Source organism: Aeromonas sp. 602200 (assembly GCF_049173895.1).
Lineage (GTDB): Bacteria > Pseudomonadota > Gammaproteobacteria > Enterobacterales > Aeromonadaceae > Aeromonas > Aeromonas veronii_A.
Genome location: NZ_JAAKSL010000001.1, coordinates 690378 through 738535 on the forward strand (window position 1 = coordinate 690378; position 48158 = coordinate 738535).

At 59.4% G+C, this 48158-nt stretch carries 40 protein-coding genes (1 of these 40 only partly in view); 13 read left to right on the plus strand and 27 right to left on the minus strand.

The genetic code is table 11. The annotated features are described in order from the left end of the window. The 6 genes in view from G5221_RS02950 to G5221_RS02975 are tightly spaced (each overlapping or abutting the next) and all read right to left on the minus strand, a layout consistent with a single transcriptional unit that may run on beyond the window. Nucleotides 1–1057, minus strand: the 5' portion of a protein-coding gene (locus G5221_RS02950) for an acyl-CoA reductase (RefSeq protein ID WP_421262790.1). The gene continues 149 nt to the left of window position 1, outside the view; only the first 1057 of its 1206 coding nucleotides appear in the window; the start codon lies at nucleotides 1055–1057; its stop codon lies beyond the left edge, outside the window. After that, nucleotides 1036–2091, minus strand: a complete 1056-nt coding sequence (locus G5221_RS02955) for an acyl-protein synthetase (RefSeq protein WP_421262791.1) — start codon at nucleotides 2089–2091, stop codon at nucleotides 1036–1038. The genes G5221_RS02950 and G5221_RS02955 overlap by 22 nt, the downstream gene beginning before the upstream one ends. Further along, complete coding sequence (locus G5221_RS02960; protein ID WP_421262792.1) at nucleotides 2088–3446, minus strand: AMP-binding protein; 1359 nt, start codon at nucleotides 3444–3446, stop codon at nucleotides 2088–2090. The genes G5221_RS02955 and G5221_RS02960 overlap by 4 nt, the downstream gene beginning before the upstream one ends. Next, a complete protein-coding gene (locus G5221_RS02965) occupies nucleotides 3443–4192 on the minus strand; it encodes an SDR family NAD(P)-dependent oxidoreductase (protein ID WP_337073751.1) in 750 nt (249 codons plus the stop codon). The genes G5221_RS02960 and G5221_RS02965 overlap by 4 nt, the downstream gene beginning before the upstream one ends. Continuing rightward, nucleotides 4192–4425 (minus strand): acyl carrier protein, encoded by a 234-nt coding sequence (locus G5221_RS02970; RefSeq protein ID WP_005346661.1) that lies wholly within the window; start codon nucleotides 4423–4425, stop codon nucleotides 4192–4194. Before G5221_RS02970 ends, G5221_RS02965 begins: the two co-directional genes overlap by 1 nt. Further along, nucleotides 4422–4958 carry a GNAT family N-acetyltransferase gene (locus G5221_RS02975; protein WP_336885333.1) on the minus strand — a complete coding sequence of 179 codons (537 nt, stop codon included), beginning with the start codon at nucleotides 4956–4958 and terminating at the stop codon, nucleotides 4422–4424. Before G5221_RS02975 ends, G5221_RS02970 begins: the two co-directional genes overlap by 4 nt. 163 nt (nucleotides 4959–5121) lie before the next feature. Here G5221_RS02975 and pseF point away from each other — a divergent pair, with 163 nt between their 5' ends. From pseF to G5221_RS03005, 6 genes are read left to right on the plus strand one after another with little or no spacing between them, the layout of a single operon-like run. Further along, nucleotides 5122–5817 carry a pseudaminic acid cytidylyltransferase gene (gene pseF, locus G5221_RS02980; protein ID WP_236768428.1) on the plus strand — a complete coding sequence of 232 codons (696 nt, stop codon included), beginning with the start codon at nucleotides 5122–5124 and terminating at the stop codon, nucleotides 5815–5817. Beyond that, nucleotides 5807–7063 carry a UDP-2,4-diacetamido-2,4,6-trideoxy-beta-L-altropyranose hydrolase gene (pseG, locus tag G5221_RS02985; protein ID WP_421262793.1) on the plus strand — a complete coding sequence of 419 codons (1257 nt, stop codon included), beginning with the start codon at nucleotides 5807–5809 and terminating at the stop codon, nucleotides 7061–7063. The genes pseF and pseG overlap by 11 nt, the downstream gene beginning before the upstream one ends. Nucleotides 7064–7069: 6 nt before the next feature. Further along, nucleotides 7070–8116, plus strand: a complete 1047-nt coding sequence (gene pseI, locus G5221_RS02990; protein ID WP_421262794.1) for a pseudaminic acid synthase — start codon at nucleotides 7070–7072, stop codon at nucleotides 8114–8116. Continuing rightward, complete coding sequence (locus tag G5221_RS02995; RefSeq protein ID WP_421262795.1) at nucleotides 8109–9404, plus strand: motility associated factor glycosyltransferase family protein; 1296 nt, start codon at nucleotides 8109–8111, stop codon at nucleotides 9402–9404. Before pseI ends, G5221_RS02995 begins: the two co-directional genes overlap by 8 nt. Further along, a complete protein-coding gene (locus tag G5221_RS03000; protein ID WP_042005608.1) occupies nucleotides 9401–9661 on the plus strand; it encodes a hypothetical protein in 261 nt (86 codons plus the stop codon). The genes G5221_RS02995 and G5221_RS03000 overlap by 4 nt, the downstream gene beginning before the upstream one ends. Beyond that, complete coding sequence (locus tag G5221_RS03005) at nucleotides 9661–10407, plus strand: class I SAM-dependent methyltransferase (RefSeq protein WP_252603058.1); 747 nt, start codon at nucleotides 9661–9663, stop codon at nucleotides 10405–10407. Before G5221_RS03000 ends, G5221_RS03005 begins: the two co-directional genes overlap by 1 nt. On the opposite strand, the gene G5221_RS03010 is transcribed toward G5221_RS03005, so the two are convergent. The 12 genes from G5221_RS03010 to flaA all read right to left on the minus strand — a co-directional run bounded on the left by G5221_RS03010 (nucleotide 10389) and on the right by flaA (nucleotide 21990). After that, complete coding sequence (locus tag G5221_RS03010) at nucleotides 10389–11750, minus strand: DUF4910 domain-containing protein (RefSeq protein WP_421262796.1); 1362 nt, start codon at nucleotides 11748–11750, stop codon at nucleotides 10389–10391. The two genes, G5221_RS03005 and G5221_RS03010, sit on opposite strands and share 19 nt — an antisense overlap. Further along, nucleotides 11747–12151 (minus strand): VOC family protein, encoded by a 405-nt coding sequence (locus G5221_RS03015; protein ID WP_005346679.1) that lies wholly within the window; start codon nucleotides 12149–12151, stop codon nucleotides 11747–11749. The genes G5221_RS03010 and G5221_RS03015 overlap by 4 nt, the downstream gene beginning before the upstream one ends. Then, on the minus strand, nucleotides 12148–12903 hold the full coding sequence (locus G5221_RS03020; RefSeq protein WP_408082949.1) for an AAC(3) family N-acetyltransferase: 756 nt from the start codon (nucleotides 12901–12903) through the stop codon (nucleotides 12148–12150). Before G5221_RS03020 ends, G5221_RS03015 begins: the two co-directional genes overlap by 4 nt. Continuing rightward, nucleotides 12900–13133, minus strand: a complete 234-nt coding sequence (locus G5221_RS03025) for an acyl carrier protein (protein WP_227340795.1) — start codon at nucleotides 13131–13133, stop codon at nucleotides 12900–12902. Before G5221_RS03025 ends, G5221_RS03020 begins: the two co-directional genes overlap by 4 nt. Next, a complete protein-coding gene (locus G5221_RS03030) occupies nucleotides 13126–14745 on the minus strand; it encodes an HAD-IIIC family phosphatase (RefSeq protein WP_421262797.1) in 1620 nt (539 codons plus the stop codon). The genes G5221_RS03025 and G5221_RS03030 overlap by 8 nt, the downstream gene beginning before the upstream one ends. Nucleotides 14746–14830: 85 nt before the next feature. Next, the gene (locus tag G5221_RS03035; RefSeq protein WP_421262798.1) at nucleotides 14831–16915 is read right to left on the minus strand and encodes a 6-hydroxymethylpterin diphosphokinase MptE-like protein; all 2085 of its coding nucleotides are present in this window, start codon (nucleotides 16913–16915) and stop codon (nucleotides 14831–14833) included. A 6-nt stretch (nucleotides 16916–16921) separates the two neighbouring features. Further along, nucleotides 16922–17230 (minus strand): hypothetical protein, encoded by a 309-nt coding sequence (locus tag G5221_RS03040; RefSeq protein WP_129503714.1) that lies wholly within the window; start codon nucleotides 17228–17230, stop codon nucleotides 16922–16924. After that, nucleotides 17227–17649 (minus strand): flagellar export chaperone FliS, encoded by a 423-nt coding sequence (gene fliS / locus G5221_RS03045; RefSeq protein ID WP_005346697.1) that lies wholly within the window; start codon nucleotides 17647–17649, stop codon nucleotides 17227–17229. Before fliS ends, G5221_RS03040 begins: the two co-directional genes overlap by 4 nt. Before the next feature lie 25 nt (nucleotides 17650–17674). Continuing rightward, nucleotides 17675–19093 (minus strand): flagellar filament capping protein FliD, encoded by a 1419-nt coding sequence (gene fliD, locus G5221_RS03050; RefSeq protein ID WP_216954022.1) that lies wholly within the window; start codon nucleotides 19091–19093, stop codon nucleotides 17675–17677. A gap of 26 nt (nucleotides 19094–19119) precedes the next feature. Then, nucleotides 19120–19560, minus strand: coding sequence for a flagellar protein FlaG (locus G5221_RS03055; protein ID WP_129503712.1), 441 nt, complete (start codon nucleotides 19558–19560; stop codon nucleotides 19120–19122). Between the two features lie 33 nt (nucleotides 19561–19593). Beyond that, nucleotides 19594–20499, minus strand: coding sequence for a flagellin B (gene flaB / locus G5221_RS03060; RefSeq protein WP_129503711.1), 906 nt, complete (start codon nucleotides 20497–20499; stop codon nucleotides 19594–19596). Between the two features lie 579 nt (nucleotides 20500–21078). Next, on the minus strand, nucleotides 21079–21990 hold the full coding sequence (flaA, locus tag G5221_RS03065; protein ID WP_129503710.1) for a flagellin A: 912 nt from the start codon (nucleotides 21988–21990) through the stop codon (nucleotides 21079–21081). A 382-nt stretch (nucleotides 21991–22372) separates the two neighbouring features. Here flaA and G5221_RS03070 point away from each other — a divergent pair, with 382 nt between their 5' ends. Both G5221_RS03070 and G5221_RS03075 read left to right on the plus strand, forming a co-directional pair. Further along, a complete protein-coding gene (locus tag G5221_RS03070; protein WP_129503709.1) occupies nucleotides 22373–23005 on the plus strand; it encodes a trimeric intracellular cation channel family protein in 633 nt (210 codons plus the stop codon). 99 nt (nucleotides 23006–23104) lie between these two features. Beyond that, a complete protein-coding gene (locus tag G5221_RS03075) occupies nucleotides 23105–23497 on the plus strand; it encodes a hypothetical protein (RefSeq protein ID WP_042053183.1) in 393 nt (130 codons plus the stop codon). A gap of 72 nt (nucleotides 23498–23569) precedes the next feature. Here the strand turns inward: G5221_RS03075 and thiI are convergent, their stop codons facing one another. Further along, complete coding sequence (gene thiI / locus G5221_RS03080; protein ID WP_019446044.1) at nucleotides 23570–25018, minus strand: tRNA uracil 4-sulfurtransferase ThiI; 1449 nt, start codon at nucleotides 25016–25018, stop codon at nucleotides 23570–23572. Between the two features lie 177 nt (nucleotides 25019–25195). Between thiI and G5221_RS03085 the strand changes: the two genes are divergently transcribed. Then, the gene (locus tag G5221_RS03085; protein WP_421262799.1) at nucleotides 25196–26161 is read left to right on the plus strand and encodes a hypothetical protein; all 966 of its coding nucleotides are present in this window, start codon (nucleotides 25196–25198) and stop codon (nucleotides 26159–26161) included. Between the two features lie 426 nt (nucleotides 26162–26587). Here the strand turns inward: G5221_RS03085 and pbpC are convergent, their stop codons facing one another. The 4 genes from pbpC to G5221_RS03105 all read right to left on the minus strand — a co-directional run bounded on the left by pbpC (nucleotide 26588) and on the right by G5221_RS03105 (nucleotide 36601). Beyond that, nucleotides 26588–29020 (minus strand): penicillin-binding protein 1C, encoded by a 2433-nt coding sequence (gene pbpC, locus G5221_RS03090; RefSeq protein WP_421262800.1) that lies wholly within the window; start codon nucleotides 29018–29020, stop codon nucleotides 26588–26590. After that, the gene (locus tag G5221_RS03095; protein WP_421262801.1) at nucleotides 28986–33872 is read right to left on the minus strand and encodes an alpha-2-macroglobulin family protein; all 4887 of its coding nucleotides are present in this window, start codon (nucleotides 33870–33872) and stop codon (nucleotides 28986–28988) included. Before G5221_RS03095 ends, pbpC begins: the two co-directional genes overlap by 35 nt. Before the next feature lie 165 nt (nucleotides 33873–34037). Next, nucleotides 34038–34697 (minus strand): DedA family protein, encoded by a 660-nt coding sequence (locus G5221_RS03100; protein ID WP_005353037.1) that lies wholly within the window; start codon nucleotides 34695–34697, stop codon nucleotides 34038–34040. A 215-nt stretch (nucleotides 34698–34912) separates the two neighbouring features. Further along, a complete protein-coding gene (locus G5221_RS03105; protein ID WP_005344666.1) occupies nucleotides 34913–36601 on the minus strand; it encodes an FAD-dependent oxidoreductase in 1689 nt (562 codons plus the stop codon). Nucleotides 36602–36736: 135 nt separating this feature from the next. Here G5221_RS03105 and G5221_RS03110 point away from each other — a divergent pair, with 135 nt between their 5' ends. The 3 genes from G5221_RS03110 (at nucleotide 36737) to G5221_RS03120 (ending at nucleotide 41266) form a co-directional block, all read left to right on the plus strand. Further along, nucleotides 36737–39673 (plus strand): EAL domain-containing protein, encoded by a 2937-nt coding sequence (locus G5221_RS03110; RefSeq protein WP_421213334.1) that lies wholly within the window; start codon nucleotides 36737–36739, stop codon nucleotides 39671–39673. A gap of 65 nt (nucleotides 39674–39738) precedes the next feature. Beyond that, entirely contained in the window at nucleotides 39739–40536 is a 798-nt protein-coding gene (gene pflA, locus G5221_RS03115; protein WP_005333994.1) for a pyruvate formate lyase 1-activating protein, read from the plus strand. A gap of 88 nt (nucleotides 40537–40624) precedes the next feature. Further along, nucleotides 40625–41266 (plus strand): energy-coupling factor ABC transporter permease, encoded by a 642-nt coding sequence (locus G5221_RS03120; protein ID WP_216954030.1) that lies wholly within the window; start codon nucleotides 40625–40627, stop codon nucleotides 41264–41266. An 84-nt stretch (nucleotides 41267–41350) separates the two neighbouring features. Here the strand turns inward: G5221_RS03120 and G5221_RS03125 are convergent, their stop codons facing one another. Beyond that, nucleotides 41351–42643 (minus strand): NAD(P)/FAD-dependent oxidoreductase, encoded by a 1293-nt coding sequence (locus G5221_RS03125; RefSeq protein ID WP_005333998.1) that lies wholly within the window; start codon nucleotides 42641–42643, stop codon nucleotides 41351–41353. Between the two features lie 74 nt (nucleotides 42644–42717). Next, entirely contained in the window at nucleotides 42718–43257 is a 540-nt protein-coding gene (gene ycfP, locus G5221_RS03130) for an alpha/beta hydrolase YcfP (protein WP_005361552.1), read from the minus strand. 505 nt (nucleotides 43258–43762) lie between these two features. Here ycfP and G5221_RS03135 point away from each other — a divergent pair. Further along, nucleotides 43763–45169 (plus strand): nucleobase:cation symporter-2 family protein, encoded by a 1407-nt coding sequence (locus G5221_RS03135; protein ID WP_421262802.1) that lies wholly within the window; start codon nucleotides 43763–43765, stop codon nucleotides 45167–45169. A 76-nt stretch (nucleotides 45170–45245) separates the two neighbouring features. Here G5221_RS03135 and G5221_RS03140 read toward each other — a convergent pair whose 3' ends face one another. Both G5221_RS03140 and G5221_RS03145 read right to left on the minus strand, forming a co-directional pair. Further along, the gene (locus tag G5221_RS03140; RefSeq protein ID WP_421262803.1) at nucleotides 45246–47042 is read right to left on the minus strand and encodes a M3 family oligoendopeptidase; all 1797 of its coding nucleotides are present in this window, start codon (nucleotides 47040–47042) and stop codon (nucleotides 45246–45248) included. Between the two features lie 123 nt (nucleotides 47043–47165). Beyond that, nucleotides 47166–48086 (minus strand): DUF808 domain-containing protein, encoded by a 921-nt coding sequence (locus G5221_RS03145; RefSeq protein WP_421262804.1) that lies wholly within the window; start codon nucleotides 48084–48086, stop codon nucleotides 47166–47168. Nucleotides 48087–48158: the final 72 nt, after the last annotated feature.

The following is a 48158-nucleotide window of genomic DNA, read 5'->3' on the forward strand; positions in this document are numbered from 1 at the left end:
TATCCGGGCCAGCCCAGACACAGGTCTGCATATCCCAAGGCTGTAGCAGCAACTCATCAAGGTTATCGGCAACAAATTCGGCGACTGTACCTCCTCCGATATGTGCAAGCCGCAAAGAGGCGGTGGGAGTCAATAAGGTGACGCCAGAAAAGGTGTCCAGCTGCATCTGGCCATCATGGGCGGCATTTTGTTGACTATTGAGAAGGCGTTCCATCATCAGGGAGGGATTATCTGCAAATGGGGCGAAGATCCCTTCGAGCAGACGACGGCGCAACGTACTGGCGGGAGTGCCCAACCAGCAAATCGTAGTGGGTGAGGCGCAGGCTTGTTGATTGAAACGGGTAAAGTCTTGTTGCAAAGCCGCGACCACTTGCCGCCACGCAGCAGCATCCAGGTTGGCGAGCCACTGGCTATCCAACACCGCCATGGAGCGGCGATCCGGAAACACGATTTCCTGAGCGCGGGGTGAGAGCGGAATAGCCCGTACCCGGCTGATGGTTTCATCACCTCCCCAGATAATACGAAGCCGACACCGGGCCGACAGCCAGGCGGTGATGCCCTCGTCGTGGTCATAGCGGATAAAACGGGTACGGGAGACAATCTCTTGCCACTCGGGCAGAGAGAAGAGCTTGTTCAGGATGGCCAGCATGGCCTCTTGCACCGGGTCGATGCGCGATGAGAGACGTACCACGGCCCCATTGCCCATCAGTAGCGCCATGATCCAGGAGTAGAACGCGACGGTCGGCACGTTGGAGGGGACCAGATGAAAAACCATCCCCAAGGGTGCACGCCCTGCCATGCGTTTGCGCTGTACCTGAATCTGGCGCGGCCGCAACCAAAAGCCAAAGGCGGCCAGATCCGGATTCTCTCGCCCCTCCTTCAGCAGACGTGCAGAGAGCGCAGCCACAAAATCGCAGATGACGGGCGCAAAGCTTGGCAGTGGGTGAGTGACAAAACCTTGCCAGCCGCTGACGGGAGCCGCGAAAGCAACCTCTGGCCCCGCTTGCCACACGGCATCTTCTACATCTGACCGGCTCACTGGAAAGTGTCGCTGCATCCCCTCACCTCTGCGCCTTGCTGACGTCCTGATACCTGAAAATAACGGCCACGACGGCCGCAGGGGCAATCATCCTCCCCCAGCAGCACACCAAGATCCTCGCTGAGCAAACTGTGGCCGGGATAACTTTGGGGAATGGCGGAGATCACCTGCAACAAGCCTGGCTGGCCGACCCCGAGCGGTCGATGAGTCAGCGGATCCCGCACCAGCAGATCGGCAAAGAGGGGAGCATGAAGATGGCCATGCTCACACTCGACAAATACCGACCCCACCTGCTCCACCATGCCATAGAAGTTGTGCACCCGACTCAGCCCCAGCTGTTCATGGCAACGTTGCTTGAAAGCCGGATTATCCACCGCGAGGTGTTGCAGTTTTTTCCAGCCACCGCTGTGAAAAAGCGTGCCGTGCGTCAACGGCAGTTGCAGACCTCGCTCACGCAGCGGCTCCAGCAAACATTGCCAGACCATGAAGGTGAAGCCGAACAGCAGGACCGGCTGGCCCGCATATTTGTCACAAAACGCCTCGATGACCGGCCAGTTGGGCCGCATCTGCTCATCGAGGGCATAGGTATGGTCACGGCCAAGGAAGGAGAGCCCCAGCGCACCGGCTCCCCGAGCGGAAAAACCGCTGCGGTTTTGAATCAGGGCGGGTTGCTCCACCAGCAGCATAGGCAGCCGTTGCTTGCCGACGAACTCTTGCAGGATCTTCACCAGCACCTTGCTCTGCAACGCGGCTGTATCCCGATCCAGCACAATGCGTGACGGCGTCCCCGTGGTGCCCGACGAGGTGAGCACCTTGAATACTTCTTCTTGCGGCACGCTCTGCCATTGGGCCAATTTGAACAGACGGGCGGCCAGATAGGGAAGCTCTTGGTAGGTCGAGGCCTGACCCCAGCCAAACGCCGACAGAATATTGGCAAAAGCTGGACACCCCTGCCCATGCCGCTGCGTCAATTCATTCAGGCGAGCAAGGAGCAGCCCACTTTTTTCCTGTTGGGGCAGCCCAAAAACCGGCGCATCAAACAGCTTGTTCATAGTTGCTCCAGCTCTGTTAACAGGGCCGGATAATCAATCTTCATATTGCTGCGTCGTGGCAAATGGTGTTGGTAGATACGCACGCTTGATGGTGGCACCATCAGCCAGCGGGCCACCTCCAGCTGTAGTGCGTCACAGGGGCACGCGTCTGCCTCGATGGCTACCAACAGGCGATCATCGCGGCCGGTCGCGGCGCAGGAATAGCCCCTCCCCTGCAACCAGGCTTCCAATTCAGCCAAGCTCACCCGTTTGCCAAACAGCTTCAGGAAACGGTTGATCCGTCCGGTCAGATAGAATCGGCCCGCCTCATCACAACGAGCCAGATCGCCAGTAAAGAGCGCATCCATATCACGCCCCCGAGCCAGATCTTCAGGGCGCTCCGCATAGCCCAGCATCACGTTTGGCCCTTGGTAAACCAGCTCTCCCTCCCCGTCAGGAAAGCCGGGCTCATGACGCAGAGAGAGACGCCCGCCCGGTACGGCACGGCCGATGGCATCCGGGGCAATCATCACTTCATCGTGTGCCAACCAAGCGATGCGCGGTGCCGCTTCGGTCTGGCCATACATCACGAAAAAACGGCGTCCCAGTAAGGAGGCCTGTTCGGCAAATTGCTTTGCCAGTGCCGGCTCAAGCCGCCCTCCGGCCTGGGTCAGGGTCATCAGACTGGGATAGCGGGCCCAGTCAAAACGCAAGCGGTTTAGCATCTGAAAGGTAAAGGGTACCCCCGCCACACTGGTGACCTGGTGGCGATTGACCTCATCCCAGAAGTGGCGCTCAAGGGGACTGGCAGTGCATGAAACCAGCGAGGCGCCAGCCAAAAGATGGCTGTTGAGCACCGACATACCGAAGGAGTAAAAAAGTGGCAACGAGGTGATGGCGCGCTCACGCCCGTTCAGCGCCAAGTATTCGGCGATGGCCGCGGCATTGGCATCAAGATTGGTTCGCGACAATCTCACCCATTTGCAGGACCCCGTGCTGCCCGACGTGGGCAGCAGCATGGCCAGCTCAGGGTGAAGTGAAGGCGCATCGCCAAGATGCGCAACTGCCCCATCCTCTAATACCCGCAGACTAACACCAAAGCGCTGGCACTGCTCATGGTGCAACCGGGCATCCTGTGCAGGATCGGCCAGCATGATGGCGTGGCCATCACGCAGGGCCAGCAAGTAGTGCAGCAGATGCATGGTAGACGTCACAAATGGCAGGTAGACCAAATGGCGGCCAGCAGGATAGATGGTGGCCAACTGCGCCACACGCCGAGCCAGCTCACCATAACTGAGCCACCCCTCTTGCGGGTCTCGCCAGGCGGGCTCGCTGTTACCCTCAACCAGATGGGCCAGCAAATCAGGCCGGTTCAAATCACCATCCCCCCATCGACCCCAATCACCTGCCCGGTCACATAGCTCGACAAGTCGGACGCGAGAAACAGGGCCACTTTGGCCACTTCATCTGGCGTGCCAATCCGTCCCATGGCGATGCTGGCCACCCGCTCGGCAAACTTCTCTTGCGGGATAGCATGCGCCATATCGGTATCGATAAACCCGGGGGCAATGGCATTGACCCGGATCTGGCTGGCGGCCAGCTCCTTGGCCAGTGACTGGGTAATACCGATCACCGCCGCCTTGCTGCCGGCATAGCAGCTTAGCCCGGCGGCCCCCACCTGCCCCATCAGGGAGGCGAGATTGATGATGCTGCCACCACCACTGCGCCGCATCAGGCGGGCGGCATACTGGCTGCAGTAGATCACGCTAAAGGTATTGTTGCTGAATGTCTTTTGCAGATGGGTCTGGTTAGCCATCCCCAATAACGCCTCTTCCAGCATGCCGGCATTGTTGACCAGCACATCCAGCGATCGGCTCTGGGTAAAAAGTTGTTGAAAGGCCTGCTTGACCGCCGACGGGTCAGCCACATCAAAACAGAGAGGCTGGCAGGGCACGCCAAACTCGGTACCAATCGTGGTCGCCAGCTGGCTCATCGTCACCTCATCACGGCCTCCCAGCCACAGTTCAGCCCCCTGAGAGGCAAACTGACGGGCGATGGCAAGACCGATGCCACGCCCGGCACCGGTGATCAACACCCGCTTGCCCTGCAACAGCCCCTGCATCAGAAAGCGACCCCGTACTTGACTAGGATCTCGCGTGCCTTGGCGACTGAACTCATGTCGATAATGTCATCGGTGTCGAGCAACACGCCGTAGTTATCCTCCAACTGGGCAATCAGCCCCATGTGGGCGACAGAATCCCACTGCGGGATGCTGTTGTAGGCCAACCCATCGCTGACGCTGCCGATATCAATACCCAGCGCCTCGGCAAAAACCTGTTCCAATGCGATTGTCATCTGAAAAATCTCCGTAGCCGCTCACGGGCGGCATAGTAATTCGCCGGCAGCAGTTCCAATGCAAAAAATCCGTTCTCTTGTCCTATCTGGCTATAACCCAGTTGTTCATTCAAGCGTAGGGCAGAGCGATTGTTCTCCCGAACCAGAGTGCGAATACAACCGATATGCAACTCATCAAAACCCTGATCAAGCTGGGATAGGGCAGCAGCAATGGCCAACATGGGATGCCGCACGGTTGAGTTGCCCAGATAGAGCCCCGCATCGGCGATCGCCTGACCCTGCAGCTCGCCCTGAGACTCACCTTTCAGATTGACGTAACCCGCTCGCACGCCCTTGCACCAGAGCACCCAGTGCTGCTGATCCCGCCGCTCACGGGTGGCGGCAAACCATTGGCGCTGTTGCCGCGGTGAAATACGCGTCTGGGATACCATCTGCATTCGCACCTCATCCTGATTGCGCCAACGCCGCAAAGCAGGAAGATCCCACAGCGCTATCGGGCGTAGCTCAACGCCATAACTCATCTTCAACGCCATCCAGTTCCATGACCCGTCTCTCTTATCGACCACACTGCTGCCATTCCGTAGCAAAAATCGATAATACAAGCAGAAAAACCAGTATAATATCAAAAATAATCAAAGAGTTGTCATCGATTATCCTGGCTTTGGCCAGTCATTAATCCAGCAGAGAGAGCCCATCATGGCCATCGCCATTATCCCGGCCCGGGGTGGCAGCAAACGCATTCCACGCAAGAATATCCGCCCCTTTTGTGGCCAGCCCATGCTCGCCTATTCCATCCTGGCGGCGCAACAATCAGGCTGTTTCAACAAGGTGGTGGTCTCCACCGATGATGAGGAGATTGCCGAAGTTGCTCGTCAACTGGGCGCGGAAGTGCCATTTCTTCGGCCTGCAAGCCTCGCCGATGATCACACAGGTACCACCCCTGTGGTGATCGACACCATCCAGCGGCTCGACCAGCTCGGCAGCCAGGCAAAGCACTACTGCTGCATCTATGCCACGGTCCCGCTTATTCAAGCCGATGACTTGAAGGCCGCCCATCAGCGACTGAGCGCAAGTAATGCTCCCTTTGTCTATACCGTGGCCGAGTTTGGCTTCCCTATCCAGCGCGCCGTGCGCATGGATGAGCAGGGCCGGGTCACCCCCTTCTGGCCGGAGCAGATGGCGAAACGCTCTCAGGATCTGGAGCCCGCCTATCAGGATGCCGGCCAGTTCTATTGGGGGACGCGGGACGCCTGGTTGGGTGGTATAAGCCCGGTGGGGGGAGAAGGGATTGGCCATATTCTGCCAAGACACAGGGTAGTCGACATCGACACGCCGGAAGATTGGCACCTGGCCGAACTGCTCTATCAAGTGCTGGCCCAAGATGACGTTTAGGGTTGCCTTCCGGCTCGACGCCGGCGCCGAGATCGGGCTGGGCCACCTGATGCGTTGCCTGGCCATCGCCGATCGGCTGCACGCCGCCGGGGCCGAGTGCCACTTCCTCTGCCACTATCTGCCGGCGCACCTGCTGTCGTTGCTGCGGCCCCATCACCATCATCCCCTGAGCGCGCTGGACGCCGCCGGCCCGTTGCCTGGCTTGCAGCCCGATTGGCTGGTGTTTGATCACTACCAGATTGACCAGCGGCTCGAAACCCAGCTGGCCGCCCACTGCCGCCGCGTGCTGGTGATCGATGATCTGGCCGACCGACCGCACCACTGCCAGCTACTGCTGGATCAGGGCCCCTTGCGCCGCACCGCCGATTACCAGCCGCTCACCCCAGCCGATTGCCGGCTGCTGCTGGGCACCGACTATGCCCTGCTGCGCCCCGCCTATCGCCGGCTGGCGCGGCCACACGCCAGTCAGTGGCAACGGGGCCTTGTCTGCTTTGGCGGCGCCGATCCCGCCGGCGCCTGCCTCGTCACCCTCAACAGCCTGGCCAAGCTGCCCTGGGCCCGCACCATTAGCTGGACCCTGGTGGCGGGTGGCGCCAACCCCTTCTGGCCCGAGCTGGAACAGATAGTGACCGAGCTGGCCGACCTCGATTTGGTGCTGCTGCGCCAGAGCGACCAGATGGCCGACCTGATGAGCCGGCACGACTTCGCCATCGGCGCCGCCGGCGGCATGACCTGGGAGCGGGCCTGTCTCGGCCTGCCGACCCTGGCGGTGCCCATCGTCGACAACCAACAGTTTAACGATGAGGTGATCGCCCGCTTTCAGCTGGCAGAGCGGCTGACCCTGAGCGAACTGGCCGAGCCTGAGCGGCTGATGCAGGCCCTGCAACGACTTGAATTGCAAGCAGATAACTATCGCTGCCGCGGCCAGCAACAGGTGGATGGGCTGGGGCTGGATCGGCTCACCGCCTGGCTGCTACCACAATCCGATTATCAACTGTTGCCAGATGGCCAACAGTGGCAACTACGCCATGATGATCAACTGCTGCTCACCCTGACTCTGGACGGTCAGCATCTGACATGGCAGGCCGCCCGGCCACTTCAACCAGCGGAGTGGCAAGAGCTGGCACATCGCTTGCAAACAATTTTCTCCCAATTTCCCCTCTATCTTGCCGAGCCACCGCAGATAGCGCCCCCTGCCCCCTGGCAGCCGGCGCCGCAAGGCTGGCAACTTGGCACAGGAATCTGAACACAGATGCAGATCGATCATCGCCCCATCAACCAGGAACAGGCCCCCTATGTGATTGCCGAACTGTCGGCCAACCACAATGGCAATCTGGACCGCGCCCTGGCCATCATGACCGCCGCCAAAGCAGCGGGTGCCAGCGCCGTCAAGCTGCAGACCTACCGGCCCGACACCATCACCCTCAACAGTGATCGGCCCGAGTTCCAGATCCACGGCGGCCTCTGGGATGGTCGCAACCTGTACGACCTTTACGAGTGGGCGCACACCCCCTGGGAGTGGCACCAAGCACTGTTTGCCAAAGGGCGCGAGCTGGGGCTGACGGTCTTCAGCAGTCCGTTCGACTTCAGTGCGGTGGATCTGCTGGAATCCCTCGACTGCCCGGCCTACAAGATCGCCTCCTTCGAGCTGGTGGATCTGCCCCTCATCCGCTACGCCGCCCAGACCGGCAAGCCGCTTATCATGTCCACCGGCATGGCGAACGAGGCCGAGATCGCCGCCGCAGTCGAGATGGCACTCAAGCACGGCAACGGCCAGCTGGCCCTGCTGCACTGCGTCAGCGGCTATCCGGCGCCGGCAGCCGAATACAACCTACGTACCATCCCCATGTTGCGCCAGCGCTTCGGGGTCGAGGTGGGGCTCTCCGATCACACCCTGGGGTCGGCCACGGCCATCGCCGCCACTGCGCTCGGGGCGACCCTCATCGAGAAGCACTTCACCCTGGCCCGCGCCGACGGCGGGCCGGATTGCGCCTTCTCCATGGAGCCGGCCGAACTCACCGAGCTGGTAGCCTCGGTCAATACCGCTCATGCCGCCCTCGGTGTGGCAGATTACCAGCTCACCGCCAGTGAACAGGGTAACCGTGCGTTTCGCCGCTCCCTCTATCTGGTCAGGGATATTGCAGCCGGAGATTTGCTCACCGCAGAACACATCAAATCGGTGCGCCCCGCCCTCGGCCTGCCCCCCGCCGATTACGATCGGCTCATCGGCAAGCGGGTCAACCGCAGCCTGAGCGCTAACCAACCACTGAGCTGGGAGTGGATAGACAACGATGAGTGATGATCTCTTCAACCAGCACGGCAGGCTCATCAGCCAGCGCTGGCCCGCCCTCTGGCCCCGCTTGCTGGCACAGGACGTTGAAAGCCTGCCGGCCGAGCTGACCGAAGGTCTCGGCTCCACCCTAAGCCTCCACGGCATACAGCTCACCAGCCGGCACGACCGGGTGAAGGAAGCCGAGCTGCAGGCCGCCAGCCTGCCCGAGCAGCCGGTGCTGCACCTCTACGGCACCGGGCTCGGCGATCTGCCGCGCACCCTGCTGGGGCGCAGTAGCCTCAAGCGGCTGGAAGTGAAGATCATGAATGGCGCCCTGTTTGCCCTTGTACTGCGGCTGCTAGACCAGCAGGACTGGCTGACGGACCCCAGGGTCGAGCTGATGATGGCCGGCGACGAAGGGGAGGTGCGGCTGCCCTTCTTCGCCCTGCCGCCCGAGCTGCTGCTGGTGGAGGATGCTGCCGCCCGCATCCGCGACCGGCTGGTGAGTGAAATCGATTTGCCGTTCGCCCGGGCAAGGTTCGACGCCGAGCACCCCGACATCACCCGGCGGCTGGCGGAAAACCGCGATCTGCTGGCCGGCGACGGCGATGTGGCCTCCCTGTTCGGTCTGGCTCAGGGCAAGCAGGCGCTGATCGTGGCGAGTGGCCCAACCCTGCAGCACAACCTGGCCACCCTGCAGGCCCAGTTGCAGCGCCGTCGGCAGGACTATCTTCTGATTAGCGTCGATACCGCGCTGGCGTTTTTGCTCAGCCACGGTATCCGGCCCGACATCGTCGTCACCATCGATGACGCCATCCACGGCAACCGGCTGCCCGCCGCCCAGTCGGCCCAGACCACCCTGGTCTATTACCCCACGGTTCCCACGGCAGCCCTGCTGGCCTGGCAGGGGCCACGCATGACCGCCTACTCCCGCAGCCCCATGTATCAGCAGCTGCGACAGACGCTCCCCAAGGGCGTGCTGCACTCGGGCGGCAGCGTCATTCATCCCGCCGTGGATCTCGCCGTGCAGATGGGTTGCCGCCAGGTCATCCTGCTGGGCACTGACTTCGCCTTTCCCGGCGAGCTCACCCACTCGGGCTGGGCCGACGGTGCGCTCGGCCCCAGCGCCGCGCTGGCCCTCAGCTGGGCCCTCGACGGCCATGGCCGGCGGGTCAAGACCAATCCAAACTTTTCCGCCTACCGCACCGAGCTCGAGCGCTACATAGCGCGCCACCCAGAGGTGCAGTTCTGGAACTGCAGCCGGGAAGGGGCGGAAATCGCCGGCTGCCGCTATCACCCGGAGTACGTGCAATGAAAAACGGCCAGATCACCCGCCTCACCGCCCTGGCGCACCAGTTTCGGCTGGGGCAGTCGGTTGCAGCGAGTCAGGCATTGCCGGAACTGCTGCAAGAGGTGCTCACCGAGCAGGGCAACCTGCCACCCGGACTGGTAGCCGCACTGCTGCAGTGCCAGGAGCGCCAGGACTGGCTGGGGCTGGCCGACTACCTCGAATATGAAGTGGTGCACTGCCTGTCGACCCCGGCCGGCGACACCCCCACAGGAGACCATTGATGATCAAGGCCATGTCCAACGCCTCCGATGAGGAGCTGTCACGCCGCCAGACCTTCAGCGAGTTGCTGCACACCAGCCCGCTGCCCGCGGCCGAGTTGCAGAACAACCTGGGCCTCTACCTCAAGCGCCAGTCGCTCTCCCGCATCCTGTTCATGCACGAGCTGTATCAGAAGATCGTGCCGGTCCACGGCGTCATCATGGATTTCGGCACCCGCTGGGGTCAGAACCTGGCGCTCTTCTCCTCGTTTCGCGGCATGTATGAGCCTTACAACTACAACCGCAAGCTGGTGGGATTCGATACCTTCAGCGGCTTCCCTTCCCACGCCCCGCAAGATGGCAGCGACGCCGCCATCCAGCCCGGCGCCTACGGGGTGACGCCAGGCTATGAACAGCATCTGGCCCAACTGCTCGCCGCCCATGAGGCGGAAAGTCCCCTGGACCATATCGTCAAGCATGAGCTGGTGAAGGGGGATGTGACCGAGACGCTGCCGGCCTATCTGGCTCGTCAGCCGGAGACCATGGTCGCGCTGGCCTATTTTGACTTTGATCTCTACGAGCCGACCCGCCGCTGCCTCGAGCTCATCAAGCCGCACCTGACCAAGGGATCAGTGCTGGCATTCGATGAGCTCAACTGGCCCGCCTTCCCGGGGGAGACCCTGGCCCTCAAGGAGGTGCTGGGGCTGGATCGCTACGCCATTCGCCGCACCCCGCACAACCCGGGACCAGCCTATCTAGTGATCGAGTAGTCCGGTTGCGGGCTGAGGCGACGCAGCAGCCCGGCCTCCAGCAGCATCCGCGCCAGCGGCTCCACCCGCCAGAACGGCACCCCTATGGTCTCGGCGATCTCGAACAGGGTCAGCTTGCCGTCGCTGTAGGCCAGCAGATTCATCATCTCCCGCACCTGCCAGCCCGAATAGCGGGTCGACAAATCCGGGTAGAGCCCCCGCTTGCCGAGCTGGGGCTCGCCCAGCACGGTGACCTCGCAGCGCTCATCTCGCTCCAGACACTCGATGGCCCGGCGCAGCGCCAGGAATCCACCCGCCAGACCGGCCGGCGTCACCAGCGAGAGATCATCGAGCGAGGTGTGGTACTCGGCATAGCAACCGTATCGGCTGCGCATCACAGAAGTGACCGGCAGATCGATGCCGGGCGCGCACAGCTGCCGCTCGTTGGAGCCCCGCTCCAGGAAGCTGTACGCCTTGTAGCCCGGCGCCAGATGGCCGAGCACATGGCGACCGATGCGATCCGCCAGCGTGTTGCCCTGGCGGGAAGGGAGGAAGGAGTAGCCGCGGTCATCGCCAAGACAGGTCAGGTTGAAGCCGGCCAGGGTACGCTGCTTGAGCTGATCCAGATGGCGGGAGAGATAGACGATGGCCCCCAGGGTTTCAGGCACCAGCATCAGCCGGTAGCTGTAGCGACGTGTGGGCAGTGACGCCAGCCAGGCCATCAGGAAGACACCGACGCAGGGGCCGGAGAGCTCGTTGTTGGCCATGGAGGGGTGACAGGTGTAGCTCGACAGCAGGATCTCCTGCTCGCTCTCCCCCGGCAGCACCCAGTCGCCATAGGTGAGCGAACCCGGTGCCAGGGTGGCATCGATCACCACCTGATATTCTCCCTCCGGCAGCGCCTCTCGCAGCCGATGGGGCAGACAGAAGCCCCAGCGGCGCTTGTAGTAGGAGGTCACATAGGGAATGGCATCCGGCTGCTCGGGCAGAGAGTGAAGATGGGGCTGCAGCTCGGCCAGCGAGAGGGTGCAGCGTACCGGCTCCGAGTAACCGACCAGATGCAGGTTGTGATCCTGGAAGTCCACCACTCTACGTCCATCCGGCCCCACTATGTAGGCCTCCCGCACGTTCCACTCGTCAGGCACGGTCCAGTCGAAACACTCGGTGCCGCTGGCCACTTCATGGATCTGCAGCTCGGGCAGGCAGTGCTCGCGCCACAGGGCCAGCGACTGCCGAACCCCGTCCCCGGTCAGGCTTCGATTGAGCGGAAACAGCAGGGTGAGCAGCCGATGCAGTTGCTCACCGATCTGTGCCTGGTCGTCCCAGTCGGTGGGCAGATAGCCGCTCTTGGGTGAAAAACTCATGGGGTGGGTGCCTCGATCAATTCGACAATGTGGCCAAGGGGGCTCAGGAAAAACTGGACGTGGGCGCCGCCAAACGCGATGGCCGGCTGGCTGGGCCCGAGGGGAAGATGACGCTGGGCCCGCAGTTTTTCGGCAGCCATTGCCAGGTCTGCCACCTCATAGGCCAGATGATTGAGCAGGTTATGACGGGTTCGTAGCGCCTGACTGACGGGGCTATCATCACTGGCAGGTGCAATCAGTTCATAGCAAATCCCCGCATCATCATAGGCAAAACAGATATGCACCCGCTGCAACGGATCGAGCACCGGCTCGCTAAAGCGGGAAAGCCCGAGGGTCTCGCAACAATAACGTACGCCAAGATCCAGTTCGGCCACCACCAGTCCAATATGGTGCAGTTTCATCTCCCCTCCCTGATGAGCGCATGGGGATGGACAGCGATCAGCTCTTTTGCCACCGCGGCAAAGTCGGCGCAGCGAACGGCCCAGACTGGTAAACGGCCAAATAACCCCTGGTGCCATTTGTCCTGATTTTTAAGGGCTTCAACCAGACGGGAAAGATCTATCTCGCTGGCCAGATCGAGTCTTCGCACAAAGTAGTCACAATGCCAGGGGCGCACCATTCCCTGCTCGCGGACATCACCCTCAAAGCGTTTCATAAAGCGATAATCGACACCTAGTTGCTGCTCGACATAGTGGGTGAAGGTAATGCGATCGGGATGACAGGCAAAACCGGCAATCCAGCCATCGTGAGCCGCCAACCAGGCGAAGGGGCTCTCTTCACCAAAGCAGTCATGACCCCCTGCTGCAACCACCTGGTCACGCCCCGCGCCCCATACCGCAACGCTGAAGATGGGATCGCGGGTCCGCGCAACCCCTGGCAGAGTGCGAAACTGCTCCGTCATCAACCCGACTTCACTGGGGGATGTCGCCCTGTCGAAACAGCTCTGGCGAGTCAGGCTATACGTGAATGTTGGCACCAGCAGAGTGCCCTCGTTTCCAAGCCACTCCTGCATCCCCAACCAAAAAGCATGCATGCCGGCTTCATTGCCCCGTCCAGGAAACTGGGCCACAGCCATGGCGTCAGTGTGAACCATGATAGCGCTCCCTCGTGCGATCCCAAGGGAGCCAAGAACATGAGAGAGAGCTTCAATCACAGCACAAGACCACGCCGCAACAGCGCATCACGAATGTCCTGAAGTTGCTTCATCTTCGCCAGCTCTTCAGGCTCGAAGCGTACCGAGAACGTCTGCTCAACCAGCAGCAGAAAATTGAAATGACCAAGCGAATCCCATTCCGGAAAGGCCCCAAGTCCCAACTGATAGTCGCCTCGCGTGACGGTTGCAGAAGGAAACTGCTGTTCCAACAAAGTGAAGAGATCAGTCATGGTGATAAAACTCCAAAAAAGGCAAATTCAGCTGTTCGAGCGCCAGACTATGGTAATGCTCATGGGAAAAACGGGCGGGATCCGGATTATCACAGGGGGTCAACGGCAGGGATGCCAACCATGTCAGCGCAGGTTCATTACGTGCACAACGATTCGAGCCAATAACCAGACGCTCGATCCCCGCCTCGCGCAATGCAGCCGAGACGCTATCCAGTAACCAATATTCGAGTCCTCTGGACAACACTCTGCAACTCAGAGCCAGCGTATCGAGCAATGCCAGTTTGGGCGTGAGGTTTATGATCAGCACCAAGCCAACCAAGCCATGATCGGCAAAGCGATCCTGCAACGACACTAGCCAGCACCAGCCAGACTGCGCCAGCCGTTTGAGCTCGCTCGCCTCATATCGCAGACAGGAGAGATTAAACTGGTTGGTTTTATGGATGATCTGCTCGGCACGAGCAAGGTTATCCACCGCCAACGGCTGTATCGCCGCACGCAACGACAAGGAGGCGAGAAAATGTTGTTCACTGCCAACCTCGCTACGTAACCGGGCGGCGTCTGCCAATGCCAGATAGGAGGCTTGACGAAGAGCATCATCACCACTGAATATGCGCGAGAACCCCCCATAAGTGAGCAAGGTTGTAGGCCATGCCCAAATATCTACTGGTGGTTCAATGACATCGACTTGTGGCAGGGCATGGCGAACTTCAGCCCTTTCCAGGGGGGAATCATCCCAGAAGACCAAGGCCTCAAGCCCCAGATTGAGGCTGGCAGCAATATGTCGCAAACCTTGAGATTTCGAGCCCCAACCAATGGCAGATGCTGCAATATTTCGCCTTTTGAGTCTCATGGCGCCATGCTGCTCAAACACCAGCCAAACATCTGCAGGCTCGTTTTTAGAGCACAATGCCAACAACACGCCGCGCTGATACCAGTAGAGCGCCGCATCCTGAAACGACTGATAGAGTTTGCCGAGACCGTCCTGACCAAGGTAAAGGCCAGTCAACCCCTCTTCACCCACTACCCCCCCCCACAGGGTATTGTCACAATCGAGCACCAGCACCTTGCGTATTGGCGCCTGATCAAGCATCCAACGCGCGGCAATCCAGTCGGCAAGGCTGGTCAAGCCGTGCATCGAGAGAGGACAAGAAAGAAGGTAACGATTACGCTCGTCCACACAATGGGCTCGCCCCTGCTCAGAGAGCCAGCGACCCAGCCCCAAATCCCTAATGTGGTGACGTGCAAGCGCTCGGGTAAAGCAGACATCCAGCTGCATCATCCAGGGATGAAGAGCGCTACTCACACCACCGCCTTGCAGTGAACAGGCACCAAGATAAAGATGAGGGAGCCCCCGCAGTGGCGAGAGCAATGCTTCCAACCAGGTGTCGATGGTCTCGGACAATGCGGGTTCAGCCAAGGTGTACCAATGCTGGCATTCGCTGTCGGTCAGCAGTTGCTCCCAAAACCAGAGCACCAGATGTCCGTCACAAGCGGCCATCGGCTGCCATTGACCTTGAGGGCAAAATTGCAACTGTGCATGTCGGGCCAAAGGAGCCCATGCCACATTACCGGGCATGAGAAATGCGGTGGATGCCAGGGAAAGGGTGGCCATATATGCACCTGAAAGGATTAAATACTTCTATATCATACTGTTAGGGAATGGAGATGAACAGAGTCATCCCCATCCGATTCAAGGACTAGCGCTTGAACACATCCAGGCCGGTAAAATAGGTGGTATCATGGCCATCGAACGCATCGGCATACATCACTTTGCTATCCTCGAAGAATAACTCCAGAATTGCCTGCGCCTCTTTTATCTTGCCCGCCAGCACCTCGGGTTCTGCTGTCACCTGCGACATCATCAGGCTGATGATATTGGCGTAGAAATAGTTCATTGAACCGATCAAGACCCGATAGAGATGCGATTCGCGGCTCATCAACAGATAAAGCAGATAGTCGTGATGGCGTTGCATCATGGCCAATACCGCATTGTGTTCACAGGCTACCTGGCGCCAGTCATCGCGCAACTTGTCTACCAGCTCAACGAACAGCGGCACCTGCAATGCAGCAGCGAAATCAACGCTGCTCATGTCAAAGGACTGGAAACAAGTGGCCATCACTTCATCCATGAGCGGGATTTTGTCGAGTACCGGCCATTCAGGTTGCAACGATTCAACACGACGAGGGATTGCCCCTTCTATATAAGCGCCGTCACTACTGTTGACGCACTGCATCTCGGGATAATCACGCAATACACTGGCCATATTGTGAATGGCTAGCCCAAACAGATGATTGATACGCACTTCGTCGCCAAAGTTACCCGGAGCCGGGAAAGTATCCTTTAAATTTTCCTCGTATTTCGCCTCTTGCTTGTCGTTGTAATAGAGACTCAGGCTGGAGTGATGCTGTCCGGCTGTTTTATAGCCATTGTCGATACCAAACAAATACACCTGCTTGAAACCAAGCAAGGCCGCATAATTGAGGCCGGTATTGCCGACGAACGGGTTGGAAAATTCAATGGTATCGTACTCAAATGCCTGACCAAACGCGCTAATCAGCATGGAGAACATCGGCTCGTTGGGCTTGAACGCCAACCCTGTTTTACGAAAGAAGCGCTTGCATTCAGGGTGAATGACATCAACGCTCAGAAACACGGTGTCCTTTATAAAGTCATCGGCATTGAGAATGCTCAGAAAATCGGCTGAGCTCTTGGTGCGCTCCACTGCAACGTAGATATCCGGTTTTACGCCAACTTTGTAGAGTGCACTGACCGCAGTACCGCAGGCGATAATGATTGCCTGCTGCTGATGCTGCCGGATGAACTCGATGCTCTGATCCAGCGAGGGGCCATTGCCAACCACAAAGACAGGGATCTGCTCGAAGGCACGGCTATCGCGCCACCGTTTCAGAAAGGGGGTGCCGTCTTGCAGATGGGTGTGGCTATGGGCAAGTGCATAGATGTTGTCATCAAAGAACCCCCACCCCGTTTTGAGCAGATAGAACTCCCTTTCCACCTGTGTTATCAAGGCGTGCAGCTTGGGGGAATGGTAATGACAGAACGAGAAATAGCTTGCCGACCAGAATGCCCCCTTGCGATGCAGCGCCTCCATCATGTCAGCGACCAGCAATCGCTCGTCAACACCGATAAAGAGGTGCAGACTGATCGACTCCTCCTCCATGTAGGCGAGCAGCTGATGCCAATCAAAACAGAAGAGCGAGGCGTAAAACATGTCAAGATCAGGCTCGAAAGCAAACAGATTCTTGATCTTGCACTGTTCATACAAGCAACCGAGCTGGTAGCCCAAACCAATGCCATACATCAGTGCCAGAGGAATATCGGTATGTAATGCTGCCTTTAGACGCAACCCTTCCAGAGCTGAGTTCTCTTTTAATTTGGAGATTTCATTGTTGTATTTGATATGGATTTGGCCATCGATATACCACTGGGGCACAAAATCGATGCACTGCAAGACACTGTGTTTAATGACCTCGGCAATCTGCGACTGAACCTCGCTAAATGGATCATCCCCATAAAGCGAGATACCCTCATCGAGCCACAGAATATTGGGAACGCCGTTTTCATTACAGAAGAAACGAAAAGGCCTGGCAGGCTGGTACTCCTTGAAAAAGTCATGAATGGCGGGCATGTATTTGACAAACGCAGCCATATTGAGTTCATAACGAACGGGGAGTACTTCCAGCATGGCGGCCTCCTGCTGCTTTTGCAGAGCCAGGCGTGCCAGTTCACTTTCTACATCATGAATCTTGTGATGGATATCCATGTCAGACTAACCTGCATTCAGCTTGTAAAGACCGGATGCACGTCCGGCCTGGGAGAATTGTCGTAATTGTGCTTCAGCCTGCTGCTTTTCCTGACCCACCCAATCATAAATAAGCTGGAACTGCATCAGTGCCTGCCGCTGTTCCACATTGAGTGTCTCTCCCCAAGGCAGTGACCCGAATACCTCTTCCAGAGCATGCAGATAAAGTTCAGCCAGCTGTTCTGCTGCAACCAGCTCACCTTGCACCAGTAGAGACTGCAACTGCTCGCCCTGTCTCATCAAGGCAGACACAGAAGTACTATTGACCTCATTCATGCCGGTCTGCCTACCTTTTGCTGTGCCAGCGCCTTGTCTCGCTCATCGACAGGGATGGCATCCCAACCGCTCTTGACTGTCAGCATCAGGTTCATCACTTCATCAATGGCGCCTACATCCATGTCACGGCTGGCATCCATCATGCGCACTTTCATATAGTCATAAAGTGCGAACAGGTCTTCGGGGACCTTGCCATAAGAGAGATCAAGTGAATCTTGCAGACCATTGATAATGGCCAGCGTCTTGGAGATAGATTGGGACTTACCCTCGAAATCGCGACGCTCGACTGCACCGCGAGCCTGAGCGAGACGTTCGAGACACCCTTGCATCAATAACTGGATCACGCGATAGGGATCCGCCACTGCCAGCTCAGACTGCAAACTCTGGGTTGTATAGGCCTTGATCGTTTTTCGATACATACGAGACTCAGCTCCTGACTACAAATTAACTGGTTTTGTTGTTGGTATTGAGCAGGTTGAGATAGGAGGCAGATTTGTTCATCTTGGCCAGCAAGGTATCCAGACTGCCGTAGCGTGCCCTCAACGTCTCTTCATACTTGGTGAGCTGCGCCGCGACATCTGCTTGTTTGCGGTTGACATCACGCAGATCAGAATTGAGTGTCTCTTCCCGCTTGGCAAGCAGTCCCCCTGTCTTGGAGTAGGTCTCAAGCTGGCTGGCCAACTTGCCAGCAACACCGTCCTTGCCACCAAATACAGCCACTACCTGGTCGAAGTTCTTCTCGACCGCTTCATCGAATTTCGTCGAATCAAGTGAGAGCACTCCCTTGTTGTCCATCTTGACCCCCAACTGAAAGATGGTAGAGAAGGTCGAAGAGTTGTTAGAAGGCTCGGTGACGGTGCCACTCATCAGGTTGGTCACAGCCTTGGTCGTCGCATCCCCCGCCAGGGCTCCACCATCATTCTGGCTGACACCGGCCACGATAGAGCTGCGTTTGCCCAGATCGGTGCTCTTCTTCACCAGAGCGTTATAGCCATCGATGAAGCTCTGCACCATGGTCTTGATGCCAGCCTTGTCTGTCGTCACATCCACTCTGTTTGGCTTGTAAGTGGTCGTCACGGTACCATCACTCGGGTTCGTGGTAGTGGTGCTCTCCGACTCTTTCAACACCGTAATCTTGAGACCCACAATGGTGCCATCAAAGGTGTTGGTCGCACTGGTCAATTTATTGCCATCCACGCTTATCTCGGCATCACGGGCTTGTTGCTTCTGGGTCAGCTTGGAGATGAAATTGTCAGTCAGTTCAGGTGTACTGCCGGTTATCTGCAGATCTTTACCTGTTCCACTGACACCGGAGTCAATCACAAGGGCCGCCTTGCCATCGGAGGTATTCATGATATTGACGCTAAGACCAAAGTTGTCACTATCATTGTTGATCCGCTTGCGAATGGACTGGAGTGAATCCCCTGCTTTAACATCCACATCAAAGGTCTTGTCACCTGCCTTGAATGTCAGGGTGCCATCTTGAGTGATCATGGGCGTGGTAGAAGAGGCGAAACTACCTTCAAATTTGCTGGTCTTCGCCAATTTTTCGACACTGATGTCATATTGCCCGTTGGAAGCGCCACTCTTGCTCTCCACCTTGAGAACCGGATTATCTTTATCCTGGGTGATGTTTATCGCACGTTTGTTAAACGCGTCATCCTTTGACATAGCCTGCAGAGTGGTGACAAAAGTCGCGATCGCTGACTTCAGCTGGCCTACCCCTGAGAGAGTGATCTGGGCGTTGGTCTTTTTGGTGGTAATTGGCTGCAACAGCTGCGCCTTTTTGGCATCAACGCTTGCAGCGATGACAGACTCCAAGTCCAGTCCAGAGCCCGCACCAGCAGACGTAATAGTAGCCATACTCACTCTCCTCGCAAACGTAACTATTAAATCTCTTTATCAAGCAATAACCCGACTCGAGAGCCACCGCCAATCACATCACCTTCGCGCAGAGCCTGGATTCGTTTGCTGATAGCCAGCAACTCTTCGCTTGGTATCTGACGGATCATTGATTTGGTATCGGCATCCATAACCTTGATAACAACCTGCTCCAGTTCCTTTTCAACACTGAAATTGACGGTCCATCCTTGCAACTGACTGAACTCTTGCAAGTTTTGTACCCCTTTCTCAATTTCCTTGTCTGAAATCTTCGGCTTGCCAGCCCTCTCCTGCTCAGGCAGCCCCTGTTGCTTTTCCATGTCCTTTGCCGTCCCCCGCTGCTCTTCTGCTGTGCCAGATAGCACTTGAGCGGCCGACTGGCCGCTCTTGCTACTTGACTGAAGAGAAGAAGGAGTGACCGATGACGGAATTCCAATTTCATTGGCCATATCGTCGCTCCTTTTTTATCTCATCACAGCCTGTTAACCCAGCAGGGACAGGGCTGATTGCGGTCTTTGGTTGGCTTGAGCCAGGATGCTGGAAGCAGCCTGTTGCAGAATGTTCTGCTTGGTCAGATTAGCGGTCTCGGTTGCAAAGTCTGCGTCACGAATACGAGAACGTGCTGCGCTCAGGTTTTCAGAGACGTTGGACTGGTTGCGAATGGTGGAGTCAAACCGGTTCTGCACCGCACCCAGCTCTGCCCGCTTGCTGTCTACCGCCTTGATCATGAAATCAAGGTTGGCCATGGCCAGCTGGGCGGCGCTGGCAGAGCTGATGCTGCTGACGCTGGTAGAGGTTACTGCAGATGTTCCCTTGGTCACGGTATAGGGCTCGCCAGAGGCACTGGTAGCAACGGTCGCGCTTCCCTTGGTTGATGCCGCAATCCCACTGATGGTAAAGGCGGAAGTCATCTTGAAGGTGATAGTCTGACCAGCATCCGCCCCCACCTGGAACGACCCCTTGTAGTTGCCATCCAGCAGCTTCTGGCCACCGAAAGTGGTGTCGTTGGAGATACGGTTGATCTCTGTAGTCAGTTGGTCAAACTCTTGCTGCAATGCAGTACGGTCATCGGTGTTGTTGGAACCGTTAGCAGATTGCTGTGCCAGCGTGCGCATACGCTGCAGCATACTGGTCACTTCATCCATGGCCCCTTCAGCCGTTTGAGCAACCGAGATACCATCGTTGGCGTTGCGGTTACCTTGATCCAAACCGTTGATCTGGGAAGTCAAACGGTTGGAGATCTGCAAACCGGCAGCATCATCTTTGGCAGTGTTGATACGAAGTCCCGATGCCAGTCTGGTGTAAGAGGTATCCAGAGACTTGTTGGTATTCATCAGGTTACGCTGGGCGTTCAGTGATGAAGTATTCGTGTTGATATACATGGCCATAAAATATTCTCCCGAAGAACATGCGACTGCGGGTTGCGCCGTCAAAGCGGCGTCCCACCGTTAGAAGAACAGGTTGAACGAGCCTGAGTCTTCTGGCGGGTGTCTGTTTGAACGGACAGGTCACCCGCAGTAGTGCAAACGTTGGATTCCGAACACCCCTCGATTGCTTCACCTTGTTTAACGGCAGTGCAGAGGCAAGCTTTAGGAAAATTGTTGCCTAACGCGGCAATTTTTCTCCGGTACATGGCAAGGAAAGTCAGATGGCAAACATAGTGCAAGACGTAATAGAGGGGTTGCAAGATGGTGTGACAGGATTATTTTTGTGGCACGGTTTGTGCTTAGGTTGGGTAGAGTGACGTCGATTTGACGACACAATAAAAAGAGGCCGGTAAACCGGCCTAAAGATGAGCATATGCTCAGGAGAATATGACCAAGCGTGACAGAACTGAACAGCTGGGCAACACTTGGCATTACTAGTAGAGAATTATATCTCTCCCGATAGAACAGAGTGCGAACCGAACACCCCTTTGTTCCATCTCTTGACCAGGGCGGCCTGAACAACCGCCCTGTTTTCTTTTGTTAGCCTTGCAGCAGCGAAAGAGCTGACTGGGGGCGCTGGTTCGCCTGGGCCAGTATGGTTGATGCGGCCTGTTGCAAGATATTCTGCTTGGTCAGGTTTGCAGTCTCGGTGGCGAAGTCTGCATCACGGATACGTGAGCGTGCAGCACTAACGTTTTCGGAGACGTTCGCCTGGTTGCGAATGGTCGAGTCAAACCGGTTTTGTACCGCCCCCAGTTCAGCACGCTTGCTGTCCACCACCTTTATCATGTAATCCAGGTTGGCCATAGCCGACTGGGCCGAGCTTGCAGCTGTAATGGTCGACATACTGGTAGATGTGACCGGCGTTCCTGCTGTCTTCGTGATGTTATACGGCTCGCCCGAGGTCGTGGTTGCCACTGTCGCACTACCACTGGTGGCAGAGGCCATGCCCGAGATAGTAAAGGCGGTCGTCATCCGGAAGGTGATGGTCTGCCCTGCGTCTGCCCCCACCTGGAAGGTGCCCACATAGCCGCCATTAAGCAGGTTCTGACCACCAAACGTGGTATCTTTGGCTACCCGGTCAATTTCAGTCATCAACTGGGTATACTCTTGCTGCAGCGCAGTACGGTCATCAGTGTTATTGGAACCGTTGGCTGACTGTTGAGCCAGCGTACGCATCCGTTGCAGCATGGAGGTAATTTCATCCATTGCCCCTTCGGCAGTTTGGGCAACAGAGATACCGTCATTGGCATTACGGTTACCTTGATCCAGACCGTTGATCTGGGAGGTCAAACGGTTGGCAATTTGCAGGCCGGCGGCATCGTCTTTGGCGCTGTTGATACGCAGACCGGATGCCAGTCGAGTGTAGGATGTATCCAGTGATTTGGTCGTGTTCATCAGGTTACGCTGAGCGTTGAGTGATGAAACGTTAGTGTTGATATAAAGGCCCATGACTATTCTCCTAAGCTATTAAATTTACTCTTCTATTTGCTCTGGCTTTATTATTTTCTGTGCCCGATGCGTCTTATTTAACGGCCCGTTTTTCGATGTCTTTAGCATTTTTTTCAACGCTTCATCACGTTAACGCCGCTTACCCTATATATCGACAGGTCGGGGATAAACTTAAGGAAAAAAACGCCCACTAAAACGTGGCAGAAACTCATCGCGCCCCTCCTCCAACAAGGAGGTAAACAGGCACACTCGAGCCCCTCCCTGTCCATGATGCGAGAAAAAAGCGGTGTCGACTCTCAATTTTGTCGAGCACAGTTGGCGATTGGGCTCTCCAGCCCCTAAAATCGCGGCCCCATCAACAATTTGGCGTGAGTTGTTTTCCATGCAGACACTGGTTGAGCAGATTGTTTACATCAGCGACATGTTTGGTACTGCGGTATTCGCGTTTTCAGGGGTTCTGGTGGCGGGCCGGCTCAGAATGGACGGATTTGGCGTCATGGTGTTGGCGGCAGTCACCGCCATCGGCGGTGGCACCATCCGCGACATGATCCTGGGAGCAACCCCGGTGTTCTGGGTTCGCGATCCTCTCTATATCTGGGTGGTCATTGCAACGGCGCTGATCGGGATGTGGATGGTCAAACTGCCCCGCAGAATGCCCTGGTATGTACTGCCCGTCGCGGATGCCTTCGGGTTGGCCCTCTTTACGGTGATTGGGGCGCAAAAAGCCCTCAACTTCGGTACCCCGGGACTGATCGCCGTGCTGATGGGGACCATGACAGGGGTAGCAGGCGGCATGATCCGTGATGTACTGGCCAGGGAAGTGCCTATGGTGTTGCAAAAAGAGATCTATGCAACAGCCTGCATTTTGGGCGGAATCCTCTACACCCTGGCACTGGAGGCGAACATGGACAGAGTAACCGCCATGCTCATCTGTATGACAGCAGTGTTCGGTTTGCGGGTAGCTGCTATCTACTGGCACCTGTCGCTACCAACCTTCTCGCTGCAACGCAACTGAAAGCACGCCCGCAGTGGAATATGGCTCTGTGGGTTGTGCGTTGAACCAAATGGGCTTTTCTGTTGTCATAGAAGCAGTCGTTGTTAGCCGGATATTCTCATGCACAAAATCGGTATGCTTACCACTCTCCTCCTTGCGAACGTGACAGCAGCACATGCCGAAGCACAAGCCGTTTTTGGACGACTGGCATCGGCGCCAGTGCAGCAGTTCAACCAGCAGATACGTCAGGCGAACGAGCTACATCAGAAATGGGTCAATGACTACCGTGAGGTAGCACTTCGTTTTGTCGGTCATAGCGACATCCCCAGTCGCATCCATGCACAGCAACTGGATAATGATCTGGTACTCTCGGTTGCCCTCGATGGCAGCAAGAACGACATGCTCTATATCCTGACTCTCTATCGCAGCGATAACCTTTGGCAAATGAGGGGAGCGGAAATGGGTTGGCGTTGCCTGGGGGAGCACTCCTTCACTCCCGTTCCCTGTCCATAAATCCAAGCTCCGAGCTATAAAACAAAAATCCGGCACATTGGCCGGATTTTTTATGGGAGATTGAGCGTCAAATTACGGACGGTAAACTTTGACGTTGTCAAAGCCCTTCTCTTTCAGATAGAGCGCCTGCAGCTTGCTCATCACGCCGCGATCGCAGTAGAGCAGGTAGGTCTTCTCTTTGGGCAGATCGCCAAAGGCGGTGGCCAGCTTGAAGAAGGGGATATGCAGTACTTCACGACCTTCCACCACCAGCGGCTTCTCGTCGTGTTCGTCGGCAGAGCGGATATCCAGGATCACCTCGTCAGCGCCCAGCACCTGGGTGGTTTCCACCTCTTGCACTTCAGCGGCAGTCTCTTCACCGATACGACGGATATCGAGGTAACGGGCCTCGGAGACCACCTTGTCCAGAATGGAGAAGTCAAAATTGGCCTCTTCCTCTTCAATGCGGGAGAGCTCGGCCTTCACAGTCGGCTTTTTGGAGATGACCCCACAATACTCCGGCATGGTCTCGGCGAACTCTAGGGTGCCAATGCGTCGGGCTTCACTGATGATGTCCGGCTTGTCCCAGGTGATGAGCGGGCGCAGGATCACCTTGTCGGTCACCCGGTCGATGACGTTCAGGTTGGTGAGGGTTTGGCTGGAGACCTGACCCACACACTCACCGGTCACCAGCGCCGGGATCTGGAATTCATCGGCCACCTTGGCGGCAGCACGCATCATCATCCGCTTGAGCACCACGCCCATCTGACCGTTGTCGATCTTCTCGAGGATCTCGGCGACCACCGGCTCGAAGTCCACAGCGGTGAAACGCACCCGGTGGGATGAACCGAAGCGGTTCCACAGGTGATAGGCCACCTGCTTGACGCCGATCTCGTGGGCCGCACCGCCCAGATTGAAGAAGCAGTAGTGCACGCGGCAGCCGCGCTTGATGAACTGGAACGACGCCACGCCGGAGTCAAAACCGCCGGAGAGCAGGCTCAGCACATCTTCCTGGGTCGCGATGGGCATGCCGCTCAGGCCCTGATGGATGGCGCTGACGATAAAGAGCTCCTCACCGTCGATCTCGAGGTTGATCTTCACATCCGGGTTCTTGAGGCGCACACCATTGCTTTCGCAGTGCTGATTCAATCCACCGCCCACGTAACGCTCAACCTCGAGGGAGGAGAACTCATGCTTGCCGTGGCGCTTGGCGCGCACGCAGAAGGTTTTGCCCTTGAGCTGGTCGCCCCAAACGGCTTTCACCTGCTCGAAGATGTCGTGCAGATCGGTAAACTTGCTGGCTTGTACCTCGAGGAAGGCCTGAATGCCCGGAATACAGGCCAAAGCTTCGATAGCCTGCTCGCGGAACTGGTCATTGCGGGAGCTCACGATCAGCTTGTCCCAATCCATCCGTACGCGGGCATCGTCGTCGAAGCGGCGCAGGACATTGCGGATATTGCCCTGCAGGATCTTGATAAAGCGCTGGCGAACCGACTTGCTCTTGATGGTGATTTCCGGGAACAGCTTGATAATGAACTTCATGGTAATGACTCGGGTGACCTTGATTTAAGGGCGCGAATTATATCAGAACTTTGTGGCCAGCGCCTACTGGATGAGCGTTTGCTCACATTCCCCTACGCAATGTTTGCCGCACGGACGCAATCTTGCGTATATTCCCGACCCTGCGCCTCGCCAGATTTTTGACAACAGACTGATCCGATGAAGACCTATATCTACTACCCCGGCATGGAGGTACGCGACGAGCTCTGGCTCAAATTTGCCTTGCTCTATCTGGAGCGGCTTGCCTTTGTCTTCACCGTCAGCGAAAAGAGCGGTCTCACCGCCCTGCTCGATACCCTTCAACAGCAGACCGATCTGCTGGCCGAGCGGCCCGATGCCGCCTTCTTTGCCGCCATTACCCCGCAACTGGAGAGCCAGATAAGCGGCCTGGTGGCCCCCGATTTCGTCCGCCACAAGGTGTTTGGCAACAAGGAGCTGATTGGTCGCTGGCGTCAGGAGGCCAACCACGACTGCTTCTGCCCGGATCAGGCGGGACTGGAGCGACTGCACGGCTTTTGCCTGACTCACGGCTTTGCGACCCGGGATGAAGGGGGGATCAGAATGGCGCGGCGCTTTGCCAATCTGCTCTCCATGCGTCTCGCCCGTGAGTGGGCACTCGCCAATGACGGGGCGCTTATTACCGATCACGACTATCTCGACCGACTGCTCCATCTGCTCGAATCCCGCTACCACAATCGCGGCGGTCAGGATTGCTTCCTCCTCGAGATCCCGTTGCAAGTGCCCACTCACCTGGCCGACATTCCGTTTGCAGAGCTGATTGCCCTGCGCGGGCGCAGCGGCTTTCGCCAACAGCTGGCCGAATTTCATCTGGCCATCGACAACCTGCTCGCCATGCTGGGTAGCGGCTATGCCGACCCGGCGGCCCTGACCCGCTTCGAGCAGGCTCAGCAAGGGCTCAATCAACTGCTCGGGCCCGAGACCCTCAGCATGCCACTCACCACCCTGGTCAGCACCAGCCTGCCCGCCGTAGCCATGCTCCACCAGTTAAAGGCGAGCCACCCCGAAAGCAACCTCATCTTCCATCCCATCAAGAAGAGCCACTTTCACCAGCGCAAGAGCCAGCACTTCTTCACCCGGCTCGGCCATCTGCGCCAACCGGGCTGAATGGGCGGAATGAAAAAGGGGTTGGCATTTGCCAACCCCTCTCGTTATCTGCGGCCTACCAATCATCACCACGATGAATGGCCCGCTCTTGCGCCTTCCTGCGCGCCTCCATCGCCCTGTCACGGCGGATATTGGAAGGGGTACAGGCAAACTGTTTCTGATAGCAACGCGCAAAACTCTCGGAAGCTGGTTCGAAAGGTGAATAGAACCCGGTACGTTCAGGAGAAACATGGTGATCACCATGATTGGTTGTGGCACAACCCGAACTCATCAGCACCAGCAAGGGACACAGAACACGCAGCAAAAGAGAACTCCCGATTGGATTTGAATGAACTCGTAATTATTCATAAATTAATTCATCCAATCAAATATTGATGCATTTCAAATAGTTAATTACATTCACCTCAATGGCTGTCGGCAAAACGATCAACGGGTGATGGTGCCGGCATCACTGTCAGGATGCACCACGCGAAACTCGATACGATCGCTGTTGCCCGCTTCATCCACCACCACCAGCTGATAACGACCCGCCTCGCTCAGCACCTGATCCCCGTCCCAGCGCAGTCGCTGGCCGTTGAGAAACCAGGCCGACTTGCCGACACCACCCAGCACCTTGGGCTGCAACCGATAGCGCTGGCTGCGGATAAGGTTGCCCTCCCCCAGCGCCAGGATGCGAATGGGGGCCTGCAGCTCGGCGCTCTGCCCCTCCCCTGCACAACTGCTGGCGAGCAGCGACTGCCGCCGCTCGCCGGGGGACCGCCAAGGCTCCAACGACAACGGCCAGAGTGCCCGAAAACCGGATTGCGCCGCATCGGGGCAGCGTGCCAGGGTCGGTTTGCCCTCGGCGGTCAGTGCGACTTGGCGCAGCGGCGAGGGCCAATCCATGGGATCCGGCAAGGTGGGGGGATCGCGCTCTTCCAGCAACCAGGCGCTCTGGCGCTGCAAACAGGCCTCTGGCAAGGTCGCGCTGGCCTTGCGCCCCAGCGGCCAGCAAACTTCGGCCTCGCTCACCGTGTTGGGTTGTGCCGGCAAGGGGCTGTTGTCAGCCAGTCGCGAGTAGACAGAGAGCAGCAGCGGCACCGCTGCGCTCTGGCCGTAAAAACCGGGCATGGGGGTGCCGTCGGGGCGCCCAAGCCAGACGCCTATGGTCCAGCGACCGGAGACCCCCATCGCCCAGCTGTCGCGATAGCCATAGCTGGTACCGGTCTTCCAGGCCAGCCGGTTGATCCGGCCGGTCGCCTCGCTGGCAAAAGGCTGATCCGCCCGCCCCTGCGCGCTCAATACTTGCCAGATGATCCAGGCCGCGCCCGGACTCAGCAAGGGGCGCGACACCGCCTGCTGCCCCGCCAGCCAGACCGGCATCGCCACCTGCCCCTGCCGGGTCAGCGCGCTGTAGAGCGCCACCAGCTGCTCAAGCCGGATCCCCGCCGCCCCCAGCGCGATGGCAGGATTGGGTTTGTCGGAGAGCGCCAGCCGCACTCCGGCGTTGTCGAGGCGACTGACCAGTTTGTCGGGCCCGAGCGCCTCCAGCACCTGCACCGCCGGCACGTTGAGTGATTGCTGCAGTGCCTGAGCGAGCGTCACCGGCCCCTGAAAGGCGCCGGAAAAGTTGGCGGGTCTGTAATCCGAGCCCAGCCTCGGTGCATCGGAAAGCAAGGAGGCCGAGTGCACCAGCCCCTCATCCATCGCCAGACCGTAGATAAAGGGCTTGAGGGTCGAGCCGGGGGAGCGGATCGCCTGCACCATGTCCAGATAACCGTGACGGCGCAAATTGCCATACTCGGCGCTGCCCACATAGGCGCGCACCGCCATGGTTTTGTTATCTACCAAGAGCAACGCCGCTGAGGTCTGCTCAGGGAAGCGACGGATATAGCTCGCCACCCGCCCCTCCAGCCAGCGCTGCAGATCGCCGTCGATGGTGGTGTGCACCAGCGCCCCGGCCTGATTGTCCGCGGCGAGACGGGCAAAGAGCGGCGCCTCCATCGGCGTGAAGTGACCGCGAGCCAGCACCGGCTCGATGCGCCCCTCCAGCCACACCTGTTCGGGCCAGACGCCTTGCGCTACCAGTCGCTGCATCACCTTGTCACGGGCGGTGCGGGCCCGCTCGGGATGGCGGTCCGGCCGGTTGCGGCTGGGGGCCTGCGGCAACACCGCCAACAGCGCCGCCTCGGCATAGGTCAGCTTGGCGGCGCTCTTGCCAAGGTAGGCAAAACTTGCCGCCTGCACCCCCTCCAGATTGCCGCCAAACGGCGCCCGATTGAGGTAGACGGTGAGCAGGGTGCGCTTGTCATAGTGCCACTCCAGTTGCAGCGCACGCACCATCTGGCGCAGCTTGCCGGGCACGCTCCGGTGGTAGGGCTCGATAAGACGCGCCACCTGCATGGTAAGGGTCGAGCCGCCCGACACGGCGCGCCCGTAGCGCAACCACTGCCAGACCCCGCGCACCATGGCCACCGGATTGACCCCGGGATGACGCCAGAAGTAGCGATCCTCGTAGCCGAGCAGCGCCTCGATATAGCGGGGGGAGATCTGCTCCAGGGTCACGGGGTAACGCCACACGCCGCTGGTATCGGCAAAGGCACGGAGCGGTCGCCCCTTCATGTCGAGCACCACCCGTGCGTAGGCAGGGTCGAGCGGTGGCGGCGGGAAGAGTCTATCCAGCGCCAGCAATGACAGGAGCAGTGCTACAACTCCCAGCACCGAGAAACGCAGCAAGCGCGGCAGGCGACCAAGCCAGCGCCAGCCTGCGCGGCCACTGCGACCCAGGCTCAGCCAACCACGCTGCCAAAAAGTGAGCGGGCGAACCCGCTCAAGGGAGGGTTTGTTACTCAGAGATACGCACCTCGTGGATATCCTCACCCACAGCCCGCAGTTCAGGCCGGTACATATCCTCCACCTGGGTCGGTGGCACCTGATAGCGACCCGGCGTCACCGCCCGCATCAGGTAGACCAGCTGCTGGTTGCTCCCCTCACTCAGATCCAGCGCCGCCGTATAGCGGTCATCGCGAAACTCCTGATGCTTGAGATAGTCGTTCCATTCGCTCTGCCACGCTGGTTTCCCCTCGATGGAGAGCTCTTCGAGCTTGATGCTGTTGCCAAGGGCGGGGTTCTCCAGCTCGAAGCCAGCGGGCACCATCTCCACCAGCAGGGCATCGGGCACGGCAGATTCGCTGCTGACGTTGAGTCGCACCACCACCAGATCGCCCACCTTCACTTTGGCCGGGTCAAAATGCTGGCCGTCGCTGTTGAACCAGCTGCGGGTCACGCTCATCCCCTTGCTGATCCGTGCCGGTGCCTGTTCGGGGTAACCGACCAGAGTGCGCTGCACATAGAGGGATCCCTTGCCCTCGTTGGTGACGGTGCTCGCGGCCAGTGCCTCGGGGGCACTCTGCTGCAGCGGAGCCGAACCGCTCAGGGATCCACTGCCAAGAGAGGAAGTTACCCTGGCCTGCCAGTCGACGGCCGGATCGAAGCGGGCGAGTCGCAACAGGGCGAGCCGCTCCTGAGTGCTGAGCCACTGACGATGAGCCAGGGTATCGGCCACCTTGGCACTGAGGGCCGGCCAGCGCTCCGCAGCCAGCTTGTGCTGGCGCAGCAAGGAGAGCTCAAGGGCTTCATCGCGCAGCGGCGAGCCGTAATCCCCGAGATAGTCATCACCGCGCTCGGTCGCCAATGCCCGGCTGAGGGCCTTGGCGGCATTCTGCTCATCCCCCATGGCCGAGAGCGCCAGCGAGAGGTGCAAAAGCGGCAAACCGGAGCGGACGTGACCAGCCTGCTGCTCCCAGATAAGTCGCAGGGTAGCGAGCGGTGCCTTGCCCACCCGGGCCAGCACATAGGCGCTGTAGGCCTGATAGGCCAACCGGCTGTGCTCGGGGGCACTGCTCCAGCGCTCACCATACTGACTGTCGGTGAGATAGCTTTGCAGCCGGTTCAGCGCCTGATTGAGCATTGCCTCCGGTACGGCGTCGCCCGCCTCCTTGCGCGCCAGCAGGTAGTCGGCGGCATAGGCGGTGAGCCACTGCTCCTCGTCGGACCGACCATCCCACAGACCAAAACCGCCGCTGGGCAGTTGCAACCGCTGCAGCCGCTGCAACAGGGCACGTTGCACGTCCGCCTCGCTCGCCGCTTTCTTGCCCTCTGCGGGTTTGCTCCAGGCGGCCCGCTCATCGGCCGTGGTCAGCAAGTAAGGCCAGGCACGGGACAGGGTCTGCTCCAGACAGGCGTAGGGGTAGTCGGCCAGCGCCTGCCACTGGACTGCCGGATCCCAGGGCGGGGTGCCGGAGAGGCTGAGCAGCCCCTGCAGGTTGGCGCGATCCAGCCCGGCCAGCTCAGCTGGCGCAAAGCTCATCTGCTGGCCGGGGGACAGCATCTGATAACGCTGGCGAGTCTCGGCTGGCCAGGGGGAGCGCAGCGGCAAAGTCCAGTCGCGGCTGATGGCAAAATCCTTGCCGCTGGCCGCCAACTGCAGGCTCGCCACGCCGCTCGCCCCGGTCACGGTGAGCGGCAGGGTCAACCACTGCTCTTCGCCGTTTTTAAGGGCAAGGGTGCGGGGCAGCTCGCCATTTGCCTTGAGCCCACCGTTGAGGGTCCAGGCAAGGGAGAGGGTCTGATCCTCGCCGCTCATGTTGCGCAGCTGCACCAATGCCCGGGTCTCATCGCCTCTGGCGCCAAAGCGCGGCCAGCCAATTTCGGCCACCAGCGGCGCCACCACCTTGACGGCGCGCTCGGCCTCACCGACCTGCTGTTCGTTCCAGGCCAGCGCCATCAGCGCCAGCTCGCCGTTGAAGTTGGGTAGATCGAGCGGGATCACCGCCTTGCCGCTCTCATCAAAACTCACCTCGCCGCTCCAGAGCGCGGCTATCTCGACCCGGCTCTCCAGCGCGCCACCCTTTTTCAGCGGCGCCCGATCGCCGCCATAGTTGAGGCGGGCCAGCTTGCCATCCTGCGGCGGGATCACCTGGCCGTAGTTGTCGAACAAATCTTGGGAGAAGCGCTTGCGACCAAAGAAGATCTCGAACGGGTCGAGCGGCTGGTAGTCGCTGATATTGAGCACGCCCCGATCCACCGCCGCCAGCACCACCCGTCCCTGACTGTTGGGGGTGGAGGTGGCGGTTACTTCCAGCCGGGTAAGCGGCACCGCTTTATCAGGCGCGCTCAGGGTGAGCGGCAGACGGCGCGCTTCCCGATCCAGCGTGAGCGGCACCAGCCCAACCGAGCGCAGACTCTGCCCTTGCTGGCTACTGACCGGCTTGGAGGCACTGTCTGGCGCGGCGATCTGGGCCGAGATATGCAGATCGTGACGCTGCCACTCGGGGCTGACCGGGACCTCGAACTCGCCGCGGGCATCCTTGGCATCGCCACCGGCCCCCTTGAGCTCGATACGCTGCCACCAGCGCAGACCGTCGCCATCTTCCACCAGCAGCAAGCCCTTGCCGGGGCGCGGGGCCACCAGCGTCACTTTGGCCTTGTCACCCGCCTGATAGGCGCGCTTGTCGAGGGTGATGGCAATCTTGTCGGGCCGTGCCTGCTCGCCACCGCCGCCCCAGGCGTAACTGCCGATCTCAACCCGCAGGCTCGATTGATGGCCCTGACTGTTCTCCACCTCCAATCGATACCAGCCCGCGGCGAGTTGCAAGCTTAGGGGGGTCGGCCCCTTGCCATCCAGCTGCAGGGTCTGCTCCTGCTCCAGATAGGGCTGGCTGTTGAACTCGTACTTCCACCCCTCCCCATCGGCGTAGTGCCAGTAGTAGTCACGGTACTCGTTGATGAGGCGCACCTTCACAGCCCCCGCCACCGGCTGGCCTTGCTCATCAAGGTTGAGGATCTGGAAGGGGAGCGGCTTGCCCCCCTCTACCCGATCCGCCACGAAGTCGGCCTTGAGCGCCGGCCACTGGCTGCCCGCGGGCCAGCCATACTGGGTGCGGCTGCGATTGACAGCGCGGCCACCAGGCTCGGCGAGCGACACCCGATAGGCCACCTCCAGCGGCCCGAGGGCGCGCACCCCATCGAGTTCATCAGCAAGCGAAAAAGTCCCCTGCCCCTGCGCATTGAGGGTGAGACTGCGCGCCTCGAGATCCTTGGCCTGCTCGGCAAGCAGCACGTCACCCAGAGTGAACTCCTGCCACTGGGTAAAGGGCATGGTGGCGCGGCTGATCTTTACCTCCGCCTTGGCCTTGGTGGCACTGGCCGGCGCGCCGTAGAGATAGTCCCCCTGCAGTGGCAGGCTGAGGGCGGCGTCCAGACTCGTCACTTCACCATCAGGCCCCTTGCCAAGCTGCAGTTTCAAGCGCTCAGGCAGAAATTCCTCCACCAAGAAAGGCCACTCGAAGCGACTGCCGGCGGCGGTCTTGAGGTTGATGGTCCAGCGCCCGAGCGATGCATCGTCCGGCAAACGCAGGCCGAAGTGGGCGGCGCCAAGGCTATCGGGTAGCAGCCGTTTCTGTTCGAGCAATTGACCGTCCGGCTGCTTCACCTCCAGCTCCACCGCCATGCCGGGCAACAGCTGGCCATCCTGCCCCTTGAGCAGGATCTCGCTGTCGAGCCGCTCGCCGGGGCGATAAAGGTCGCGCCCGCTGAACAGATACAACTGCTGGGCCTGCCAGGGCTGGGTGCCGAGATCGAAGGTGGAGAGATCGAGCGCAGCCCCGTCGAGGCGAAGCACCGCCAGATGCTTGCCCTGTTCGGCCAGCAGCAGGCGAGCCCCCTGCACCTGATCGAAGCGGCGATGGCCCTGGGGATCCGTGGTCTGCACCTGCAGCCGGTTGCCCTTCTCGTCGAGCAGGGAGAGCTGCACATCCTTGAGCGGGTCGGCGCTGGCCAGGGAGCTTACGAACACCTTCAGCTGATCGCGGTAACGGCGGGCACTGAGCCCCATGTCGCTCACCGCGAAATAGGTGGTCTCCTTGCGCCAGTCGTAGTTGCCAAGGGGGGACATCACCGCAAAGTAGACGCCAGCCTCCGCCAGCTGCGGCTCCTTCACATTGATGAGGCGGGTCTCGCGTCGGTTGGCATCGAGCTCCAGCGCATAGCGGCCACTGAATACCCGCTTGGCCCGCTTGGTGATCTGCTCAAGCTCCCAGTTCCCCATGCCGGCACCGGGGCGATATTCCGCCAGAAAACGGGGCAAATATTCCGCATCGACCCGAAAGAAATCGATATTGACCTCATCCACGTTGACAGCGCTGATGGGCAGGCGCAGCTCTTGGCGCAGCGGCAATACCATGCCACTGGCGGTAAAGGAGGCTCCCGCCTCCAGCGGCCGGGTCTTGAGGGTCCAGCTCTGGGGGGATGGGCCCAGTCCCGCCTTGAGGCTCACCTCATAGCTTTTATCGGGCTGGACGTTCGGGAAATAGAGGGTGCGACCATCGTCGGCCAGGATCCACTCCCCCTGCACCTGCTTGCCCCCCTCACTGACCCCGAGCCAGCTCTGCCAGTTTGCCTTGGGCGCCAGGGGGCCGGAGAAGACCAGCGCCAGCGCCGGCGCATCCCGATATTGACGGGCATTCGCCTGCACCACGGCGCTTGGGGAGCCCGTTTCCTGCTGCGCGGCAGGCTTTGTAGTCGGCCCATTGGCGACAGGCTTGTCGGGGCCGCAACCAGCCAGCAGCAAACCTGTCAGCCCGGATAGCAGCAGGGCCGAGCAGCGGCGGCGCAGAGCGCCGGTTCCGGCGGTAGAGCGGTGAGAAGCAGAGGGAGAGTCGAAGAGGCGCATAGGTTCCATCCCGAGTTGGAGCGCTGCAAACGCAGCGTGGCTGGAAACAGGATAAGGCATCCTGCTCACCCGACACAAAGCTCATTACCCGAATGGGCACAATTCCGCCCCCCTGCAGCACGAGAACCCCCTTGCCCACTGATCCAGTGCAGCAAGGGTTGTCATTTAGTCGTGGCTGGTCTCGTTTTTCGCTCCGCCTTTGAACCAGCGAAACAGGATGGCCATGACGGCCGCCAGAAACAGCACCAGCGAGGTAATCAGCAGGGCCCGGGTCAACAGTTCGCTGTGGTGGAGAAAGAAGGGGGTATTCATCGCCAGCTTGCCCACCAAACTGAGGCAGAGCGCCCACATAAAGGCACTGGCAAAGCTGGCCACGCACATGCGCAGCACGCTCAGGCGGCCAATCCCCATCAGCATGGGGGTCAGCACCCGCACGAACGGTATAAAACGGGAGGAGAACATCGCCAGAAAACCGTACTTTTTCAGCAACCGGGTCGCCTTGGGCAGGCTGTCGGGAGGCAACATCCGTTCGATATGATCCATAAAGCGGGTGCGCTGCAGTGCCCGTCCCTGCCAGTAGGCGAGCACAGAACCTATGCCAGCAGCCAACGGCAGATAGACAAGAGTCACTTCGGGGCCAAATACCCCCATGCCCACCAACCCACCGGCCAGCAGTACCAGGCTGTCCCCCGGCAGGGGCAGGAAGACGAATGCGGACTCCAGCAGCAGTACCAGCATCAGGCAACTGATCAACAGGGGGACCGCCTGCATCTGAACCAGGGCGTCAAAATCCTGATGCCAAATGGCCATCAGCATATCCAGCATGTCACACTCCCTACTACACGGTTCATCATGAACGAGGCAGGGGTTATAGCACCCATCCCCTGAACAAAACGTTAATTTCGTCCGGCACAGGAAATAAAGTGTGTCGAAATATTGCAGCAACGAGGGGAATGCAAGAAGGGCGAAAAGCAGAAACAAAAAGCCCCTCATCTTGCACGCACAAGGGAGAGGGGCAAACAGGCACAGAAATAAAACGGTTACTCGGCGGTGGCCATCTGCCAGGTTTTGAAGCCGCCGGAGAGGTTTTTCACCTTGAAGCCGTGCTGGCTCAGCAAGCGGCAGGCGACATGGCCGCGCAGCCCGACCTGACAGCTGATCAGCAGCTCTTTCTCTTTGGGCAACTCATGGAGGCGACCACGCAACTCGTCGAGGGGGATATGCAGCGCCCCCGGAATGCGGCCCAGCTTGTCGAGCTCCGGGCCATTGCGCACATCCACTACCAGCTGATGGGGGTTACGAGCCTGCACCTCGGCCACGTGGCAGAGCAGGGTGTCCCCCTTCAGGTGATTGCTTGCCACGAAGCCGGCCATGTTGATCACATCCTTGGCCGAGCCGAACGGCGGCGCATAGGTAAGCTCCAGATCCTGCAGATCAAACACGGTGAGACCGGCGCGCTGGGCCACTGCCAGCACGTCGATGCGCTTGTCGATGCCATCCTTGCCGATGGCCTGGGCACCGTAAATCTTGCCATCCGGGGCAAACAGCAGCTTGAGGCTGACCGGATGGGCACCCGGGTAGTAACCGGCGTGGCTGCCCGGATGGACATAGACCTTCTCGAACGGCAATCCCAGTTGCACCAGTCGCTTCTCGTTGAGGCCGGTGCTGGCCACCGCCAGATCGAACAGCTTGCAGATGGCGGTGCCTTGGGTCTTCTTGTAGGTTTCGCTTCGGCCCAGCATGTTGTCGGCGGCGATGCGCCCCTGCCGGTTGGCGGGGCCCGCCAGCGGGATCAGCACAGATTCGCCTGTGACGAAGTCAATCTCTTCCACCGCATCCCCCACCGCGTAGATGAAGGGATCCGAGGTACGCATCCCGGCATCCACCTTGATGCCGCCCCGTGGGCCCAGCTCCAGCCCCGCCTTGGCGGCGAGCAGGGTTTCCGGCTTGACGCCGATGGCGAGGATCAAGAGACCGGTATCAAGATGGGAACCGTCATTGAGGGTCAGGCGCAGGCCACCGCTTTTGGCGGTCGGTACGGCGGAGGTCTTCTCGGCAGGCAGATCCAGACTCTCGATGGCGGTGAGGCCGGTGCGCAGGCGCAGGTCGATCCCCTCTTCCCGGATGCGGGCATGGAGCATGTTGGCCATCTCCTTGTCCACCGGAGCCATCACCTGATCGGCCAGCTCCAGCAGGGTGACATCCAGCTTGCGCTGGTGCAGCGCCTCCATCATCTCCAGCCCGATAAAACCGCCGCCCACCACAGTGACGTGGCGCGGCTGATCGTGGTGCAGGGCCGCCAGAATGCGATCCATGTCCGGGATGTTGCGCAGGGTATAAACATGGGGGCTGTCGATACCGGGGAAGGGAGGACGGATCGGCGCGGCGCCCGGGCTCAGCAGCAGCACATCGTAATGCTCGCGCTGCTCTTCACCGGTTTGCAGGTTGCGCACCAGCAAGGTCTTGCCCGCCTTGTCGATCTCAATCACATCGTGGAAGACCCGCACATCGACGTTGAAACGGCGCTTGAAACTCTGGGGAGTCTGCAGCAGCAAGGCATCCCGGTCGGGGATATCGCCCCCGATGTGATAGGGCAGACCGCAGTTGGCGAAGCTGACAAACTCGCCCCGCTCGAACATCACGATCTCTGCCTCTTCACTCAAACGACGAGCGCGAGCCGCCGCCGATGCGCCCCCCGCGACACCACCGATAATCAGGATCCGTTTCATCTGCAAGACTCCTCATACATGATAATGGGCAATAAATTAGACTTTTCTAATTTAGAATTCAATGAAATTTTGTTTCACACCATTTTGCAGTATTCTTGCAACCCCGACGGTTGCTTAACAGGATGTTGTTTGTTCATGTCGTCTACCGCACTCAGTCATCTTCCTCCTGCCCTCCAGACGCCGCTCTTTTTCCGTCTGGATCTGCGCAGTCAACGGCTGGTCGCCCTGACCGACGTGATGCAAACCCCGCTCTACTGGCTCGACGAACCGCGTGCCCCCTGGCCTGCCCAGCTACCCGATGCCCTGCGCCTGCCCATCGAACAACTGCTGGCCAACGGCCATGGCGGCAAGATCACAGTGCGCTTTGCCAGCCAGTTGTGGCATATCGCCCTCGCTCACGAGCAGGATGGCTTCTGGCTCATCTGTCTGCAGAACCTTCGCCAGGAGCCCATCGCCGATCTGGCATTGCAACTGCCGCGCCTCAGCCAGATGGCAAGCCAGCAACAGTATGCGCTCCTGCTTGAGACCCTCAAAGAGTGTCTCGGGGCCGATCGGCTCATTCTCTGGCACTATCAGGCCAACGGTGATCTCGGCAGCGAGCAGCTCACCCCCGTATTTACCCTGGGCATAGAGAGCATTTATCCGATCCGCGGCGACAGCCGCTATATCCGCGCCCTGCGCACCCGCAAAGCGTTGAGTTTCTCGGAGGCGGCCCACCAGCCAATGCTGAGCAATCACCTCTATCTGACCAGTGCCGGTGTGCGCTCACGCCTCGATGGTGCCCTGCTGGAGCAGGACAAGCTGTTCGGGGTGCTGAGTCTGGAGTATCTCGATCCCACCCCCCTTAGCGAGGAGATGTTGCAACTGGTGCGCAACAGCGCCCAACTGCTCGGTCACTGGCAACCACAGTGCGAAGAGCAGGAGGGGGAAGCAAGTTTGCCTGCCGAGCTAAGCCAACTGACCGGTATGAGTTACTGCAAGACGCTGATCCGCTGGGCCATGAGCCTTAGTGGTGCCCGCGCCGGCTGGCTCGGCGAGTTCCAGCCCCGCGGTCAGGAGCTCTGGATCATTCCCCGCTGCGTATTTAACGGGGAGCTCTTCTCCACCCTCAAACCCATCCAGCTAGAGCAAGGTCCCGCTTTGGAGCTGTTCCAGCACGGTCAGGCCATCTATGTCGAAAACCTGGCACTGCGTTACCCCAAGGCAACCCGGCTGCTGGCCCTCAAGGCCGACATTTATATCGGTATCCCGCTTCATGACCAGCACGGTACCGTCATGGGGCAGATCACCCTGCTGCTCGACGCTCCGCTGAAAAAGCCCGAGCTCCTGCTGGCTCTGTTGAGCAGCCAGCACGAGCGGGCCGCCATCGAGCTGCAACGCCTCGCCGCCGACGACGCCCTGCGGCTGGCGGAAGTGGCCTTCAATACCCACGATGGACTGATCGTGATGGATCACAACGGCATCATCCTCAAGGTCAACCACTCCTTCAGCCGGATCACCGGCTTTGGCGAGGTAGAGGTGCTCGGCCACTCCATTCGCAAGCTGCGCCCCACCTACTTCGGTGATCACCTCAAGGAGGATGTCAGTCGCGCCGTCAACGAGCAGGCGTTCTGGCTCGGGGAAGAGCGCTGTCTGCACAAGGATGGGCACCTCTTTCCGGTGCGCTTGATGGTGAACGGTGTCAAGGATGAGCAGGGAGAACTGAGCCACTTTATCTGCAGCTTCTACGACATCACCCGGGAGAAGGAAGCAGCCAGACACATCGAGCAGCTCGCCTATTACGACGATCTCTGTGGCCTGCACAACCGACGCAGTCTCAACCATATTCTGCAGCAGACCCTGAGCGAGCCAAACAGCCAATGGGGCGCCCTGCTGCTGGTGGATCTGGACAACTTCAAGTCGATCAACGACTCTCTCGGCCACGCCTGCGGCGATCTACTGCTGCAGGCCGTGGTACAGCGTTTCAGGGATCTGCCCCAGGACAATCTGGTACAAGCGCGCATCTCTGGGGATGAATTTGCCCTGCTCTTTACCCAGCTCGGACAAGGGGAAGTCACAGCCAAAATACTGGCAGAGCACTTCGCCCGCGAGCTGATGGGGCTGTTTCGCACCCCGTTCGACATCGGCGATCACAAGCTGCACTGCAGCGCTTCGGTGGGGATCAGTCTCTTTTCCGGTAACGGAATGGATCACCTCACCCTGATGCAACAGGCCGACACCGCCACCCACATGGCCAAGCGGGCCGGTCAGGGCCACTACGTCTTCTTTACCGAGGCAATGGCCCAGCAGGAGAAGAACCGCCTGACCCTTACCAATGAGCTGCGCGATGCCCTGCGTCATCACGAGCTGCAGCTGCATTATCAACCACAATACCGGGTCGACAATGGTTCACTGTCGGGTATCGAGGCGCTGCTGCGCTGGCAGCGCAGCGACGGCACCATGGTGCCACCCGGGGAGTTTATTCCCATCGCCGAAGAGACCAGCCTGATCCTCGAGATCGGCTACTGGGTGATGAAGACCGCCTGCGCCCAGTACAGCTTCTGGCTCAACCGTGGCCTGCAGATCCCCCATCTGTCGGTCAACGTCAGTGCCCGCCAGTTCCACACCCAGGGCTTCGTACAACAAGTGGAGTACATTCTGCGCGACACCGGTGTGCCCCCTTCCCGCCTGCTGCTGGAGGTAACCGAATCGGTAGTCTTGGAGAATCGGCAGGAGAGTATTGCCAGAATGCGCCAGCTCAAGGAGCTCGGCATCCTCATCTCCATCGACGACTTCGGCACCGGCTACTCGTCGCTGGCTTACCTGCGGGATCTGCCCGCCGACGAGGTGAAACTGGACAGAAGCTTCATTCAGACCCTGGTGCACAGCGAACAGGACAGGGCTATCGTCAAGGCGATACTCGATCTGGCCCAGGTATTCCGCTTTACCGTCACTGCCGAAGGGGTGGAAGAGGAGGCGCAGCTGGCCATCCTCAAAGCACTGGGATGCCAGCATTATCAAGGGTATCTCACCAGTCGGCCGCTCACCGTCAAGGGGCTGGAGCAGCTGCTTGGCAGCCGGGCGGCGGACTAAAGGTGTAGGATCAATAGGGGTTTATGTAATAAAATAACGGCCTGCTCGAATCGTTGGAGTTGTTTATGTCTGTCATTAATCGGATCCCTGCCGTTGAAATCAGCCAGCCAGCCGGAGCTCACGGCACCGTTGGCCGGATCCATTCGGTCGAAACCTGCGGCACTGTCGATGGCCCGGGAATACGCTTTATCGTATTCATGCAAGGCTGCCTGATGCGCTGCAAGTACTGCCACAATCGCGATACCTGGGATACCGAAGGTGGCCGCGAAGTGACCGTACCGGAGTTGATGAGTGACATCACCAGCTATCGCCACTTCATGAATGCCTCCGGCGGTGGCGTGACAGCGTCCGGCGGTGAAGCCATGCTGCAACCGGCCTTCATTACCGAACTCTTTACCGCCTGCAAAGAGAAAGGGATCCACACCTGTCTCGACACCAACGGCTTCGTCCGTCATCTCGACGAACAGGTGGACAAGCTGCTCGACCAGACCGATCTGGTGCTGCTCGATATCAAACAGATCAATGACGAGAAACACATTCCGCTGACCCACGTCAGCAACAGATATACCCTGGAGTTTGCCCGCTATCTGGCGGCCAAAGGCAAGACCATGTGGATCCGCTACGTGGTGGTGCCGACCTGGAGCGACGACGACGAGAGCGCCGAAGGGCTGGGCCAGTTTATCGCCGAGCTGGGCGAGAGCGTGGAGAAGGTGGAGCTGCTCCCCTACCATGAGCTCGGCAAACACAAGTGGGATGTGCTGGGCGACCCGTACGAGCTGAGCGGGATCAAGCCCCCCAGCAAGGAGACCATGGAACGGGTCAAGGGCATCCTCGGCAAGTACCACAACAACGTCAAATATTGATGGTAAAAGCAGGCTGATTCGTCAGCCTGCTCTGCTATGGGGCGGTCGGGAAGGCCACCCTGACTTTACTGCATGAATGGACGACAAGATGAGTGAAGGACAACTCGCCGCCCTCCTGATCTGGCTGGTACTGCTGGCGTTCAGCCTGCGCAGCTCCCTGTGGCAGACCCTCCATGACAACCCCCTCTATCAGCACCTGTTGCTGGGGAGTGCCATCGCGCTGGTGCCGCTCTGGTATCTAAGGGCCGGTCTGCATGAGGGGCTGGAGGTCCATTTTCTCGGGCTCACCACCCTCACCCTGCTGCTGGGCTGGCGGCTGGCACTGCTCGCCCCCTGTCTGACCCTGCTGGTGCTCGGTTACTTCGGTGTCACCAATATGGCCGATTTTGGCTGGCAGGCACTGGTGGGCATCGCCCTGCCGGTGGCCACCAGCTGGCTGCTGTTTCTGGCCAGCTGGGCCTGGCTGCCACGCCATCTCTTTGTCTATATCTTCGTGGCCGCCTTTCTCGGCGGCGCCCTCACCATCTCGGTCAAGGTGGTAGCCAGTGCGTTGCTGATGGGGCTGAGTCACAGCTACCCCTGGCACACCATCACGGCGGATTACCTCTCCATCTGGCCACTGCTGCTGTTCCCCGAAGCCCTGCTCAACGGCATGGCGATGACGGTGCTGGCCATCTACCGCCCTCACTGGGTCAATACCTTCTTCGACCGCACCTATCTGGGCAAGTAACGCTCTCTTTCCTGATCTGCGCCCATAAAAAAGGAGAGGCCATCGCCTCTCCTTTTGGTATTCAACATGGTGCCAAATCCCGGCTTAGTGCAGCTTCAGGGTCGGGCGCAGTACCCGGTTGATGCGACCCACCAGCATGATGAGGCCGGTCTTGACGTAGCCGTGCAGGGCGATCTGATGCATCCGGTAGAGGGAGATGTAAACCAGACGGGCGATGTAGCCTTCCACCATCATGGATCCGCGCATCAGGTTACCCATCAGGCTGCCCACGGTGGAGAAGCGGCTGAGGGAGACCAGCGAACCGTGGTCGTGGTAGAGGTAGGGCTTCATCTCGCCGCCGTTCATCTTGGCCAGAATGTTCTTGAACGCCTGGCTGGCCATCTGGTGGGCAGACTGGGCGCGCGGCGGCACGAACTTGCCATCCGGCTGCGGGCAGGCGGCGCAGTCACCGATAACGAAGATGTTCTCATCACGGGTAGTCTGCAGGGTCTCTTTCACCACCAGCTGGTTGATGCGGTTGGTCTCAAGGCCGGCGATATCCTTCATAAAGTCAGGTGCCTTGATACCGGCCGCCCACACCATCAGGTCAGCTTCAATCAGCTCGCCATCCTTGGTGTGCAGACCGTCGCTGGTCGCTTCGGTGATCATGGTGGCGGTACGCACGTCCACACCCAGCTTGACCAGTTCCTGATGAGCGGCGCCGCTGATGCGCTCCGGCAGAGCCGGCAGAATGCGCGGACCCGCTTCCACCAGGGTCACCTTCAGGCTGTCGGTGGTGAGGTTCTTGAAGCCGTAGGCGTAGAGCTGCTCGACAGCATTGTAGAGCTCGGCAGAGAGCTCGACGCCGGTGGCGCCGCCGCCGACGATGGCAATCTTCACCTTGTCGCCCGGCTTATATTCGGTGGCGAACTGCAGGAAGCGGTTCATCATGCTGTTGTGGAAACGGTGCGCCTGGGAGGGGCTATCGAGGAAAATACAGTTATCCTTGATGCCCTTGGTGTTGAAGTCGTTGGAGACAGAACCGATGGCCATCACCAGATAGTCGTAGGGCAGCTCGCGCTCGTTGACCACGATGTCGCCATTGTCGTCGTGGATCGGGGCCAGCACGATGCGTTTATCGTCACGCTTGATGTCGGTCAGGGTGCCGAGCTGGAAGTCGAAACCGTGGTTCTTGGCGTGAGACTGGTAGCTCAGAGCATCGATGCCCGCGTCCATGGAGCCGGTGGCTACTTCGTGCAGCAGGGGTTTCCACAGGTGGGTGCGGTTGCGATCGACCAGAGTGATCTTGGCCTTGTTCTTCTTGCCAAGCTTGCGACCCAGACTGGTGGCCAGCTCCAGGCCACCGGCGCCGCCGCCTACAACGACAATATTCATCATGATGATTTTCCTCGGTTCCTCAAAACGAAAGGGAGCCATTGGCTCCCTAAAACGAAATCGGTCGACGTGATGGATCAGGCTTCTTTGAAGGCCTTCATCCGCTGCAGATGATGCGAGATATTTTTGAACTTATGAGTCTCGCGCTCATCCCACACGATGTCGTAATAGTTCTTCAATTCACGTTCAGTGTCCCGATTATCGCGCACTTCATCCTGAACGGAAAGGATACACAGGCAGTTTCCTGAATTTTTCTTACGAAATTCAGTTACACACTTGGTACCGATATCGTCATATTCTTCCGGCCGGTCGATCTTGCCCTGCATGTTCTCTTCCGGATGGAGGTTGGGGTTGAAGATCACCTGGCGAATGCCGCACAGAAAGCCGATCCGCTCGCTCCAGTAGCCACCAAGACCCACGCCGCAGATCAGCGGTTTGGGATCGGTACTCATATCGAGCTGTTTTTTCACTTCCTTGAGCAGATGGCTCATATCATGACGGGGGTGAACCGTGCTGTAGTGCACGAAACGCACATCATCATCAATAAACTGCAACTGCAGCACTTTCTCGTGATTGCCTAGGCTGGTGGCATCAAAGCCATGCAGATAGATGATCATGGATAAGACCTCAGGATCTGTGTCGGTTTTATCGAAACTACCCCAGCGGCGGCCCCGTGCGCCACCAAAACATCCAACTTTCTTGCTTTGGATCACGCCCCCGCCCCCGATTGCGCCCAGCAGCCCGCGAGCGCCGTCACATGCAGAGGGGCGCATTGCGAGCAACCCTCTGGTGCCCGGCTATCAAAGTGAGATCGCCAGACCGATAATGATAAACCCCTTACCAATCTGAGATGCCCCCACCTCCTTCCCCTGCCAGCAGCCGGACACTTATCTGGCCGGTATGTGACTCATCCCGCAAAAACAAGGCGTTATCGCCAAACGTTTTCGCTCATGAGCGGCATTGTGCATGTTTTGTGCACTGACCCGTGCTGCACCGGCTCCCTCTCACTACTGCCGAGGGATCTGGCACCTCTGTCAATACACGAGATCAATGACCGGGAAAGCTGCGGCTTTCACTATCTTGCCTGTAGCAGTTGCGCGGGCTTCAAGGAGTGATCTGTTCATGAACGAGACCAATCCCCCCTCCCCCCGACCGGGTGCGCGCAAGCGCCCGGTGGATGAAGTGGAGCGCATGCTCCCCATGGGCCAACTCTTTACCCTGGGCCTGCAACATGTGCTGGTGATGTACGCCGGCGCCGTGGCGGTGCCACTGGTGATTGGCGGCAGTCTGGGGCTGCCCAAGGAGCAGATCTCCTACCTTATCAGTTCGGATCTCTTCTGCTGCGGCATCGTCACCCTGCTGCAATGTGTCGGGATTGGCCGCTTTGCCGGGATCCGGTTGCCGGTCATCATGTCGGTCACCTTTGCCGCCGTGATGCCCATGCTGGCCATCGGAGCCAACCCGGATCTGGGGCTGACGGGCATCTTCGGCGCCACCATTGCCGCCGGTATCATCTCGACCCTGCTGGTGCCGCTGATAGGTCGGCTGATGCCGCTCTTCCCGACCGTCGTGACCGGGGTGGTTATCACCTCCATCGGGATCAGCATCATGCAGGTGGGGATCGACTGGATGGCGGGGGGCAAGGGCAATCCGGAATATGGCAGCCTGCGCTACATCGGCACCAGCTTTCTGGTGCTCGTCCTTATCCTGCTGGTGACCCGCTTCACCAAGGGCTTTTTCAGCAATATCTCGGTGCTGCTCGGGATCATCTTCGGTTTCGTGGTGGCCATCGCCATGGGCGAAGTAAGCCTCGATGGCCTTGGCGAGGCAGCCTGGTTTGCCCCCATAGTGCCCTTCGCCTTCGGCTGGCCCACCTTCGATCCCATCTCCATCGCCACCCTGACGGTGATCATGCTCATCACCTTTATCGAATCCATGGGGATGTTTCTGGCCCTTGGCGACATCGTCGGCCATCCGGCCAGGCGCGGTGATATCGTGCGCGGGCTGCGGGTGGATGGCATCGGCACCATTATTGGTGGGATATTCAACAGCTTCCCCCACACCTCCTTCTCCCAGAATATCGGTCTGGTGAGCGTGACCGGGGTATCGAGTCGCTGGGTCTGCGTGATGTCGGGGGGGATCCTGCTCGCCTTTGGCCTCATCCCCAAGATGTCGGTGCTAGTCGCCTCCATCCCGCCCTTCGTACTGGGGGGCGCTGGCATCGTGATGTTCGGCATGGTGCTGGCCACCGGGATCCGCATCCTGGCGCGCACCGATTACAACAGCAACCGTCACAACCTCTATATCGTCGCCATCAGTCTCGGAATTGGCATGATCCCGACGGTCTCCGGGAATTTTTTCCAACAGCTTCCGGCGCAGCTACAACCGCTTTTTCATAGCGGTATCCTGCTGGCCACCATCAGTTCGGTGCTACTCAACCTCTTCTTCAACGGCTATCAGCCGGACCTGACTCACCAGACCCGCCCTCTGTTCGTTGGTCCCATCAAACCGCAGCAAAAACAGGCATAACAAACAGGCATAACAAACAGGCCCCCGGACAGCGAGACTGTCCGGGGGCCTGTTGTTCATATCACCGCTGACCCAATCAGGCAGGCAACTGCGCGAAGCGCTCTACCGCCTGCGCTACTTGTGCCAGACTCCCCTGCCAGAAGGCGGCCTCACGGATATCCTGCCCCAGATGCTTGGCTACCAGCTCTTCGGCGCTCATGCGGCCGGTATCGCGCAACAAGGCGCGATACGCCTCGGCCACGCCCTCTTCCCCCGCCGCCTTGCGGCTCATCAACTGCTGATAGACCCCGAGGCTGAACAGATAACCGAACAGATAGGGGTAGTTGTAAAAGCCAAACCCGGCGATGGAGAAGTGCGCCTTGGCCGCCCAGAACATGGGGTGATAGCGGGTCAGACTCCCCTCATACCAACGCCCCCATGCCTCGTCAGTCAGCGCCTTGAGCCGCTCTGCCGGCACATAACCCTGCGCCCGCTCTGCCACCAAGGCCTGCTCGAAATCGAAGCGGGCCGGGATATTGACCAAGAAGGTGGCAGCGCCATCGGCTTCGGCCCAAGCGATGGCCAACTGCTCTTCGGGACTTTCTGCCTGCTCGAACAGGGCGCTGCGCACCAGGGTTTCGGCGAAGATGGAGGCCGTTTCGGCCAGCGTCATGGGATAGCTGCGCTGACTCATCGGCAGATCGCGGATCACCCAGTTGTGCCAGGCGTGACCCAGCTCATGGGCCAGAGTGATGACGTTGTCCATGGTGCCGGCATAGGTGACGAAGAGCCGCGGCTCGACCGGTTCGGCAAACTTGGTGCAGTAGGCGCCGGTGCGGCGATTTGGCGTGGGCGCCGCATCAATCCACCCCTTCTCGGCCATCATGCGGGCAAACGCCCCCATCTCGGGATCGAAACGGCTAAAGGCATCGGCAATCAACTCAATCGCCTCCTCGAACGGGGTCTCGCGGCTGCTGACGGCCGGAGGCGGCGCAAAGAGATCCTCCGGCCCCAGATCATCGAGACCAAGGCGCTCGGCCATCAGCTCCAGCGCACGCTGGCCCAACCCACGGGCTCGCCAGGTTTCGCTCATCAGGGCATCGAGGGTGGCACGCTCGATATGGCTCTGATGGCAGGAGAGATCCAGCGCATCGAGCACACGGGTGTTGCCACGCTGACGGGCCAGCTCCAGCCGCCAGCCGTTGAGGGCATTGAGGATAGCGGCAACCGTCTCCTGCTCACCTTCCCAACCGGCGCTGATGGCATCGAACGCCTCAAGGCGCAGGGCACGCACCGGACTGGAGAGCAGATTGCTCACCTCGGCCAACCCCATCTCGCGGCCATCAATGGTTAACCGGATCTTGCCCACCAGATCGTTATAGAGGTTGCCCCAGGCGTGCAGACCATCGGTGCCCAAACCGATCACCAGTTGCTCCGCCTCCACCGGCAGGCGCTGATCCTGCAAGCGACGCTCGTGGCGCAGGCGGTACGCCTCTTCACCGAGCAGCGGATCCCTCATCAGCGCGGCAAATTCCTCTTCCGGCAACGCCAGCATCAGATCTTCCACCGGCGCCAGTGTCTTGAACAGATCGGCGTTGAGGGCGCGAGCGCGGGACGCCAGCTGTTTGGCCTGCGGATCCCGCGCATCCTGACTGCCACGGCAGGCGGCCAGAATGGCGACGTTCCAGCCGATATGACGAATATCACGGGCGCGCAGCCGCACTTCCCGCAAGAAATCCAGCAGTGCAGCGTCATCACCGCGCACCATGTCCAGACCCGCCATATAGCTGGTCAGCTCCTCCAGCGCGTGGCGGGCTGCGCGCATGTCCGCTTCCAGCTCGGGACTGTCGAGGCCCGGGTAGATATGGTCGTTATTCCACTGTTGTTGATACATAGCTTCTCGCAAAGGCCTTTATCGGGAGGTGCAACAGACCTGCGGGCAGCAAGTCCGACACCGGGCAACCCGAAGGCCAATAAATGAAGAGAGGAAAAAAGAGACAATGGCCCGCAGGCTCGCTTATCCCTTGGTTGGGGCAAGACGGCTCACCAGCGTCATCACGGCAACCAGCAGCAGACCCGCCACCACACCGGCCACGGCGTTAAGCAGAGTCGGCGTCACCGCCGCCAGTACGGCCCCTACTGTGGGCAGGGTGGCGACAACAGCGGCTGCGCCTTCAATCAGGTGATGGGCAAAGGGCCAGCCATGCACCAGAATGCCGCCGCCCACCATAAACATGGCGATGGTGCCGACCAGTGCCAGCAGGTGCATCAGACGAGGAGCCGTCACCAACAGTCCCTGCCCCACCGCGCGGCGCAGGGCGCTGCCATCGTGCTTTTGCAGCAGATGCAGACCGATGTCATCGAGCTTGACTATCAGCCCCACCAACCCGTAGACCCCGATGGTCATCAGCAGGGCGATGCCAGCCACCACCGAGAGCTGCAGCGCGAGGCTTGCACCCTGTACCGTGCCAAGGGCGATGACGATGATCTCGGCAGAGAGAATAAAATCGGTGCGGATCGCTCCCTTCACCTTCTGCTGCTCGAAGGCCACCAGATCATCGGGAATAGGAGCAGTGTGTGCCTCACCCTCGCTCACTTCATGAGGCAGGAACTTGTGGGCCAGCTTCTCGGCCCCTTCAAAGCAGAGGTAAGCGCCTCCCAGCATCAAGAGAGGCGTGATAAGCCAGGGCACCAGCGCACTGATGGCGATGGCTGCGGGCACCAGAATCAGCTTGTTGCGAAATGAGCCCTTGGCCACCGCCCACACCACCGGCAGCTCCCGCTCGGCACGCACCCCGGAGACCTGCTCCGCGTTGAGGGCCAGATCATCCCCCAACACCCCGGCGGTCTTCTTCGCCGCCATCTTGGTCATCAGCGCCACGTCATCAAGCACGCTGGCGATATCATCGAGCAGGGCCAACAAACTGGTTCCAGCCATATCAAAGATCCCTTATATCAGTGAGAAACGTCTTCCCGAAAAATGTCTCGCGCTTGTTCACCACGACCTTGG

What these genes read in the sequence shown, in the direction of transcription:
- G5221_RS02955 (WP_421262791.1), bottom strand. Translation starts at nt 2,091, where the DNA reads ATGAACAAGCTGTTTGATGCGCCGGTTTTTGGGCTGCCCCAACAGGAA.
- G5221_RS02965 (WP_337073751.1), bottom strand. Translation starts at nt 4,192, where the DNA reads ATGCAGGGGCTGTTGCAGGGCAAGCGGGTGTTGATCACCGGTGCCGGG.
- G5221_RS02970 (WP_005346661.1), bottom strand. Translation starts at nt 4,425, where the DNA reads ATGACAATCGCATTGGAACAGGTTTTTGCCGAGGCGCTGGGTATTGAT.
- G5221_RS02975 (WP_336885333.1), bottom strand. Translation starts at nt 4,958, where the DNA reads ATGGCGTTGAAGATGAGTTATGGCGTTGAGCTACGCCCGATAGCGCTG.
- pseF (WP_236768428.1), top strand. Translation starts at nt 5,122, where the DNA reads ATGGCCATCGCCATTATCCCGGCCCGGGGTGGCAGCAAACGCATTCCA.
- pseG (WP_421262793.1), top strand. Translation starts at nt 5,807, where the DNA reads ATGACGTTTAGGGTTGCCTTCCGGCTCGACGCCGGCGCCGAGATCGGG.
- pseI (WP_421262794.1), top strand. Translation starts at nt 7,070, where the DNA reads ATGCAGATCGATCATCGCCCCATCAACCAGGAACAGGCCCCCTATGTG.
- G5221_RS02995 (WP_421262795.1), top strand. Translation starts at nt 8,109, where the DNA reads ATGAGTGATGATCTCTTCAACCAGCACGGCAGGCTCATCAGCCAGCGC.
- G5221_RS03000 (WP_042005608.1), top strand. Translation starts at nt 9,401, where the DNA reads ATGAAAAACGGCCAGATCACCCGCCTCACCGCCCTGGCGCACCAGTTT.
- G5221_RS03005 (WP_252603058.1), top strand. Translation starts at nt 9,661, where the DNA reads ATGATCAAGGCCATGTCCAACGCCTCCGATGAGGAGCTGTCACGCCGC.
- G5221_RS03010 (WP_421262796.1), bottom strand. Translation starts at nt 11,750, where the DNA reads ATGAGTTTTTCACCCAAGAGCGGCTATCTGCCCACCGACTGGGACGAC.
- G5221_RS03015 (WP_005346679.1), bottom strand. Translation starts at nt 12,151, where the DNA reads ATGAAACTGCACCATATTGGACTGGTGGTGGCCGAACTGGATCTTGGC.
- G5221_RS03025 (WP_227340795.1), bottom strand. Translation starts at nt 13,133, where the DNA reads ATGACTGATCTCTTCACTTTGTTGGAACAGCAGTTTCCTTCTGCAACC.
- G5221_RS03030 (WP_421262797.1), bottom strand. Translation starts at nt 14,745, where the DNA reads ATGGCCACCCTTTCCCTGGCATCCACCGCATTTCTCATGCCCGGTAAT.
- G5221_RS03035 (WP_421262798.1), bottom strand. Translation starts at nt 16,915, where the DNA reads ATGGATATCCATCACAAGATTCATGATGTAGAAAGTGAACTGGCACGC.
- G5221_RS03040 (WP_129503714.1), bottom strand. Translation starts at nt 17,230, where the DNA reads ATGAATGAGGTCAATAGTACTTCTGTGTCTGCCTTGATGAGACAGGGC.
- fliS (WP_005346697.1), bottom strand. Translation starts at nt 17,649, where the DNA reads ATGTATCGAAAAACGATCAAGGCCTATACAACCCAGAGTTTGCAGTCT.
- fliD (WP_216954022.1), bottom strand. Translation starts at nt 19,093, where the DNA reads ATGGCTACTATTACGTCTGCTGGTGCGGGCTCTGGACTGGACTTGGAG.
- G5221_RS03055 (WP_129503712.1), bottom strand. Translation starts at nt 19,560, where the DNA reads ATGGCCAATGAAATTGGAATTCCGTCATCGGTCACTCCTTCTTCTCTT.
- flaB (WP_129503711.1), bottom strand. Translation starts at nt 20,499, where the DNA reads ATGGCCATGTATATCAACACGAATACTTCATCACTGAACGCCCAGCGT.
- flaA (WP_129503710.1), bottom strand. Translation starts at nt 21,990, where the DNA reads ATGGGCCTTTATATCAACACTAACGTTTCATCACTCAACGCTCAGCGT.
- G5221_RS03070 (WP_129503709.1), top strand. Translation starts at nt 22,373, where the DNA reads ATGCAGACACTGGTTGAGCAGATTGTTTACATCAGCGACATGTTTGGT.
- G5221_RS03075 (WP_042053183.1), top strand. Translation starts at nt 23,105, where the DNA reads ATGCACAAAATCGGTATGCTTACCACTCTCCTCCTTGCGAACGTGACA.
- thiI (WP_019446044.1), bottom strand. Translation starts at nt 25,018, where the DNA reads ATGAAGTTCATTATCAAGCTGTTCCCGGAAATCACCATCAAGAGCAAG.
- G5221_RS03085 (WP_421262799.1), top strand. Translation starts at nt 25,196, where the DNA reads ATGAAGACCTATATCTACTACCCCGGCATGGAGGTACGCGACGAGCTC.
- G5221_RS03095 (WP_421262801.1), bottom strand. Translation starts at nt 33,872, where the DNA reads ATGCGCCTCTTCGACTCTCCCTCTGCTTCTCACCGCTCTACCGCCGGA.
- G5221_RS03100 (WP_005353037.1), bottom strand. Translation starts at nt 34,697, where the DNA reads ATGCTGGATATGCTGATGGCCATTTGGCATCAGGATTTTGACGCCCTG.
- G5221_RS03105 (WP_005344666.1), bottom strand. Translation starts at nt 36,601, where the DNA reads ATGAAACGGATCCTGATTATCGGTGGTGTCGCGGGGGGCGCATCGGCG.
- G5221_RS03110 (WP_421213334.1), top strand. Translation starts at nt 36,737, where the DNA reads ATGTCGTCTACCGCACTCAGTCATCTTCCTCCTGCCCTCCAGACGCCG.
- pflA (WP_005333994.1), top strand. Translation starts at nt 39,739, where the DNA reads ATGTCTGTCATTAATCGGATCCCTGCCGTTGAAATCAGCCAGCCAGCC.
- G5221_RS03120 (WP_216954030.1), top strand. Translation starts at nt 40,625, where the DNA reads ATGAGTGAAGGACAACTCGCCGCCCTCCTGATCTGGCTGGTACTGCTG.
- G5221_RS03125 (WP_005333998.1), bottom strand. Translation starts at nt 42,643, where the DNA reads ATGATGAATATTGTCGTTGTAGGCGGCGGCGCCGGTGGCCTGGAGCTG.
- ycfP (WP_005361552.1), bottom strand. Translation starts at nt 43,257, where the DNA reads ATGATCATCTATCTGCATGGCTTTGATGCCACCAGCCTAGGCAATCAC.
- G5221_RS03135 (WP_421262802.1), top strand. Translation starts at nt 43,763, where the DNA reads ATGAACGAGACCAATCCCCCCTCCCCCCGACCGGGTGCGCGCAAGCGC.
- G5221_RS03140 (WP_421262803.1), bottom strand. Translation starts at nt 47,042, where the DNA reads ATGTATCAACAACAGTGGAATAACGACCATATCTACCCGGGCCTCGAC.
- G5221_RS03145 (WP_421262804.1), bottom strand. Translation starts at nt 48,086, where the DNA reads ATGGCTGGAACCAGTTTGTTGGCCCTGCTCGATGATATCGCCAGCGTG.